This window comes from Lyngbya aestuarii BL J (genome assembly GCF_000478195.2).
In the GTDB taxonomy this organism is placed as follows: domain Bacteria; phylum Cyanobacteriota; class Cyanobacteriia; order Cyanobacteriales; family Microcoleaceae; genus Capilliphycus; species Capilliphycus aestuarii.
The window spans coordinates 57,672-115,342 of record NZ_AUZM01000007.1 but is presented as its reverse complement, the minus strand read 5'-3'; the positions used below and the strand labels follow the sequence as shown (position 1 = coordinate 115,342).

Annotated in this window: 42 protein-coding genes and 1 pseudogene (2 of these 43 cut by a window edge); 18 read left to right on the top strand and 25 right to left on the bottom strand. The window is 39.9% G+C overall.

Translation table 11 applies throughout. The features are described from left to right. The 4 genes from M595_RS05085 to M595_RS05070 all read right to left on the bottom strand — a co-directional run. Positions 1-88, bottom strand: the beginning of a protein-coding gene (locus M595_RS05085) for a response regulator transcription factor (RefSeq protein ID WP_023064922.1). 278 nt of this gene lie to the left of the window's left edge; the window shows 88 of its 366 coding nt (coding positions 1-88); it begins with the start codon at positions 86-88; its stop codon lies off the left edge, out of view. Positions 89-472: 384 nt separating this feature from the next. Next, positions 473-2,842: a CHASE2 domain-containing protein gene (locus M595_RS05080; RefSeq protein ID WP_023065015.1), complete on the bottom strand. Its 2,370-nt coding sequence runs from the start codon at positions 2,840-2,842 to the stop codon at positions 473-475. A 2-nt stretch (positions 2,843-2,844) separates the two neighbouring features. Continuing rightward, positions 2,845-3,780 carry a DUF1822 family protein gene (locus M595_RS05075; RefSeq protein WP_023064927.1) on the bottom strand — a complete coding sequence of 312 codons (936 nt, stop codon included), beginning with the start codon at positions 3,778-3,780 and terminating at the stop codon, positions 2,845-2,847. Positions 3,781-3,833: 53 nt separating this feature from the next. Continuing rightward, positions 3,834-4,457, bottom strand: a complete 624-nt coding sequence (locus M595_RS05070) for a hypothetical protein (RefSeq protein ID WP_040483619.1) — start codon at positions 4,455-4,457, stop codon at positions 3,834-3,836. A gap of 238 nt (positions 4,458-4,695) precedes the next feature. On the opposite strand from M595_RS05070, the gene M595_RS05065 reads away from it, so the two are divergent. From M595_RS05065 to M595_RS05055, 3 genes are all read left to right on the top strand, one after another. Beyond that, positions 4,696-5,181, top strand: a complete 486-nt coding sequence (locus M595_RS05065; RefSeq protein ID WP_023065013.1) for a hypothetical protein — start codon at positions 4,696-4,698, stop codon at positions 5,179-5,181. A gap of 49 nt (positions 5,182-5,230) precedes the next feature. After that, positions 5,231-9,382: an FG-GAP-like repeat-containing protein gene (locus tag M595_RS05060; RefSeq protein WP_023064945.1), complete on the top strand. Its 4,152-nt coding sequence runs from the start codon at positions 5,231-5,233 to the stop codon at positions 9,380-9,382. A gap of 278 nt (positions 9,383-9,660) precedes the next feature. Beyond that, on the top strand, positions 9,661-10,464 hold the full coding sequence (locus tag M595_RS05055) for a DUF928 domain-containing protein (RefSeq protein WP_083492774.1): 804 nt from the start codon (positions 9,661-9,663) through the stop codon (positions 10,462-10,464). A gap of 157 nt (positions 10,465-10,621) precedes the next feature. Here the strand turns inward: M595_RS05055 and M595_RS05050 are convergent, their stop codons facing one another. Together M595_RS05050 and M595_RS05045 are read right to left on the bottom strand one after the other, a co-directional pair. Next, positions 10,622-10,852 (bottom strand): helix-turn-helix domain-containing protein, encoded by a 231-nt coding sequence (locus M595_RS05050; RefSeq protein WP_023064946.1) that lies wholly within the window; start codon positions 10,850-10,852, stop codon positions 10,622-10,624. A 164-nt stretch (positions 10,853-11,016) separates the two neighbouring features. After that, the gene (locus M595_RS05045) at positions 11,017-11,577 is read right to left on the bottom strand and encodes a hypothetical protein (RefSeq protein WP_023064904.1); all 561 of its coding nucleotides are present in this window, start codon (positions 11,575-11,577) and stop codon (positions 11,017-11,019) included. A 306-nt stretch (positions 11,578-11,883) separates the two neighbouring features. Here M595_RS05045 and M595_RS05040 point away from each other — a divergent pair, with 306 nt between their 5' ends. Further along, on the top strand, positions 11,884-13,761 hold the full coding sequence (locus M595_RS05040; protein ID WP_023064956.1) for a tetratricopeptide repeat protein: 1,878 nt from the start codon (positions 11,884-11,886) through the stop codon (positions 13,759-13,761). 166 nt (positions 13,762-13,927) lie between these two features. On the opposite strand, the gene M595_RS05035 is transcribed toward M595_RS05040, so the two are convergent. Further along, positions 13,928-15,403, bottom strand: coding sequence for an alpha-amylase (locus tag M595_RS05035; RefSeq protein WP_023064905.1), 1,476 nt, complete (start codon positions 15,401-15,403; stop codon positions 13,928-13,930). Between the two features lie 268 nt (positions 15,404-15,671). Then, a complete protein-coding gene (gene crcB / locus M595_RS05030; RefSeq protein WP_023064912.1) occupies positions 15,672-16,124 on the bottom strand; it encodes a fluoride efflux transporter CrcB in 453 nt (150 codons plus the stop codon). 177 nt (positions 16,125-16,301) lie between these two features. On the opposite strand from crcB, the gene M595_RS05025 reads away from it, so the two are divergent. The 3 genes from M595_RS05025 to M595_RS05015 all read left to right on the top strand — a co-directional run bounded on the left by M595_RS05025 (position 16,302) and on the right by M595_RS05015 (position 18,617). After that, a complete protein-coding gene (locus tag M595_RS05025; RefSeq protein ID WP_040483602.1) occupies positions 16,302-17,003 on the top strand; it encodes a leucine-rich repeat domain-containing protein in 702 nt (233 codons plus the stop codon). Between the two features lie 174 nt (positions 17,004-17,177). Further along, positions 17,178-18,056: a zinc metalloprotease HtpX gene (locus M595_RS05020; protein ID WP_023064994.1), complete on the top strand. Its 879-nt coding sequence runs from the start codon at positions 17,178-17,180 to the stop codon at positions 18,054-18,056. A 159-nt stretch (positions 18,057-18,215) separates the two neighbouring features. Further along, positions 18,216-18,617 carry a hypothetical protein gene (locus M595_RS05015; RefSeq protein ID WP_023064995.1) on the top strand — a complete coding sequence of 134 codons (402 nt, stop codon included), beginning with the start codon at positions 18,216-18,218 and terminating at the stop codon, positions 18,615-18,617. Between the two features lie 95 nt (positions 18,618-18,712). On the opposite strand, the gene M595_RS05010 is transcribed toward M595_RS05015, so the two are convergent. The 3 genes from M595_RS05010 to M595_RS05000 form a co-directional block, all read right to left on the bottom strand. Beyond that, positions 18,713-19,129: a putative arginyl-tRNA synthetase gene (locus M595_RS05010; protein ID WP_023064965.1), complete on the bottom strand. Its 417-nt coding sequence runs from the start codon at positions 19,127-19,129 to the stop codon at positions 18,713-18,715. A gap of 103 nt (positions 19,130-19,232) precedes the next feature. After that, positions 19,233-20,990: an arginine--tRNA ligase gene (gene argS, locus M595_RS05005; protein WP_023064999.1), complete on the bottom strand. Its 1,758-nt coding sequence runs from the start codon at positions 20,988-20,990 to the stop codon at positions 19,233-19,235. 76 nt (positions 20,991-21,066) lie between these two features. Further along, a complete protein-coding gene (locus tag M595_RS05000) occupies positions 21,067-21,663 on the bottom strand; it encodes a bilin-binding protein (protein WP_023064959.1) in 597 nt (198 codons plus the stop codon). Between the two features lie 215 nt (positions 21,664-21,878). Between M595_RS05000 and M595_RS04995 the strand changes: the two genes are divergently transcribed. Then, the gene (locus tag M595_RS04995) at positions 21,879-22,349 is read left to right on the top strand and encodes a hypothetical protein (protein WP_023064921.1); all 471 of its coding nucleotides are present in this window, start codon (positions 21,879-21,881) and stop codon (positions 22,347-22,349) included. Between the two features lie 244 nt (positions 22,350-22,593). Here M595_RS04995 and M595_RS04990 read toward each other — a convergent pair whose 3' ends face one another. Both M595_RS04990 and M595_RS04985 read right to left on the bottom strand, forming a co-directional pair. Next, positions 22,594-23,220, bottom strand: coding sequence for a ribonuclease D (locus M595_RS04990; RefSeq protein ID WP_023064989.1), 627 nt, complete (start codon positions 23,218-23,220; stop codon positions 22,594-22,596). 30 nt (positions 23,221-23,250) lie between these two features. Then, entirely contained in the window at positions 23,251-23,796 is a 546-nt protein-coding gene (locus M595_RS04985; protein ID WP_023064925.1) for a CAP domain-containing protein, read from the bottom strand. Positions 23,797-24,115: 319 nt separating this feature from the next. Between M595_RS04985 and M595_RS04980 the strand changes: the two are divergent. The 3 genes and pseudogenes from M595_RS04980 (at position 24,116) to M595_RS04975 (ending at position 29,203) form a co-directional block, all read left to right on the top strand. Next, a pseudogene (locus M595_RS04980) lies at positions 24,116-25,816 on the top strand (AAA-like domain-containing protein). Positions 25,817-26,315: 499 nt separating this feature from the next. Beyond that, entirely contained in the window at positions 26,316-26,483 is a 168-nt protein-coding gene (locus M595_RS29050) for a LysM peptidoglycan-binding domain-containing protein (RefSeq protein ID WP_023064971.1), read from the top strand. Between the two features lie 215 nt (positions 26,484-26,698). Beyond that, positions 26,699-29,203: an AAA-like domain-containing protein gene (locus M595_RS04975; protein ID WP_023064950.1), complete on the top strand. Its 2,505-nt coding sequence runs from the start codon at positions 26,699-26,701 to the stop codon at positions 29,201-29,203. 366 nt (positions 29,204-29,569) lie between these two features. Here M595_RS04975 and M595_RS04970 read toward each other — a convergent pair whose 3' ends face one another. Beyond that, positions 29,570-31,750: an O-linked N-acetylglucosamine transferase, SPINDLY family protein gene (locus tag M595_RS04970; protein WP_023065016.1), complete on the bottom strand. Its 2,181-nt coding sequence runs from the start codon at positions 31,748-31,750 to the stop codon at positions 29,570-29,572. 253 nt (positions 31,751-32,003) lie between these two features. Here M595_RS04970 and M595_RS04965 point away from each other — a divergent pair, with 253 nt between their 5' ends. The 3 genes from M595_RS04965 to M595_RS04955 all read left to right on the top strand — a co-directional run bounded on the left by M595_RS04965 (position 32,004) and on the right by M595_RS04955 (position 37,411). Next, positions 32,004-32,657 (top strand): glycoside hydrolase family 108 protein, encoded by a 654-nt coding sequence (locus M595_RS04965; protein WP_023064901.1) that lies wholly within the window; start codon positions 32,004-32,006, stop codon positions 32,655-32,657. 306 nt (positions 32,658-32,963) lie between these two features. Next, positions 32,964-34,142, top strand: a complete 1,179-nt coding sequence (locus M595_RS04960; RefSeq protein ID WP_023065006.1) for an RNA-guided endonuclease InsQ/TnpB family protein — start codon at positions 32,964-32,966, stop codon at positions 34,140-34,142. Positions 34,143-34,276: 134 nt separating this feature from the next. Next, on the top strand, positions 34,277-37,411 hold the full coding sequence (locus M595_RS04955; protein WP_023064990.1) for a PAS domain S-box protein: 3,135 nt from the start codon (positions 34,277-34,279) through the stop codon (positions 37,409-37,411). A 74-nt stretch (positions 37,412-37,485) separates the two neighbouring features. Here M595_RS04955 and M595_RS04950 read toward each other — a convergent pair whose 3' ends face one another. The 7 genes from M595_RS04950 to M595_RS04920 all read right to left on the bottom strand — a co-directional run bounded on the left by M595_RS04950 (position 37,486) and on the right by M595_RS04920 (position 45,132). After that, positions 37,486-37,779 (bottom strand): hypothetical protein, encoded by a 294-nt coding sequence (locus M595_RS04950; protein ID WP_040483601.1) that lies wholly within the window; start codon positions 37,777-37,779, stop codon positions 37,486-37,488. A gap of 43 nt (positions 37,780-37,822) precedes the next feature. Next, positions 37,823-38,086, bottom strand: coding sequence for a hypothetical protein (locus M595_RS31525; protein ID WP_023064942.1), 264 nt, complete (start codon positions 38,084-38,086; stop codon positions 37,823-37,825). Positions 38,087-38,357: 271 nt separating this feature from the next. Continuing rightward, a complete protein-coding gene (locus M595_RS04940; protein WP_023064949.1) occupies positions 38,358-39,458 on the bottom strand; it encodes a hybrid sensor histidine kinase/response regulator in 1,101 nt (366 codons plus the stop codon). A gap of 97 nt (positions 39,459-39,555) precedes the next feature. Next, positions 39,556-40,674, bottom strand: coding sequence for a hybrid sensor histidine kinase/response regulator (locus M595_RS04935; RefSeq protein WP_023064940.1), 1,119 nt, complete (start codon positions 40,672-40,674; stop codon positions 39,556-39,558). A 108-nt stretch (positions 40,675-40,782) separates the two neighbouring features. Then, a complete protein-coding gene (locus M595_RS04930; RefSeq protein ID WP_023064903.1) occupies positions 40,783-42,453 on the bottom strand; it encodes a two-component system response regulator in 1,671 nt (556 codons plus the stop codon). A gap of 37 nt (positions 42,454-42,490) precedes the next feature. After that, on the bottom strand, positions 42,491-44,218 hold the full coding sequence (locus tag M595_RS04925; protein WP_023064957.1) for a two-component system response regulator: 1,728 nt from the start codon (positions 44,216-44,218) through the stop codon (positions 42,491-42,493). 77 nt (positions 44,219-44,295) lie between these two features. After that, the gene (locus tag M595_RS04920; RefSeq protein WP_023064981.1) at positions 44,296-45,132 is read right to left on the bottom strand and encodes a sensor histidine kinase; all 837 of its coding nucleotides are present in this window, start codon (positions 45,130-45,132) and stop codon (positions 44,296-44,298) included. Positions 45,133-45,511: 379 nt separating this feature from the next. Here M595_RS04920 and M595_RS04915 point away from each other — a divergent pair, with 379 nt between their 5' ends. Further along, positions 45,512-51,346, top strand: a complete 5,835-nt coding sequence (locus tag M595_RS04915) for a PAS domain S-box protein (RefSeq protein ID WP_040483600.1) — start codon at positions 45,512-45,514, stop codon at positions 51,344-51,346. A gap of 190 nt (positions 51,347-51,536) precedes the next feature. After that, positions 51,537-51,797: a hypothetical protein gene (locus M595_RS04910; RefSeq protein WP_023064913.1), complete on the top strand. Its 261-nt coding sequence runs from the start codon at positions 51,537-51,539 to the stop codon at positions 51,795-51,797. A gap of 48 nt (positions 51,798-51,845) precedes the next feature. Here M595_RS04910 and map read toward each other — a convergent pair whose 3' ends face one another. The 3 genes from map to M595_RS04895 all read right to left on the bottom strand — a co-directional run bounded on the left by map (position 51,846) and on the right by M595_RS04895 (position 55,147). After that, positions 51,846-52,610: a type I methionyl aminopeptidase gene (gene map, locus M595_RS04905; RefSeq protein ID WP_023064991.1), complete on the bottom strand. Its 765-nt coding sequence runs from the start codon at positions 52,608-52,610 to the stop codon at positions 51,846-51,848. A gap of 95 nt (positions 52,611-52,705) precedes the next feature. Further along, on the bottom strand, positions 52,706-53,089 hold the full coding sequence (locus M595_RS04900) for a DUF423 domain-containing protein (protein WP_023064937.1): 384 nt from the start codon (positions 53,087-53,089) through the stop codon (positions 52,706-52,708). Positions 53,090-53,161: 72 nt separating this feature from the next. Next, on the bottom strand, positions 53,162-55,147 hold the full coding sequence (locus tag M595_RS04895; RefSeq protein ID WP_023064941.1) for an alpha-amylase family glycosyl hydrolase: 1,986 nt from the start codon (positions 55,145-55,147) through the stop codon (positions 53,162-53,164). A gap of 534 nt (positions 55,148-55,681) precedes the next feature. On the opposite strand from M595_RS04895, the gene M595_RS04890 reads away from it, so the two are divergent. Next, entirely contained in the window at positions 55,682-56,947 is a 1,266-nt protein-coding gene (locus M595_RS04890; protein WP_023064895.1) for a family 10 glycosylhydrolase, read from the top strand. Between the two features lie 95 nt (positions 56,948-57,042). On the opposite strand, the gene M595_RS04885 is transcribed toward M595_RS04890, so the two are convergent. Further along, positions 57,043-57,327, bottom strand: a complete 285-nt coding sequence (locus tag M595_RS04885; protein WP_023064899.1) for a hypothetical protein — start codon at positions 57,325-57,327, stop codon at positions 57,043-57,045. Between the two features lie 293 nt (positions 57,328-57,620). Here M595_RS04885 and M595_RS04880 point away from each other — a divergent pair, with 293 nt between their 5' ends. Then, positions 57,621-57,671: the beginning of a hypothetical protein gene (locus M595_RS04880; protein ID WP_023064982.1), read on the top strand. The gene runs 363 nt beyond the window's last position; the window shows 51 of its 414 coding nt (coding positions 1-51); the start codon lies at positions 57,621-57,623; the stop codon falls past the right edge of the window.

Genomic DNA, 57,671 nt, shown 5'->3' with positions numbered 1-57,671 from the left:
TGGTGACGCCTGAAGTTTGCAAGACAGGAGATGACGTTGCAGAATTTAATTGAGAAATCAGAGATTTTAGAATTTCTTGAAAAGTCATAGTTTTCTGTGAGTGGATAGTGTTAATCTCGTTTTTTGTGATCTCGTTGTCAGTTTATACAGTCTTGATCTAGGATCTGATGCAGTTATCTGACGTTCCGAGAAGCAATTTCCTTGCTTATGTGCCATTGAACATCGCCGACAAGAGCCACGAAGCAATGACTGGGTATGTTTCAAAAGTGACACGTTCGAGCCAGGATATTCACGGATAAATCAATAAATCTTCATATCCAAAACCGTAGATTTACGGGCTTCAGGAACATTTCTACTCAAAACGGCGACAAGGACACTTGTTAAACCGTCACGTTGTTTAAGTACCCATCGCCAACCTTTAGGATGATGAGGAGGATGTTGACAGGGTTCTTACTTTCCTTTACAGCTTGAATTAAGGGCTTTCAGGGGTTTTGAAGGTTTTTTGAAGGTATACCCCGCTTGTCGCCCCAACGATCGCCAATGCTGAGGGAATCAAGGGTATCCAACCTCCTCTAAGAAACAATCCCCAACAACATCCATACAGAACAATTAAAGTTGTTCCCGTCGTCAACAAAAAAGCTTGAGGCGATCGCACTCTCCAAGCGATCAAACCTGCACCGATTGACCAACTCAAGATCCACAGACTTTCTCCCCAGTCTGGAAACCACCAAATTAAAGGTTGATCTTCTAAAATAATACTGAGAATTTGGCTGACCATTTGGGCTTGAAGTTCAATACCAGTTATGGTTTGAATCGGTTGTTTTTGATAACTATAGGGAGTAAACCAACGATGATCATTAAAACTCGATGCAGTTGTTCCAATAATCACAATTCGATCGCGTATCCACTCTGGATCGACTTCACCTTTTAATACTTCGGAGAGCGTTACTTGACGTGCAATTTCTCCCGATGTGCGATAATTGAGCATGATTTGATGTCCGCGCCAGTCTAAATCGGTTTGATAAGCACCGCTTCCTTGTTTTAATATCTTGAAGACAGTATTTTCTAACTTTAACTTTCCTTCCGATGTCGTTTTTGCGACTATTTTTTGATCTGCTAAATACCGTTCGGCTAATTTCCAACTCAAAGAAAAGCGAGTTTGACAATCAGAAGACAATCCGACTGACAATAAATTCCGACGAATCACCCCATCAGCATCGATCAAAATATTGCTAAATCCTTGACGGTTTAAGGGAACTTCTGGAGGCGGAGAAACTCCCACATTTTCAGTATTGCCATATCGACAAGTTGCAAAAAAACGATCACTTGTTTGGAGAGAATTACGGAGATTTTCAGATTCAGAGTTAACCCCTGTTTCTCGAAATAGATGCAAGCCAATCACTCTCGGTTGATATTGCTCTAGCTTTTCTAGTAATAAAGCTAATGAACGATCTGAAAGTGAACGTCCTTGTCGATCTTCTGGAGGTTGTCTCTGTACATCATTGTCTGTAATTGTTATCAGCAATAACCGTTCATCTAAACCCGGATCGGGTCGCATTTGAATAAAATGATCATAACCTTTCAACTCCCAAGTCTGTAACCCACCAAGACTTCGTACTCCCCAAATCATCCCTGAAATTGTAATTGCAGAAAACAACACTTTGGGTAACTCCCGCCATCGCCAAGCATGAGATTTAGCAGGATTATAAATTTGCTTTTGAGGTATATTTTCCTCTAGAATATTAGGTGAATATCCGATTAAATCTTCCCAAGTCGGAGGAACATAAACCGGATTTTGACAAATCACCGGAAGCCAACTCGCACAGGGGAATTCTCGTTCAAAATCATCATGTAATCGTTCTCTAGCTTCTCGAACCGCAACATAAAAAGGTTGTCCGGCGGCGAAATTTGTGAGAAAATGTTTTAAAAATTCTTGAGCAACCCGATCTGGAACCAACTCTCGCATGACAATCATTTGAGGAATATTCAAATCATCAAGTTTTTGGGCGAGTCCTAAGCCATCACAAGAGTTAAAAATCGCCAGTTTTAATCCTCGTTCAACAGACTTTCTCAAACCGTACCATAATTCTTGTATTGTTAAACTCTCTTGAGGATTAATATAAATTCGTCCGGTTTCACCTTCGGTTTCACTATGTCCTGCAAAAAAGATAATATCCCAAGGTTGTTCCCAAAGGCGATCATTAATTTGCTTCGCTTTCGGTTCAACTAATACTACCGGATCAGTATTCGGTAAACTTTGAATAATTTCTAAATCTTTTTCGATATCAATTCCTTCTTGATGACCGAGAATTACCAAAATTCTCACGCGGGAATGAACCGAAGATTTAGGAAAATCTTTAATCGTTTCAATCTCAATCGGACTCAACGCAATTTCAGCTTTTTGATAACGTTCAAAAAAATCCCAAAGATGCAAAGGTAACTTTTTCAAATCCGGATTTTTTGTGCGAATGAGAACCCGAACTTCTTCGTCTCGATTGAGTTCTTCTCGTAAACGTTTATCAATGAGTCTAAATGTATCAGCCTCCAACCAATCACTAATATGATCCTGTAATTTTTGAGCAGAAATCTGACAATCTTTAATCCGTTTGTGAATCGAACCTTGATGAATAATCGCTTGAGGTTTAATCCGGTAGGGTGCGGCTAGACTGCGATATTTTTCTTTCCAATGACATTTTAAATGAGCCGCTAAATCTGGATCTGCGGGTAAAAATCCTTGCTTTTCAAATAATGTTTTTCCCTCAGACGAACGAACTTCTAAGGTGACTTGAAAGCCTTTGGTTTCAAAATCTCCTTCTAATTTGAGAATAACCGATTTACTCATACTCAAACCGTTGATTCAATCACAAAAATTTCCGTAACACTGATTTCCCTCAATACTATTTTAATACTAAACTGCTCTCCTGACTCGCCACTAAACTTAAATAATAGTTTTTCACTCCCTCCCGCTTCCGCTTGCATCACTGATTTTCCGGTCTGATCAAGTATCATCAATTGTAATCCTTCGGGAAGATAACTGTAGGCTTGAGTCGGATAAAGTTCGACGGAGATATCCAATTCTGACAGGGTTGTAGGAGTTAGCCCCACCAGCAACGCCATTTCTGTTCCCGGTGGTTCGAGAGAGACTATTTTCACTCGTTCAATCTCAGAAGTGTTAGAGTTGGAAATTGTTTGAGAAGAAGTTCGAGATCTTTGACGAAAATTCCATCCTAATTCTAGATCAGACGGTTGAGTAATTGTTTCAATGGCTGTCCAAGTGTGATCAAAAATTCCCTGTAACCAATTCCCTAGATTAACTTCCAGATGATCAGAATCAACCGTTTCTAATTTTTCAATTAACTCTAAGAAATTATCAAGCGATCGCCATTGTTCAAAAGGTATTTTTTCGCTTTCAACTTTTTCAAGAAAACCGATAAATTTGGCTTGAGTAAACCCTTCATCAAACTGAATAGCTAGATAACCAATTCGATCAGACCAAACTTCCGCCGGAACTTCCACCGCCGCCGCATCAAAATTAACCGGGCGACATTCTATTTTCCCTAAATTGGTTAGAGATAAATCAGCCAGATCGCCTAAGCTTTGTTTGATCGGATTCCAGCTATCACTTTCTTTTAAGTCTGTTGAAATGTCCATCCACTGACAATAATGATTAACAGCTAAAACTGCTAAACTATTGTAGTAAACTTGATCTCGCTTTTCAGGTTGTGATTGCTGTACAGAAAAATTCTCCGCAATCTGGCGGTCTTTGTTTGTGATTGGCATAGTAAAAAATGAGTTCATGGCTTTCAAATTTTGTCACTCAAACCAGAATAGTGTTAATCTTGAATTTGTTTTTTAATTTCATTTGAAAATTGTTTTATACATCGTTGATAAAAATCAGATAACGTTGAAACTTTGATCTCAAAAACATTGGAAATGTCTTCCCAACTTTCTCGTTCGATAATACGACGCCTAAAGATCTCCTTAAAATTGGCTTGAGGATAACCGCGAATATGTTTACGAGCAAAAATACCATTATAGTCTTCCTCTATCGACTGTCGAACTAAATCGGATAAACTTGAAGAAGCTTCACCGGGTCTTAAACCCTTAATTTCCTGCTGTTTTTTTCCCAGAACTTCACTAACTGCTTCGGGAAAAAATCGCCTTTCCAATAGAAAATTAACCCATCGCATGACCGGGGCTTTATCAGGATTATACTTATCAATATTAGCGCAAATATAAAGCATCAGATTTTGAACCGCAATCTCATAAATTTCTTGATAATGTTCAGTAAATTGACTGGGATGAGGATGACGCAACCGACCCGAATTTAAAAGTTCCTGAGTGAGTCGAGTCAAAGCTTGGCGTCGTTCTCGACTGCGACGAGGGTGTTGTTGGGCTGTCAAAGCCAACTGTTTCAGGTATTCGTCCTGTTGTAGATGCTGATCTCGTGAGTCCACAATGGGTGTTACTCCTTTGAGGTTGACCGCCACCACTACGGTCTTTTACTTCTCTATCAAAAATGAAAGGCAGATTTTACGTCAAGTCTGTCACAGATTAACAAAATATTACATTAGTTACTCTTATTGATCGCCCAGACTGTCCCAGAGTCTTAAGTTTTGTAAATAATTCCGGATCATCCGTAAAAACACGCAAACCGAAGCGATAGAGAAAACGAACGCCTAGCAGTTCGGGACAATGACCCGTTCAGGATCTTTTCCATCAGGGGTTTTGGGTGCATTAACAGACTCTCGTTTATTTGAGCAAAAGGAGTTCAAACCGATGAGAACGACGCTTGACATCTACTCAATGACTGAACACCATAACTCGGTATTATTTTCTACGGAGAAAACTCAACCTTTATATTGGGATAATTTCTGTAGCTTAAACTCCCAAAAATTGAATTCAAATTCGACCTCAAACTCAAAGTTAATCCTAACTCAACTTCGCTTAGAGGCGATTGATGCCGAACTGGCAATAACTTGTTCTTTGTATAGCAAACGTTGTCAAGAACTCGATAGGATAACCTTGCAAACTGAACAATATTCCGATTGTTCTCTAGAACTAGAAAGCCAGGAAATCTGTCAGGAAATCTTCACACTAATTGACAAAATTAGTCAGCTACAAATAGAACGAATCAATACTTGTCATCAGCTAAATTATATTAGCTTAAACGAGGAATAGATTCAGAACTTAGATCATCAACTTTCATCAATATTTTTAGGGGAAACTCATGGTTTTTACACCAGACAACACAATTGTAGACGTTCTTGATGTCAATATTTTAGTTGGTACTTCTGGTTCAGATCAAATTCTGGGCTTAGAAGGAGACGATCTGATTTTTGGAGCGGAAGCAGACGATCAACTCTTTGGGAATGAAGGAGCAGATTCAGTTTACGGACACCAAGAAAATGATATTATCTATGGGGGTTCCGGTGCTGATTTTCTGTTTGGCGGTCAAGGGGATGATTCCATCTATGGAGATGAAGGAAATGACATCCTTTATGCGGATCGAGGAACCGATATTTTAATTGGGGGCGAAGGTGAAGATATTTTTGTCTTGGAAATCGGAACGGGTGACTTTAGCGTAACAACAACAAACCTGATTGTTGATTTTAACGTCGGTGAAGACCAAATTCAACTACAGGATGGTTTAACCTTTGAAGATGTCAATATCGAAGAAACACCGGAAGGAGATAGTGTCATTCGAGATCCGAATTCTGGGGAAATATTGGCATTATTACAAGGAGTAGATCCAGATTCTTTCACAGAACTTGTTTTACCCGAACCTCCCCTGATTACTGTTGTCTCTCTAGCCAATGATACCGGACTCGATGATCGTGATAATATTACAACCGATCCAACAATAACCGGAACCGTCACCAATAGTGATCAAGTTGCAGAATTAGAAGTCAGTATTGGTGGAGAATTTATTTCCATTGAAACAGAAATTGCTGAGGATGGTTCCTTTACCCTCACTCAAGAACAGCTAGAAGAAACACTCAATATTTCCTTCACTGACGGTATCTATACCGTACAATTACGAACTGTTGATACAGAAGGATTGCGATCGCTAGAAACAGCAGAGTTAACGTTTACCATTGCACCTGATGACGATCCTCCTGAACAAGACATTGATTTAGTTCCTCCTGGAACTGATATGTTTGCACCGACCATTACCGCAGAATTAGCAAATGATACAGGAACAAATGAGAGTGATGGAATTACTTCAGACCCAACAATTACAGGAACGGCTACCGATAATTTTGGCATAGAAGAAATCGAAGTCAGTATTGGTGAAGAATTCGTTCCCATACAAACCAGTATTGCCGCTGATGGTTCATTTACCCTCACTCCAGACCAATTAGAAGAAGCCTTAAATACTTCCTTCGTAGATGACACTTATACCGTGTTTTTACGAGCGGTTGATACTGCGGGATTGCGATCGCTAGAATTAGCAGAAGTTAACTTTACCCTCGACTCGACTCCGGTAGATGATGGTCAGTCAGGGGATGATTCTTCTGATTCTGGTGAGGATGCTTCAGGTGATGATTCTTCTGATTCCGGTGAGGATGCTTCAGGTGATGATTCTTCTGATTCCGGTGAAGATGCTTCAGGTGATGATTCTTCTGATTCCGGTGGTGAGACTCCTAACGATGAGGAAATTTCTATTCCTGAGAATGTTGAAGATACACCAACAAATACAATCGTCAATGAAGAACTTTCTGACCCATTTGAGACTGAAACAGTTGATCTCGAAGAAGATCCGGGTAATACTATCGAAGACGCCTACGAAATTTCAGTTAACTCTCAAACCTTCATTTATAGTGATGAAGTCAGTGAAGATGATCCCGTTGACTACTACACTTTTAATGTCGTCAATAATCAAAACATAAACCTTTCTCTAGAAAGTTTGACTCAGGATGTTGATGTTTATCTATTAGATATCAATCAAGAGATTATTGCGACTTCTGAAAATCTTGGAATTACCGCCGAATCAATTACTGTTCCTTTATCGGCTGGAACCTATTACGTTCAAGTACAATCTTTTGATAATCAAACCACCATCTACGACCTGAACATACTGTTTCCGCCTCGTTCCCCGGAAGATGACACAGCAGAGGTCATTGAAGTCCCAGAAGATCCCGGTAATACCGCAACAGAAGCCTACGACATCTCAATTGACTCTGAAACCACGATCTACAGCGAAGAAGTCAGTGCAGACGATCCGGTTGACTATTACACGTTTAATGTAGAAAACAATCAAAACTTCAACGTTTTCCTAGAAAATATTAGTCAGGATGTCAACATCTCGGTATTAGATATCGACCAAACAGTTGTTGCAACTTCCCAAAATACGGGAACAACAAACGAGTCAATTAACGTTCCCTTATCAGCCGGAACCTACTATATTCAGGTAGAATCTGTTAATAATCAAACCACAACCTATGACCTGAATGTATTGTTCCCTCCCGCTCCTTCAGAAGATGAAGCGCCAGAAGTCATTGCAGTCCCAGAAGATCCGGGTAATACAGTCATAGAAGCCTACGATATTTCAATAGATTCTTCTGTAACTACTATCTACACCGAACAAGTCGGGGCTGTTGATTCGGTTGACTACTACGAGATTAATATAGAAAACAATCAGAACTTGAACGTTTTCCTAGAAAATATCAGTCAGGATGTCAACATCTCGGTATTAGATATCGATCAAACAGTTGTTGCAACTTCCCAAAATATTGGAACAACAAACGAATCAATTAACGTTCCATTATCAGCCGGAACCTACTATATTCAGGTGGAAACGATTAGCACTCAAACCACAACCTATAACCTGAATGTATTTTTACCGCCTGCCCCCCCAGAACCAGAACCACTGGTACGATATGACTTTGTTTACTACTCCAACGGAATCAGCACCCAAAGCGATTATTACACGGGTTATGTGTACGCCGAGCAGGGTTCTTTTGAAGTTGAAGAAAGCTATAATTTCTCCTCATCCGCTGGAGCCTACTATATTGCCAGTGAAACTTCTGCACCCACGACTGCAAGCGTTGATCAAGTCTTTATCAACAACTATTACGATGTAGATATCAACATCAATAGTGCAGTTAGTTACAGCAGTTACTACTCCAACATTAATCAGGCTTCTGGTTCCTTCGGCTTAGGAAGTGAATATGATTTTGTGCAGTTTGAAGGCATTTTCTTCGGATTTGGTTTACAGGTGATCACCACAAATATTGTCTTACCTTTCTTTATCACTCCCAACTTCCCCCAACGGGATGACTACTTCGTTGGCGATCGCCCCAGTGGTATAACTTCGGCAGACCTTGATGACGATGGAGATAACGATCTGATTGTTGGCAATCCCGGCATAGTGATTCCTCGAGATGGGTCTTATGATGGAAACCGTGTTTCTATCCTCACCAACAATGGAGACGGAACATTTGCGGCGCCGAGAAGCATCACCACGGGTGTAGGGCCTACATTTATTGCCGAAGACTTTGATGGAGACGGAGATATCGATCTGGCAACGGCTCATGCTGAAGATGATGATTTATCCGTATTTTTCAACGATGGTGATGGCAACTTCGGTTTCCCGGAAACTTATGAAGCGGGCGACCGTCCTTTTATGGCAAATGTAGGAGATCTCGATAACGACGGGGATCTTGACCTGGTGACTACAAATTCAGAAGCACTGAATTTATTCACTGCAAATAGCTCGGGCAACAGCATCTCGATTCACTATAATGACGGCAATGGTGGCTTTACTGAACGAGAAACTCTAACGGTTGGCGAAGGTGTTAGTGGAGTTGAAATTGCCGATTTAGATGAGGATGGCAATCTCGACATCATCACATCTAACCAAGCCGAAAATACCATTTCTGTCCTCTTTAATACGGGTGATGCTTTCTTTACAACACCTGAGAAATATATAGTTGGAGATCGTCCACTCAGTCCAGTTGCAGCCGATCTCGATAATGATGGCGACCTTGATTTAGCTGCTGCCAACTTCGGTAATTTTGATATCCAGGGTACTGTTTCTGTATTGCGAAATGATGGCAACGGTAACTTTTCGCCCAGCGAGTTCTTCTTCAGTGAAAATAATCCCAGTAACTTGACTCCTACTGATATTGATGGAGACGGAGATTTAGACTTGATGATGCTGAACTCGTTCTTCATCGTAGGTACGGCAGAACGGGCAGGAAATACCGTCTCCGTTCTCAGAAATAACGGTAATGGTTTCTTCAGTTTCCCAGAAAGCTTTCTTGTCGGTAATGTACCGGTTGGATTGGTGGTAGATGATTTGGATGGAGTCGGTGATCTTGATTTTGCGACCCCTAATTTTGACGATGATGATGTGACGGTTTACTTACAGTCTTAAGCGGTGTTTTAGTAAGTTCAGTTGTATTAAATTGTGAGTCCGTTTCGGGGGTAATCTTTTTGAGGGTTGCCCTCATTTTGTGATTTGATAATATTTTATTTTTGATCTCCTATCCTGTTGGAAATGCAGCATAACTCTGCTTATCCCTACTTCTGGGTGGGAAATTGGTTGTGAAATTTGGGTGAACTTGCATAAGTAGATCTCCTCTAGAGATATGTAGAGTTGGATAAGCGCAATTAGGCTTTTTCCCAACAGTCATCCATCTACTCTCTTTTAATATGAATATCACGAAATTATTCTCATCAGGAATGTTGGGCTTTGTTAGTCTTGTTCTAATCAAGTCAATACCCGTTTATGCTCAACCGATACAGTCTGTTGCTAGCACTTATAACTCGACTTATGATATTCAAATTCACTTTCAGCACCCTCGTGCTACATCCGATGTCGCAGATAATGGAAAACCCGAAGCCGAAGGAACAGGGACTCGCGGTGGAAATCAATATCTAACGACACAAATTCCATTAACTGTTATCACGGGTCAATCGAGTTCTTTATCTTTAACGGCGAGTAGTCATCCCACTTTTTTTGTGTATGTACCTTATACTTCGACTGAGGTTTCCTATGGTGTTTTTTCACTCTATGATCAACAAACTAAACAGGAAGTTTGGAATGTTGTCTTTCAGCTTCCTCAACACCCTGGAATTGTTAGTATTCCCACTCCTCAACATGAAAAACCGTTAGAAGTGGGTAAAAATTATCGCTGGTTTTTTGAGCTAAATTGTGTCAATAACAATATTACCTATCAAGAACCAATGATGGTGAGAGGAAAAGTTAAACGGGTTTCTAGTGAGGGGTTGGAGGCGGAGTTGAGTATCGCAACACCTCTAGAAAAAGTGGCAATCTATGCTAAACAGGGTTTATGGTATGATGCTATTGGTCAGTTAGCAACTCTACAACAGAGTTATCCGCAGAATTCTCAACTCAAAACCCTATGGGTAGAACTTTTGAAAGCCTCAAATCATGAGCAACTCAAACCGATTTATCAGGAGTCTCTGGTTGGAGATATTACCCTGAATTTATAACCACACATTGAGGAGAATTGATCAAGTTCAAGGTAAATTAATCATTCTCCTTTGTGCAACTTTACTTATTTATTTATAGAAGGAGTGAAAGAGGGATAATCATCAAAAGCAGCGAGATAAGGTTTGACCGTTATACTGTTGCTTTGATGAATAAAAGTTATTGTTTAAAATACTTTTCTAACAAATCTTTCCCCTCATCACCCATCTGTTCTAAGTGACGCTGAATTAGCATTAAAGCCATACGAGTCGGTTTCGTGCGTCCATTTTCCCAGTTGTTAACGGTTTGAAAGACAACACCCAATTTTTGTCCAAACTTTTCTTGTGATAAGCCTAAACGGTGTCTCAGAGTGCGAATAAGAGTTGGAATTTCAGAGGTGGTAACTGACATGGCAATAAGAAAAACTCTATCTTTAAGATAAACAATCCCAGATTATAAAGTCAACCGTAGTTCCACTGAACTTTTAAAGTTATTTTTTGTCAAAACAAGAATTATTTAAGTGAAATTACGGAGAAAATTTTTTCAGTCCAAATCTATCCTTCTCCCGGAAATCGCTAAAACGAACGAGAACCCCCTTCAATTGCACTATTCGCTATCGCTTGTAAGTCTTCTAATGAGCCGTTTTTCAGCGTCACCCGATAGAGAACCCCTTGATATGTCCATTCTACTAAAGCAGTACAGTACAGTCTACAACCCTGATAATATTGTCCTTCGATCCCATTGGCGAGTAATATAGTTTGATATTGACTTCTTGAATCTGACTTCGGAGGGGGTGGTGTCAGCATTCCAGAAGATTCTGCACTCATTCCCCCCTGACGACAAGCAGTAGCACGACAGTTCGGTGTTGCGGTAAAATTGATCAAATAGCCTTGAGGATTAACTTTCTCCTCAAAAAATACACTTCCCCGACCTGAAGGAAAATTAGAAGGAAGTAAAATCGGTACTGATGTTCTTCCTTTCATTTTAGTGATCATTTCTTGGACGGGAAATTTAATCTCGGCTTGGGCTGACGGTGACAAAAATAATGAGGGAGTCACACAAAGACTCAAGCTAGCAAAAAAAGTTAATGCTTTATACTGAAACAGGGTTTTCGTCAATTGAGCGATTTGCAGCATAATTTATCCTTTGTGATCGCGAAATTGCTTCTACTTCTAGCTTAGAATTATCAAAGGCAATTAGCCAATCGTAGGATTACTGAACTTTCTGCCTAAAATCTGTATACAAATATGACGAATTCCCGTAAAATTACAGAAGGCTTATAACTGAATGCTGAAATAGATCAAAGCAAACTTCAATTCTCAAAACGCCTTCTACTCATCCCTTTATTCCTGCCCAAATCCTAAAAATTGAACCCATTAAACTCAATTCATTACAACAAACTCCCCTAAGTATTAATCGCTAAAAACGAGGTAAACCTAATCATGAATTCCCCGACTGATCGCGATCGCTATATCACCTTCATCGAAGACATCCTCACCAGTATTCTTAAAGGAAAAATTGCTTCTAAAGAGTTAATCTATAAACGCCTCACCGATGAACTCAAACCCGGAACCGGAGAGATTTTTGAGCGATGTTTGATGGAAAAAATCACAGTTCTAGAGTCTCAGGTTGAAAGCGAATCTGATGAACTCAAACAAGCCAAAGCCACTCGACTACTCCGGGCGGTTAAAATGGTGCAGCAAGCCTGGGAACAATGGCAAAAAAAACATCAAGCCCAAAATAAATGTAGCGGCGCCGTTCGACAAATTTTGGAGGTAGAAGCGAGTCAACGGCTTTCGGTTCTCCTACAAATTCTTGATCCCAATCAATCCTATGTTTTCAAACATCCGCAAATTCGACAACTAGCGAGCGCCCTTCAGCAAGAAGCCGAGGGGTTAACTGATCAGTCTGAAGCCTTTGAACTACGTCAGTACGCCTCTGGGCTTCTCGAAGGCTTAACATCTGTCACCGAGTTAGAACCTCATTTAATGAGTTGGGTGTATGAACTTCCCAACAGCAATCTCGGTTTTGGAGACGTTTCTGAAAGTTCTGGCCCTTGGAAAACTTGGGCGAAACAAGTCAGCAGCCCCCTAGCCAAAGAGTTATTTACCAAACAAGCCCAAAATCAATCTGCGGCTTTCGTGGCTCAAGCCCAGAATACCATAGACTGGAAAGCTTGGGTGGGGTTAATGCTGCTGATGCGGGACTTACAAACGGGTTTAGTCGCCTGGTTCGATAAACAAGCCTACAGCGCCAAAGCGGGACAGAATTTGTCGGGTGTGACTTTTATGGTTTTTGCAATGGTTTGGTGTGAACTCAGCCAGGGGTTTAAAGCGGTGTCATTTCAACCCAACACTGAACGTCTTTCTCAGGCTTGTTTTCAAATTAGCTTGCAAATTTTACGCACTTTTGCTCAACGAGATAATTTTCCGCTTTATGGCGGTGTATTTGCTTCTTTTTCTGGTGATGGTTTCCGAGAAACAATTAATTACCTCGATCAACCGTTGAGTTTTGTCGAAAATGTTCAGGAGAAAGCTCGTATTCTCACTGTTTTAGGTTATTCTCAACACTGGATGGGCAATTACCAACAAGCATTAACCTTTCATCAAGAGGGTTTAGAACTGGCTCGTCAGACTGAAGATCGTCCCTGTGAAGTGGCAAATTTGAATCATTTGAGTCGGTTAAATTGGCGACAAAAAGACTATTCTCAAGCGATTACTTTGGCTCAACGGGCGTTAATTTTAGCTCGACAAATTGGCGATCGCAAAGGGGAAGCACATTGTTTAGTGAGTTTGGGTTTTTGTGAAGTTCTCATGGCTCGACAAGAACGAGCGGTTACATTTGAGCAGCTCGAATCATCAATTCGTTATCTCGAACAAGGTTTAAAACTCTCTGAGAAGTTTAATGATTTGCTCAATCAAGCTTTGAGTTCTATCGGTTTAGGAATTGCCTATGTTATCCTCGAACAACCGACTCAAGCCGTACCTCCTTTAGAACAAGGATTATCGGTTGTCCAGCAAGCCGGAGAGCGAGACTTACAAGCGCTCGGTTATACTTATTTGGGTGAAGCCTATTATCAACTCCATCGAGAAGATTTAGCGGTTTATCATGCTTGTTTGGGAATGTATTTGCTCGAACAGCGAGGGGATATTCAATGGCGACAAGGGGCGGCGTTGGTGATGATTTTACAAGGAAAACTTGGGACTGAAAACTTTCAGAAAATTCTCTCAAAATATCGTTCTCAATTGATTGCTCAAATTGGGGTTGATGGATTCGATCATATCCCGAATTTAATTGAAAATTACCGACAACAAACTTAATTAAACCCGTTCATTGAATTCATAAACATTAAAAATAGGAGAGGCTAATTTATACCTCTCCTGACGCCTTTTATTCAAACCTATTAGTAGAAAATAAACCAGGAAATGCGATCAATCCTTTGAGAATTCTACAAAGAAATGACCACATTTTTACTTTAATCTCTAACTATTCTTCTATCCAAACTGAAACAGAACCGCCCTGACAACGAAACTCAGCCCAACCCCATTCATTACTATAAATAGGGTCTTTAATATGTTCGGTAAGATCAATAAACTTAGTATTGGGTTTACCCACTTCCATCCATTTCCAACCCGGAACACTATCACTGAGAATCACAGCCATTGCTTTCGGATGTTCACGATCTCCTAAACGAGTCCAACCAATGGTATTATAGTGATCAATATAATCATATTGTTCTCCATAAGCGTAGTGTTTACGAGCATACAGAAGCTTGTCAATAATCCAACGATGCTCGGGTAAATAAATCGGATAACGATTCCCATCACGACCATAATCTTCGTATTCTGCGCCGTAATAATCCGCATAAAAAATACAAGGATATCCTTCTCGCCGCAGCAGAATTATAGCATAAGCTAGAGGTTTAAACCAGGGATCAACGGGGGCTTCTAAAGCTTGTAAGGGCTGGGAATCATGGTTTTCAACAAAAGTCACCGCATGAGTCGGGCGTTCCTTCATCATCGTTCCATTAAGGATATTTCGCATATCATAATGTCCGCCTGATTTACTGGCATAATAAAAGTTGTAATGCAAGGGAACATCAAACACCGACATTTTGCCTTCTACTGCATTCACATACCAATGCAATGTACCGATACTGTTTTGCCAATATTCCCCAACCACAAACAAATCTTTGCCAACATGACGTTCTAATTCATCAATCCAAATCGGAAAAAACCAAGCAGAAATATGTTTAATCGCATCGAGGCGAAACCCATCGGAGCCCGTTTTATCCAGATACCATTTTCCCCAGTCGATGGCTTCTTTTTGGACTTCGGGATTTTGAAAGTCGAGGTCGCACCCCATTAAATAAGCAAAATTGCCATTTTCTAGGGCAACATAATCATCAAATTGTTTCCCTTCAAACAGATAAATGGTATCGTAGTTTTTGGGGTCATTTTTATTGTAATCTACCGCATCAAAATGCCACCAACGCCACTCAAATTTGGAATATTTGCCCTGACGAGCGGGAAAGGTAAAATGAGTGTAAACTTGAATTTCTCGTTGTTCTCCAATGGGATGAAGACGGTCACTTTTACGGAAGGGAGTTGCTTTAACGGTTTCCGAAAAATCAGCCGCCATTCTGTGGTTAAGAACAACATCAGCATAGATTTCTATTCCGGCATTTTTGAGGGCTTGAATAGCATCTATATATTGCTGATAAGTGCCGTATTTTGTACGAACTGAACCTTTTTGATCGAATTCACCCAAATCATACATATCATAAACGCCATATCCCACATCATTACCTCCGCCAATTCCTTTGTAAGCGGGGGGAAGCCATAGGGCAGTAATTCCAGCATCGGCTAATTCTTGGGCTTTATTTTTGACTTGTTCCCACAACGTACCATCACCAGGGATGTACCAGTGAAAATATTGCATGATTACGCCGTTAACAGACATGAGAGTTGCTCCTTTTGACTTGAATATCAGAAGTCTAGGAAAAATTCCAACTAATTAACCCTGACTTCATCTACTATTTCACAAAAACTGCAATCTCATACAGGTGGTTTCGGGTATAAACCGAATAATTTCACTAGAACTCGCTTAACTCTCACTACATCTGATCACTTTTTTGAGATATAAATTGAGAAAAGCTATTATTCTAGATTGTGATTTTTTCTTGATAAAATCATGATCAATATAATCAAAAAACTAATTTTTATCGTATTTATCGCAGCAAAAAACGAGCAACACTCATCCCGAGTTGAATCCCAACAACACCCAGAATTGCACTTCCCATCCAATAAAAGGTAGCAGTTCCTAAACCACTATCTCGCAGCAAACGATGGGTGTCTAACTCATAGGTTGAAAAAGTTGTATAAGATCCTAAAAATCCCACAGCAAGTAATAAAACCAACTCCGGTGAAATCGCGGCAATCCGTTCAGAAAAGGAAACAAAAAAACCCATTCCAAAACATCCGGTGAGATTAATAAAAAACGTGCCATAGGGAAAACTTGTACCGAACCGACTGGCTAACCAAAGGGTTAAATAATAACGAGTTAAAGCCCCAGCGATCGCACCCAATCCAATCGCGAGCGGATTACGGATCATCGGTTGACTAAAAGCAGTAAAGAGAGAATTCGATAAGGAGGCAAAAAGGGCAATTAAAGTTCTGATCATTACAATTGATCCGCGCAGCAATTAACAAGAATAGGCTGAACTTGATTATGATACCATCGAGGTACTCGTCTCTACAAAACTTAGGAAATATCACCCTCATAAATTAACCGAACTTGGAAATAGAAATGCTATACTATAAATGATACAAACGACTAATAACTAGAAAGAGAATTATTCGTGAAACGTCAGTTATCATTCCTAATCAATCTCTTATTGGCGATCACAGTATTTGTTTACCCATATACAGAAATCGCTGAGTCTAAATCCCCAAAAACACAATCCTCAACAGAATCCGAATTAACCCCAGACGAAACCACTCCTTCCGAATCCGTTGCAGAAGAAGACAGCTTTATGGACTGGTGTCTGAATCGAGAGCAACTTCCAACCGCAGCCAGACGAACAATGAGTGTTATTTTACAACGAGCCGGAACCTTTAACTGCGCTCGCGCTTCAGAAAATCTCATGAGCCTTTCTCAACTAGATTTGAGTACCAGTCAAATCTCTGATCTGAGTCCAATACAATCTTTAAAAACAATTACCCGACTGAAGTTAATCAATAATAACATCACCGATTTAACGCCTCTGAAATCTTTAACCAATTTAACCGAACTCAACTTAAGTTATAACCAAGTTAAAGATGTTACCCCTTTACAGTCTCTAGACAATTTAAAATTATTAAACCTGAGTTACAATCAAGTTAAAGATATCACCCCTTTACAATCCTTGAATAAGCTGAATGAACTCAACCTCAACCATAATCAAGTTGCCGATATTAGTTCACTTCAGCCCTTAGAACGATTAACTTATTTGTTTGTTCGCAACAATCCGATTCAGGATGAAACTTGTCCAATTAGGCCTAAGTATATTTGTCAGTTTTAAATCTAGCCCAACATTTTAACTACAAGGTTGATCAGGCTAATTCCCTAAGTCTGAGTGTGAGTTAAACCGTAATTAAAAATCGGTATTCCCGTCTTAACTTGAGCGAATCATCTCCCGTTACAATAGAGGCAATCTTAACAAACTCCAGGTTTGAGAGCCAAAGGAGAGAAACGGATGAACCTCTTAAAAACAGTTCTATTATTAGGAATACTGAGTGGTTTACTGATTGCGATTTGCTCTTGGGTCATCGGTGGAACAACAGGTTTAATAGTCGGATTAGGTTTAGCGGCGGCCACTAACCTGGGGTCTTGGTTTTACTCCGATAAAATTGCCTTAGCTGCTTATCGCGCCCAACCCGTCAGCTACGAACAAGCGCCCGAACTGCACAACATGGTCAAACAACTGTGCGATCGCGCCAATTTACCCATGCCAGGGGTCTACATTGTCCCCACTCAGGCGCCGAATGCTTTTGCCACAGGCCGCGATCCCCAAAATGCCGCAGTTGCCGTCACAGAAGGTCTTCTCAAGATCTTACCGGAAGAAGAACTCGCCGGGGTAATCGCCCACGAACTGACCCACATCAAAAACCGCGATACGCTCACTCAGGCGGTAGCGGCGACCATTGGGGGGGCAATTTCGGCGATCGCTCAATTTGCGACTTATGCGATGTGGTTTGGAGGAGGTTCACGCAATAATAATCAGGGTAATCCCATTGGTATTTTGTTAACGGTGATGCTTGCTCCGATCTCGGCGACGGTGATTCAAATGGCGATTTCCCGAACCCGAGAATATTCTGCCGATGCGGGGGCGGCAAAATTAACCCAAAATCCGAGAGGACTCGCCCGGGCGCTGCAACGATTAGATAGTATGGCGCGACAGGTTCCCCTCAGAGCCAACCCGTCTTTTGAACCGCTTTTGATTATGAATGGATTTTCGGGTCAAAAAATGGCGAATTTGTTCTCGACTCATCCTTCGACTGAAGCTCGGGTACAAGCGTTATTGAAGATTGAGCAAGAAATGTCTAGTTTGCCATCTGATTCGCTCTCAGGTTAAAGTTAAAACGGATTTGATTATTGATGGCGGCTCGTATATTCTGAAACGATAGAAAGTATCGCAAAACGATACGATACAATAGGTAAAAAGGTTTACTTTTTCCCGAATTAACTAAGATAAAACAGAAAGAGAGATTGATCAACCGACTGAGGATAAATAATGACTGAAGAACAAAATGTACCGAAAGAGTCTGCTTTGGTCGAAACCCCTTCTACTCAAGTGACTTCTACTTCGGAATCTTCCGGGACTCAACCCCAGAAAGAAACAGAAGCTTTACTCGAAGCGATTCAGAATTTGGTCAAAGTTGAACTGCAAACCGCAGCCGAAATCAATCGTGATGCTTATGCTGAAGCGGTGAAAAATGTTAGACAGAGTATTGAGCAGATTCGATTGATTGATAAAGATCAAATTGAGTCCTCTTTCAAACAATTTGAGACGGATGCAGAAAGCAACTTTCAAGGAATTGTGAAAGATTTATCCGATTTAGGTGAACGCTTAACCAAAGCCACTCAAGCCTTTTGGGATATATTAACGGCTTCGGATGACTCTAAATCCAAATAAATCTAAATCTACATCCGCTTAACGGTGAGATAAAAAAGCCCGGTTTCTCAATGAAATCGGGTTTTTAGTGAAGTATTCAATTGGAAAAAATTAGTTTATTGTCGAACCATTTCCTCTCTAGAGACTCGACATCCAGTATTGAAAATACTTGCACCACATTCAAGCGGAAAAACTTTCTGTTCCATCTTGGCACTACAACTAACGTAACCATTATCATCGGTATCGCGCATCATACAATCAATCGCTTCCGCGCCAGACTCAGAAGACCATGTTCTTAAACCCATCATGGCGATGGTGTGAGGATAATAGAATATAAAAAGACCCACACCCACTGCAATGATCCCTGCTAAAACTAAACCCAGTTTAAACTTCCAACTGTTGAGAAATCCTCCAACTCCACCAGTATTATCAGGGGGTGTAGAAGGACGAGCCGGGGGGACTGTGGGGGCTGTCGTTTTAGTTTCGGCGACTGTTTCAATCTTTTTTGTGCTTTCGGGTTGAACTTCTGACATAAAATAGCTCCTCTGTATTTTTTAATCTAACGAATCTCTACAATTTTTTAGTTAAAATTCCACATGGTTTCCCAACTGTAATCTTAGTGGAACTTTTCTCAACTTACATCCGCTCTAGGACAGAGATGCCCAACAGGGATAATCCTAATTTTAACGTGCGTGCGGTCAAATCGCATAGCCCTAAACGAGAGATTCGTTGAGCGTCTTCTGCTTTCAACACGGGACATTGATCATAAAATTGATTAAACTTTTGACTGAGTTCAAATAAATATTGACACAAACGGTTCGGAAGCAACTCTGTCGCCACCGTTGCAATCACTTCATTTAACTGTAATAAATGCTTGGCTAAAGTCAATTCTGCATCTTCTTGAAGCTGCATTTTTGCCTCGGTTCCTACTTGTTTAAAGTCTATTTCTCCTTTGCGACGAATCCCTTGAATTCTCACATAAGCATAGAGTAAATAAGGAGCCGTATTTCCTTGCAGAGAAAGCATTTTATCAAAACTAAAGACATAGTTACTGGTGCGATTTTGGCTGAGATCCGCATATTTTACCGCACTCATTCCCACTATTTGCGCTACGTTTTCAATAAACTCTTTTGACTCCGTTCTTTCTTCTTCTTTGAGTCGCATTTCCAAATCTTTTCTAGCACGATTAATCGCCTCATCTAACAAATCTCGCAGCCTAACCGTTTCCCCAGAACGAGTTTTTAACTTCTTGCCATCTTCCCCTAAAACTAACCCAAAGGGAACATGAACAACATCCACATCATCGGGTATCCAACCTGCTTTTCTCGCCACCTGCCAAACTTGAGTAAAATGATTAGCTTGACCGGAATCAGTCACATAAATCATTCGATCTGCTTTGTCAATATTAATCCGATATCGTAGCGCCGCTAAATCAGTTGTCGCATAATTGTATCCGCCATCAGACTTCTGTACAATTAACGGTAACGCCTCTCCTTCTTTATTTTGAAATCCGTCTAAAAAGACACATTTCGCGCCTTGATTTTCTTCGAGTAACCCCGTTTTCTCTAAATCTTTCACAACTTCGGATAAGAACGAATTGTAAAACGATTCTCCTCGTTCTTCGAGTTGAATATCTAATAAATCATAAATGACTTGAAATTCTCGTCGAGATTGTTCACATAAAATAGCCCAAGCCCGACGACTATCTTCAGCCCCCGCTTGTAACTTCACCACTTCTTGGCGAGAGGCTTCTTTAAACTCGTTGTCTTCATCAAAGCGAACTTTGGCTTTGCGGTAAAAAGCGACTAAATCTCCGATATCTAACGCATCGGCTGTCGTTAATGCTTCGGGATAAACTTCTCGTAAATAAGTAATTAACATTCCAAACTGCGTCCCCCAATCTCCCACATGATTGAGGCGCAAAACATCATTATCAAGAAACTCCAAAACCCTCGCTATCGAATCACCAATAATCGTCGATCGCAAATGGCCGACGTGCATTTCTTTGGCAATATTAGGGCTAGAAAAATCAACAATTACCTTTTGCGGATTGTCAACCGTTGGAATTCCTAAGCGTTCATCGGTTAAAATAGTATTTAGTTGAGCTTCTAAATATTCCGGTTTTAGACGGAGATTAATAAATCCTGGCCCGGCAATTTCTGGCGGTTCACACAGATCACCGATCTCTAATTGTTCTATAATTTGAGTGGCGATCGCCCGGGGATTACTTTTCAAAGCCTTTGTCAGAGACATCGCTACATTACATTGATAATCCCCAAATTTAGGATTACTCGTCGGAACCAACATCGGATCAGTTCCCGCCATTTCCTGACCAAACGCAGCGACAATCGCGTGATCAAATTTAGCTCTTAAGTGTTCGACGGTAGAAGGCATGGGAAAGGATCAAGTTTTGATAGGGGATTACCAGTTCTTATCATAAAGGAATCTTACTCCAAATCGCTGATCAATCTCAGGGGAGGAAGCGACGCATTTGATGAATGAGATGATCAAAATAAGGGGCGATTGTTTGGGGATCAGTGACAGGTAAACGTTTTAAACTGGCAGTTTTCAAGCCTTCTAGCCCAGAAACCATCGCCTGTAGCGGCACATTTAATTCTTGATACAGCAATTCCATATAATGGAGTCCTTCTGCACTGGTGTATTCAGTTTGGCCTCCAGCTATCCCGTAGGTGATACTGCGGAGAAAATGCCAAAAATCCCGCCAGCAAGCCTTAGCACGTTCTGGAGGATAAAGATCGCCCCCTGGATCGGTAATCCCCGGATATTGGGCTAAAAGGGTTTCACGGCTTTCGGTGACGATAGTATTCGCCTGATCGCGCAGCAAACGAACCACACCAACTCGGGCTAGGGCGGCGGATTTTTCGGCTTCGGGGAAGGTTCCGAAGGTAGCGACTAACTGATCGAGATCGGTATCGCTGGGGTAACGTCCTTCATCGTCTGCGGCTTGAAACATCGCAACAGTCGCCGGAGGATAGGTTGATTCCCAATTCGCAAAGCTAACAATTCGGGCTTTGGGAATGAGTTGTTTGGCTCGTTCGGTGAGCATAATTTTTCTGGTGTTGAAATCCTATTCCAGATTATCAGATCTTTATTCTTTCTAGAAAAGCTAATTGATTGTGCTGGAGGTGAAGTCTAGTCACAGTTAGATTCCGGAAAGTTTAAGAAAATTAACACTTTATTCCGTGAATCTACCAATACTATAATCAGAACGCTATGATAACTTTGAATCAAGCAGGACTATTAACAAAAGGTAGAAAGATAATGAATTCCCTAAATACAAAAGAAAATTTAAAAACATTAGAAACAGTAGCCCCTGATACATCAAAAGCAATGGAAAACTCTAACTTAACAATGATGAGTAGCTTAGGAGTTGTCGGTGGATTTGGAAGTGCTGCAATCAATACACCGATGACGGTTGCCGGGGCAGTCGTGTGTGTGGCAGCTTATGGTGCGAAAAAAGCGATTCAAGAAAAAGACAGTTGCGCTCTGATTTCAGTGGCGGGCGGTGCATTTACAGGCGTAGGTATTTCGGCAATTTTAAGCGGGATGAGCTTGGTTGTTGCCGAAACGGCAGTCGGTATCAGTATGGCGCCGGTGGTTGCCGCAGGTGCGACAATTGGACTCGCCAGTTATGGTTTAACAAGATTGGTTCAACGAGTGATGACCCTTCAATTTTCTTATCCTTTCCCTTCTAAAAGTACGATTGTTATTCCCGTGCGTTCTAAACTTTAAGCCGATCTTTGAGTTAAATTCGTTAAGTTTAACCTTTTCAACAGGGTGTCTTTTCTTGGAGATAAAATCTTTAAAATCAGGCGATTGCTTCCCGTTTCCACTTCCTTCTCAACCTAAACCCCGAAAAAAATATTACAAATTGTTAAGCAGTGGGTTGAGTTCTCCGTATATTTACTGAGGGACTCAGAGAAGGACAGATACGCCCATTTGACTCAGCATAACAGTCAAATATTAGTTAAATGGGTTAGTGATGCTCAAAGATATCTTTATAATGCAATAAATCTAAGGTGACAATAGTCGGTAGACAATCAAAGCAATTTTGAGCTAAATCTAAGCGTTCTTCTCGTTCTAACATCATTACCAGTTTTTGCTGAACATTCAACAAATATCGCACATCATTGGCTGCATAATTGAGTTGGTCTTCGGAAAGATTCCCTACATTTCCCCAGTCTGAGCTTTGAGAAGATTTATCGAGTTCGACTTGTTCGAGTTCTTGAACCAGTTCCTTTAAGCCATGTTTTCCGGTGTAGGTTCGAGCTAACTTACTGGCAATTTTTGTACAAAAAACCGGATTGACATCAATATCTAAATAATACAGCAGTGTTGCCATATCAAACCGAGCAAAGTGAAAAACTTTCAGCGTGTTACTCGCTTCTAACAGCTTTTTTAAATGAGGGGCTTCTGTTTGATCTTTGGCAATTTTAACCGCCGTTACTTGACCTTTGGGATCACAAAGCTGCACCAAACACAAGCGATCACGCCAGGGAAGTAAACCCATTGTCTCCGTATCAACAGCTAACCGATCCGCCGTCAAATAACTTGATAGAATGTCTTCTGAAATATCGCGATCGCAAACTTGAAAATTACTCATAAGGAAAAGAAAATTAAACTCTAAATTGGATCACCGACTCTGAACAAAAATCTGAGTAAAATAATACTCTCCCTTTGTATTTATGGCAATCCCAATCCCAGTTAAATTAAAATTTCCTTCTATATTGCGACGATGACCCTCGCTATTGATCCAGCCTTCGACTACTCTTTCACCTGGATTAGCATATCCCGAATTATACCCTACATTTTCGGCAATCCTCCGATAAGGAATCATCTCGCCAATCGCCTGAAATCGTTGTTGTGATCCCGCATGGCTAAATTCGACTTGTCCACTCGCCATCGCCTCACTATGCTGCTTTGCTTCGGAGCTAATACGCGGATCAAGTTTGAGGGGGGGTAAGTTTTTTGAGGCGCGATATTCATTCACTAGCTGATGAACAGACTGTTTTATCTCATCGAGATTCGAGGCATTCTGGGCGACAGGAAAAGAGGACATTTGAGGAATAGAGAATGAAGGAGTAATGGGGGTTTGAAAACCACGTTTATTCAAAAATAACACAATTATTGCAATTGCGGGAAGGGCAAAAGGAAGAATATGCGATCGCTGCTTGGACATTTGTTGGGTTTAGAAAAATCAATTCTATTCTCTATTTTAATTATTTTTGAGCAGATAGGGTTGTGATGCTATTATTCGAGGTGTACTCAGAGAGGATTAGAAAACACCATCCAGACTGATTTATCTTATTAAATTTTCACTTTTAAATTGCTCAGACTGTTTGGAAATAAACTAATTATTTTGCTGATAAACAAGAAGAATTAGCTGAATTTAAACCTGGTTTTATATTGAATAAAGCCCGCAATTCATCAAACATGGTAAGATCACGAACAAATCCTAAACCGCGTAGTGATTAACAAGAGTTGCATTTAGCTATTTTATGAGTAATTCTAGCCGGAAGAAAAAAACAATATTGTTTCTAGCTGCCAATCCCAAACAGACACAGAGTTTGCGGCTAGATCAAGAAATGAAAGAGATTCAACAAGGATTAGAAAGAGCCAAAAAACGCAGCCAATTTAACTTAGAGTATCGCTTGGCTGTTACCGCCAGAGAAATGCAACGGGCGGTGTTAGATTTAAAACCCCAATTTGTACATTTTTCCGGGCATGGTGCGGGAGAACAGGGATTAGTTTTAGAAGATGAAGTTGGGCAAATACAGTTTGTAAGTGCTAAGGGATTAGCAAGTTTATTTGAGTTATTTCAAAACCAAGTTGAATGTGTTGTTCTAAATGCTTGTTATTCAGAACTACAAGCTAAGGCAATTGTCCGTCATATTGACTATGTGATTGGCATGAAGCAGCAAGTTGGAGATCCAGCCGCCCAAGCATTTGCAATCGGATTTTATGATGCGTTAGGCAATGGAGAAAATATTGAATTTGCCTACAAATATGGGTGTACAAGTATCAGCATGGCGGGAATTCCTGAAGAACTGACTCCAGTGATTAGAAGAAAATCAGATGAATCAAACGCCGAAGATATTGAGGAAATAGAAGAAGATTCAACGCCCGAAAATACAGTGATAGAAAATCCCCGTTCCTCTGAAACCTCTACTCTTTCACTGAATGAATTAGAGAACCCAGAAGGTTCGGTGAGTCTAGATTCTCCATTTTATATCGAACGTCCCCCCATAGAATCAGACTGCTATGAAACTATCCTAAAACCGGGAGCATTAATTAGAATAAAAGCACCCCGACAGATGGGAAAAACCTCTCTAATGCAGCGCATTCTTAATCACAGCAAACAAAACGAATACCAAACCGCCTATCTAAATTTTCAGTCAGCCGATAGCGAATTTTTAAGCAATATTGATGATTTTTTGCGGTGGTTTTGTGGAATGATCACAGAAGAATTAGAACTCGAAGATCGCCTAGAAGACTTGTGGAAAGGTAATCTCGGAAGTAAAAATAAATGTAATAACTATTTTCGCCGTTATCTTCTTAAAGCCATCAATCAACCTTTAACGTTAGGGTTAGATGAAGTCGATCAGGTGTTTCAACACTTAGAAATTGCTCAATAATTCTTTAGTTTGCTACGAGTTTGGCACGAAAACGGCAAAAACCAACCCGACTGGAAAAAACTCCGTTTAGTGATTGCTCATTCCAAAGAAGTTTATATTCCGCTTAATATCAATCAATCGCCTTTTAACGTTGGTTTACCGATAGAGTTACCCGAATTAACCTTTGAACAAATTAGCGAGTTAGTCAAAAGACACGGGTTAAACTGGTCGGTGCGGGAGGTAAACTCGTTAATGGAAATGGTAGACGGACACCCGTATTTGGTCAGAAAAGCACTCTATGAAATGACACGCCATCAGTTAAGTTTTGCCGAATTTATCGAAACCGCACCCACCCAAAGCGGAATCTACAACGATCATTTACGGCGCCATTTGTTGAACTTGCAAGCGAATGAAAAGTTAGCCGAAGCAATGCAGGAAGTTGTCTCCAAAAATGAACCCATTCGACTCGAAGAAAGTCAAGCCTTTCAACTGCGAAGTATGGGTTTAATTAAACGGGTGGGAAATGATGTGGTTCCCCTTTGTAATCTCTATCGTCTGTATTTTAGCGATCGCTTTGGGGAATAATATGACTTGCCAAAAACCCGGTAAATTCTGCAAAATCGGGTTTTTATTCCAACTGTTCCTTGATGAAATATAAACAGCAATAGATGCGGGTATATAGGTTACTTATGGGAAACATACATTTAGATCGAAGCAGCCCCTACAGTAATATTATCAATTATTTATAGCAACAAGTATTTAAAGATTTTATCAAATATATTTAAAACAAATTATTGGCTAATAGCCACCGGAATGTTAAGATAAGTGGAGTCGAATCGAAGCGCGATAATTGTTAAGCAAAGCAACTTTATAAAGTTCGGGGAATCCCCGAAGTTAAATCATTTCCCCCACGGCTTAAACCCAATACTGAAGAAGCATTCAGCCTTTAAATTCTTGATTTGCTTAGGTGCAGTAAGTCGGAATATCCTCGAGAAAACATCTCTAAAAAATGGTGATGTTAATATTAGTGTCGCTCATTTAAGCGACAAAACCTCTAACTCAATGACCACAGGAAGGAAAACTCATGTCTCAAACTTTTGCCATCAAAACAATCAAAGCAGGTGACACTTTATTCAAAATCGCTGAACAATTTTATGGTGATCGAAATTTATGGACTAAAATTGCTGCGGCTAATGGTAATATTTTACCGGAAAATTTGGAACCGGGTCAATATATTACGATTCCAAGTTAAGAATAATCCCCCTAAATCCCCCTTAGAAAAGGGGACTTGAACTTCAATTCGCCCCGAAGATCGGGGGACTTTAATCGCTCTTTTCCCCCCTTTCAAAGCAGGGCTAGAGGGAATCAGAAGTCAGAAGTCGGAAGTCATAAGTTTTATTAAAACTTTTTTTAACAGAATTAATCCATTGAATATGGTAAAATTGTTAACCAACCGGACTTCATCGAATGAGTGATTCATCTGAGTCGAATTTTAGCTATCAGGTGGGTGGGAGTCTACCCCCAGACGCCCCAACCTATGTAAAAAGACAAGCCGATGAACGCTTTTATCAGAGACTCAAAACGGGTGATTTTTGCTATGTTTTTAACTGTCGCCAGATGGGAAAATCTAGCTTAAGAGTGCGGACAATGCAGCGACTCCAAAGCGAAGATGTTGCTTGTGTGGCGATCGATATTACCGGAATTGGAACATTTGATATTACGCCGGAACAGTGGTATTTGAGCGTGATTGATGCGATAATCGATAGTTTAGACCTCTACGAAATCTTTGATTTAGAGGAATGGTGGGAAAGTCTCAATTCTCTGTCTATTATCCGCAGATTTAGTAAATTTTTTAGCGATAAACTCTTACAACTTATTTCTCAAAATATAGTTATTTTTATTGACGAAATTGATAGTATTCTCAGTTTACCTTTTAATATAGATGACTTTTTTGCCGTTATTCGAGACTGCTACAACAAACGCGCCGACGAACCCATTTATAAACGTCTAACCTTTGCGTTATTGGGCGTCACAACACCCTCTGATTTAATCCAAGACCAACGACGAACCCCGTTTAATATTGGTCACGCGATCGAACTCAACGGCTTTCAACTTCACGAAGCCGAACCGCTAAAAAATGGGTTTATTTCTTTCACTAAAAATCCCCAAGCGGCGTTAGAAGCGGTGTTGTCTTGGACGAACGGACAACCCTTTTTAACCCAGAAAGTTTGTAAATTGATTCGGGAAAGTTCAACCGAAATAACACCCGGAAATGAGGCTAACTGGGTGGCGAAATTAGTCCAAAATAAAGTCATTAATCAGTGGGAATCTCAAGACAATCCCGAACATTTAAGAACCCTACGCGATCGCCTGTTGAAAGCCTCTGAAGATCGCACCGGACGTTTATTAGGACTCTATCAACAAATCCTACAAAACAAAGAAATTCCCGCCGATAATAGCCCCGAACAAATGATATTGAGACTGACGGGGTTAGTCGTGCAAACACAGGGTAAACTACAAGTTTATAACTCGGTTTATCGGGCGGTTTTTAACTCCAATTGGGTAGAAGAACAACTGGCAAAATTACGACCCTACGCAGAAGCCATTAACGCTTGGGAAAAATCCGGTCGAACCGATGAGTCCCGGTTGTTGAAAGGGGAAGCGTTAACCGAGGCGAAAACCTGGGCTACCGGAAAAAGTTTGAGCGACCAAGATTATCAGTATTTGGCAGCCAGCGAACAACTGGATAAACGAGAAATTCAGGCAACATTAGCCGCAGAAAAACAGGCCAATCAGATTTTAAAACAAGCCAAAAAACGCGCTTCTCTTATTTCTTTGATTACGATAGGAATATTGGGTTTAACTTCAGCGATAGCGGGTCTATATCTCAAACAAGCCTATGACAATCTCAACTTAGCAGAAGCTCGTCTCACCAGTGCGAATGCAAAGGAATTACTCTCCTCTAAGCAAGGACTTAAATCAATTTTAGAAGCACTGAAAGCAAGCCAAGACCTAAAAAAAGTACCGACTTCTCTGTGGTCAGAAGTGAATACAGAGGGGAAAGTGATGTCAGTCCTTCACGAAGTTCTCGATCAACCCCAAGAGCAGAATAGCATTAACGGGCATGAGAGTTATGTCAACGCTGTGGCATTTAGCCCCAACGGGGAATTGATTGCCTCTGCGAGTAGGGACAACACGGTGAAGTTGTGGAACGTTCATCTCGATGACCTGATCGCAGAAGCTTGTACAGTCGTGAGTGACTACCTGAAAAATAACCCCAATGTCACCGAAGAAGACCGGCGTCTTTGTGGGGTAGAAGCTTCGGCAACGGCTTGGTTTTTGCAGGGCGAACAGTCAGCAGGAAAAGGTAATATTGATGAAGCGGTTGATCGGTTTAAACAGGCCGAAAAACTTGACTCGAACTTTAGTTTAAATTTAGCCGCAGCGAGTTTAGTGAGAAGTGGAAAGTCCTTAGCAGGAAGGGATGTTGATACGGCGATTTTAGCGTTTCAAACGGCGTTAGAATTTGACCCCAGTTTAACGTTTAACCCGGAGAATAAAGCCAATGCGATTGCTTCGTTTTCGGAAGGAAGGGATTTAGCAGGAAATGGTAAAATAGACGAGGCATTAGCTCAGTTTGAAAAGGCTCAAAAATTAGATGCAGATTTAAAAATAGATGCTTCGTCTTGGTATACACTTTGTTGGAATGGTAGCCTGAATAAACAAGCGGAAAAGGTGATGTTTGCTTGTGAAAATGCCGTTAAACTCGCGCCTAAAGATGAAGATTATATCAATAGTCGGGGTATAGCCAGGGCGTTAACGGGGGATTTTGACGGGGCGATTAAGGATTTTGAAATGTTCGTTGAATGGACGAATGATGAGGAGAATAAAGCACAGCGAAAAGGTTGGATAGAGTCGCTGAAAAAGGGTGAAAATCCGTTTACCGATGAGGTGTTGAAGGGGTTGCGTTGACCTCTCCCCCAACCCCTCTCCTAGAAGCAGGGCCGTGCGCGTTAAGGCCCTAAAACTTGATTTGTGGGGGGGTGGGGAGGTAGGGAGGTAGGGAGGCGCGGGACGATTTTTATTAATAAAAAGCTATTTTTCCGAGGAAAAAACTCCTCTCCCGGTCCACCCCCGGAACCCTTTCACCCCCTTCGGGTTCGCCACTCCCCTCAACGCGCTTGTTCCCGCGCACGGGGGTGGACTCACCATCAACCCCGGCAATTTTTAACTGAGAATGAAACAGCCCTGGGCTCTTTCAAAAGGGGGCTAGAGGAGATATTGAAAGAACTGTGCTGATTAGACAGGGGTTTTAACTTTTGGTTTGAATAACGATGATTAGCGATCGCTTAATAGTTTACCACATATTTTATACAGATTTTCAGCAAATAAACTGGGGTTCCATAACGGGGCTAAATGGGTTGATGCTTTCGCCTGAATTAGCTGAGTTTGAACAGATTTTCTCAAGGCTATATCTTCCCCAAACCGCACTCCCCAGTTAATATATTCTTCCCACGACTCTGCTATTCCTGCTTCTATACCAACGCCTTGTAGAAAAGAATAGCCCATTCGGGATAAAAATTGTTCGCCTTTGCGAGTGACAACTGGTACTTCAAACCACAGCGCTTCTAGAGTGTGAGTTCCCCCATTATAAGGATAAGAATCTAACAATACATCGGCTAAAGCATAAATCTGACGATGTTCTTCTTCGGTGGGAAATCGAGGAATAAACTTCACCCGATGTAGACTCACTCCAGCAGCTTGACAAGCTTGTTGATAAGCACCTTGAAAAACAGCGACATCTCCGGCGGCTTTATGAATTAAAATACTATTAGGAACTTGTTTGAGAATAGCAACTTGCGCCTCTACTAATTCGCGGTTAAATTTGCGCCCAGGTGCGACACTGAGATAAATAACTTGATCTAAACCAATGCGATAAGCTTTGCGAAACTGTTCACGATTTACCGCCATTCTTTCAAATCCAGAAACAGCGACAAAACTATCCGGCATTCTGACTAACTGTTCAGTATAATACTGTTCATGTCCTTTGGGGTGAGTGTGCCAATCACACAAAAAGTAATTTTTTTCGGAAAGATAAGGCGCATCAAACCCTAGCCAAGACAAACAAACAGGAGCAGGTTGAGTATATAATATTTCAGTATGAATCGGCATACTAATCGCATCTAAATCGAGTAAGATATCAATCTCATCTTGTCGAATTTCTTGGGTAATTTCATTGGCTTCGGGTAAGCCGTTGGGATAGCGTTTGGGTTCGTAGAGTTTACGAGCAATCTGTTGAAAAAGGGCGGTGCGATCGTCAACTTTAGGTCGATCTGTAAAATAGAGATAAATCTCGGGTGTAATCTTAGATAATGCCCGAATAATATCCAAACTACACCAACCGACAGCATGGCGATTAAAATGACTGGAAATAATCCCAATTTTCAAGTGTTGTTGAGGGGAAGATTGAGAATATTCGAGAAAGTAAAGACTGCGGTTGGCTTGGAGAATTTGTTCAATATACCGTTGAGAAATGGTTTGAATTAAACGAGAATTTTGGGTAATATTATCGCGCAAATAGGGTAAACTAAATAATAGATTAGAATACAGTGAACGAATTTCGATTTCTGTGGTGCGGTTGAAAGATTGATCGAGTTGAGATTCTAACTGCAAAAATTGATCTTTAGCGATTTGATTTAAGCCCGAGACTTGATGGGTACTGATCGAATAAATTGCAGTCATAATCGGATCGGTATCACTACACATTTGGCGATAGTGATTGACAGCCTGACGAGCGGCTGCTAAGTTAGAAGAATCCCGAAAAATCCCACATAAATGCTGATGAGCTGGTACTAATTTCGGTTCGAGTTCCAAAGCTTTTTCAAAGTAGGAAATGGCTTGCTTGGGTTCACCTCGATAGCGTAAAATCATCCCAATCTGACAGTAAGCTTCAGCGAGATTCGGATCAATAGCGATCGCATTTTGCCAAGATTTCATCGCCTGATCTAATTTTCCGCTCTGGGCGAACTTATTACCTTGATTAAACAAAAAATTGGCGCTGGCGAGTTGAGGTTGGTATTCAACTGCTTTTTGTTCACAAATTTGGGCTTCTGCTTCGTTTCCCTGCTTTCGTAACGCTTGGGCTAAATTCCAATACACCTCTGCAAAATCGGGCTTCAGCGATAAGGCTTGACGATAACAAGTAATTGCTTCCTCTAGCAACCCTTGCTTGTAGAACATACTCCCTAAATTGGCATGAGCTTGTGGTAAATTGGGATCGAGTTCTAACGCCTGGGTGTAGGAACGAATCGCCGCATCGAGCAAACCTTGAGCTTGTCGAACATTCCCTAACGTCACATAAGCCGGCGCCCAAGTGGGTTCTAACAAAATCGCTTGCTCACAACTCGCGATCGCAGTCGCAAACTGCCCATGAGCATAACTAATTTCAGCCTGTAAAGTCAAGGCTTCAGGGGTATTAGAATCAGAGTCAGCCGACGAGGAACTGAAATCAGGAGACATCAATACAGTCTTGATCAGGGGTCAATAAAGAAGTTTAACTGGAATTGGGTTCACCTGACCAGATCTGATTTGAAAGTCGTTGTTCAAGTTTCCTGTATTTTCCCCGTAGAACCCCCAAATATATAGTCAAATGTCTCGTCTTCTGTTATGTTAGGCGAGAGTTTCACAGGTATTGTCGCCTGTACCAGCCCATTATTCGGTTGGATGAACGCCAACGTCCAACACTTTACCCATTGAAGCCCAAAGAGTTGCTATGAACTGGATCAAAACCAACGCCCAAAAACCACTTAAATCGAAACTAATTCGTGCTATCGTGTTGTTAAGCTTAACCTTAGCTGTCCCTTTAGGTCGCTTGGGTGTAGCACAAGCTCAAAACAACTATGAAAAACGCTTATTTGATGCAGCTTTAGGGTTTACGCTGTATTTTGAAGGTGGGTTTAGTGATCATCCCGCCGATATCGGGGGTCGAACCTATCGAGGAATTATCCAAACCGAATATAATGCTTATCGATCTAGACGGGGTTTACCACCGCTTGATGTTACACAAATGTCGGAAGTTGAACTGTTAGAAATTTATCAGGGATATTGGGATGCTTCCCAATCGGGTAAAATGCACCCGGCTTTGGCAATTGTTATGTTTGATACGGCGGTGAATTTTGGACCTCAAAACTCGATTACTTTTCTTCAACAAGCTTTAGGTTTACCGCAAACGGGTGTATTTGATGGTTTGACAATAGAAGCCCTCAGACGCGGTAATAATAAATATACGGCTCTACAAATCGTGAATGAACGCATTCTCTATCGTTACAAACGGGTGCAAGAAAATCCCAGTCAAATGGCATTTTTTCACGGCTGGTTGAGTCGAGATTATAGTCTGTGGGGTTATGTGGAAAAGATTCAAAATTAATTGACTTGAAGACAAAATCAGAAGATTAGGTGAGACTGAACCTATATCTCTACATTAGCGGGTTTGGTACAGAGGGTAAAGCTGTAGTCAAACCTGCTTTTGCTTTGGGCAATATTTTGGTATGATCTAGAGAGTAGAGGAATAGAATTTATCCTAAAATGTCGGCTTGAAGACCCTCGGTTTCACCGTGCGCTCCGGAAAAGCCGACCAGTAAACAAACCGCACAGCAACAAGATTTTAGCATCTTTTCAGTCAAACTAGAAAACTCTGTGCTAAACTATATTTAGGCTAGTGAGGTTGGCATAAATGTTAGTTTTGGAGTTCAAGGTTAGGGCTAAAAAACATCAGTACACAGCCATAGACGAGGCAATACGCACGGCTCAGTTTGTCCAGAATAAATGCTTGCGTTTTTGGATGGATAACGAAAAAGTTAATAAGTATGACCTTAATAAATATTGTCGTGTATTAGCCCATGACTTTGACTTTGCTAACAAATTGAATTCACAAGCTAGACAGTCTAGTGCTGAAAGAACGTGGTCAGCTATATCTCGTTTTTACGAGAATTGTAAACGTAAGATTACTGGTAAAAAAGGGTTCCCAAAGTTCAAGAAAAATTGCCGTTCTGTAGAATATAAAACGACCGGGTGGAAATTAGATTTAACTACCAGAAAAGCTATTACGTTTACCGATAAAAATAATATCGGTAGATTAAAACTGGTTGGGACTTACGACTTAAACTTTTACCCAATTTCGTCCATTAAAAGAATTAGATTAGTTCGTCGAGCGGATGGTTACTATTGTCAGTTCATTCTCTCAGTTGATGTCAAAATAGATACCTCACCAGCCAATAGCGTCATTGGCTTAGATGTAGGATTAGAATCATTTTACACTGACCAGAATGGCAACAAAATTAATAACCCTAGATTTTTAAGAAAAGGGGAAAAGCAACTTCAAAGACTTCAAAGAAGACTGTCTAGAAAAAAGAAAGGGTCTTCTAATAGAAAAAAAGCACGGGCAAGATTAGCTAAAGCTCATCTGAAAATAAGTAGGCAACGTAAAGATTTTGCGGTGAAGTTAGCAAGATGCGTAATTCACTCTAACGATGTGATAGCCTATGAAGATTTAAAGATTAAGAACTTGGTTAAAAATCATTGTTTAGCTAAATCGATTAATGATGCTGCGTGGTATCAATTTCGTCATTGGCTTGAGTATTTGGGAGAAAAACACGGCAAGATAACTATTGCCGTACCACCTCAATTTACCAGTCAAAACTGTTCTAACTGTGGGGAGAAAGTCAAAAAATCTCTCTCAACAAGGACTCATTTTTGTGCTTGTGGTTGTCAGTTAGATCGTGACGAAAATGCAGCCCGTAACATCTTGAAACTTGGATTAAGTACCGTAGGGCATTCGGGAACTAGGCTACAAGATAGCCTAAACGCTTTGGGAGAGGATACCTCTACTTTTTCAGAAGAAATTCTGTCTTAGTAAGTAACCTCTGTGAACAAAGAATCCCTCGCTTGAGCGCGACGGGAGTGTCAAAGATAGTGATCATGTGAAGAATTCACAGAATAAAGTTCCCACAATTTTCACAATTCTACTGAGGTCGTTTCCCAAAACCGATGTCATTTAATCCCCTTTCTTTTCATGTACCCAGTCTTGATCAGATCATTGTTCCGGTATCATTAAGCCTTACCCCCAGTCAAACGGTTCTCGAAGCCGTGAAATTGATCGCCTCGATGACAAACTCGACAACCGGATCATCAGATGAATCTGGGGAAAATCAGCAGGGTAATACCGGGTTGCGGCATCGGTGTATACTGGTGATTGAAGCGGAGCAGTGGGTGGGGATTTTGGAAGAACATCACATTATCCAAGCGATCGCCTCGGGAAAAAATTTAGCAAGTTTGAGTGTGGCGGAGGTGATGACACCCCCCAAAATAAGTTTAAATTTAGATGATGATCTCAGTAATAATCTTCAGACAATATTATCCCTTCTACAACACCATCAACTCGATCAACTCCCGGTTTTAAACGCTCAAGGCAAAATTCGAGGTATTGTTACAGCCAATTGTATTTTACACCATCTCAAACCGATTAATTGCCCCAACCCCACAGAAACCGGAATGTTATCGGTTGCAGAACAAAAACCCAGTGTAGAAAACCGTCCTGAAAACGAGCTAAAACGTGAACTCGCTGAATACAAAACCCAACTCAACACCGCAAATCAACGCATCCAACAAGCGATTAATCAACGTCAACTCATCCAACGCATCGATCAGAAACTGCGATCTTCCCAACAAGAAATCCGAGCTTTTATCGCGGCTTTGACCGATTTTATTTTAATCGTTCATCTGCTAGAAAACACAGTAGAAATTCAAGATATACCACAAAACAAATTTTGTCCGACGAATCCTGAGATTATTACAGAAACAATCCGACAATTTTCTCAAAACTCTCTGAGCGAACGTTTCATTCATCCAATACGACAAGCGCTAAAGTCTCAAGAAGTGGTGAGTTTTGAGTATAACTTAAACACCCCAGACGGGATATTTTGGTTTAGTGCAAAGATTTCCCCCTTATCTGATAATAGTGTGGTTTGGGTAGCTCAAGATATTACCGAACGCAAACGAGCAGAACAAGCCCTACAACAACTAACAAACGTTCTTGAATCTCGTGTTGTTGAACGCACTAACGAACTTCAGAAAGTTAATACGAATCTCAGACAAGTATTACAGGAACGAGAACTCGCAGCCCAACAACTCCGCGACAGTGAACAAAAGTTTCGTCAGTTAGCTGAAAGTATTCGGGAAGTCTTTTTTATTTGGTCACTGGATGCGTTTGAACTGCTTTATGTGAGTCCCGCCTTTGAACAGATTTGGGGAATGTCTCCGGTGAGTTTGTATGAAAATCCCCGGTTGTGGATCGAGATGATTCATCCCGAGGATCAAAAACACATTGAAGACACGCTGTTAGCAGAATTTTCTCAAGGAAACTTTGATCAAGAATTTCGGATTATTCGCTCAGATGGAGAAATTCGCTGGATTTTAACCCGCAGTTTTCCCGTCGAAAATGAGTCAGGAATAGTCTATCGAATTGTCGGTTTAGCCGAAGATGTTACCGAACGCAGACGAGTTGAGAAGGCGTTACAAGAACGTGAGGGACAGTTGGCGACGTTGGCGGATATCTCTCCGGTGGGGATTTTTCGCACTGATATTGCAGGTCATTATCTCTATGTGAACGAACGCACCAGCGAAATTGTCGGACAACCTTTTCGGGAGTTTATGGGACAGCATTGGATGTTGATGGTACATCCGAGTGATCGCCAATACGTTGAGGATGCTTGGATAATGACTCGCAACCACTATCAACCGCTTGAGTTGGAATATAAAATTAATCGTTCCGATGGGATGATCACTTGGGTATTTGCACAGATTATTCCTGATTTTGATGATTGGGGTATCGTCAAGGGTTTTGTGGGAACGTTGACGGATATTAGCGAACGTAAGCAAATCGAGACAGAACTGCAACAGCTTAATCAACACTTAGAGGTGATGGTTGAACAGCGTACCGCCCAACTCCAACAAACCAATGAAAAACTACGCCATGAAATTCAGCAACGTCAGCAAGTTCAAGATCAAATTGCAGCAAAAGCTGATCAACAGGCGATTATTGCCGATCTCGGACAAAAAGCACTTTCAGGAATGGATTACAATCAGCTAATTCAACAGGTGATCGTTCGAGTTTCTCGTTGTCTTCGTGTTGAGTCGGCTCAGGTGCTAAATGTTCCCATTCAAGATCCAAGTTTACTGAAATTATTTACAGAAATACAGCCCAATAATGATCAACTCAACCCCTCAGACGTTTCAAACCAGACAACATCAGAAAATCTCAATATCGATTTAGTTGAACAGGCGATTTCTTTTCCTCAGAGGGATAGTAATTCTAATCTGTATGGGTTGAGTATTGCGATTGAGAGTCGGACAACTTGTTTTGGTGTTTTGAGTGCTTATACCCGTCAACAACGGGTTTTTACCCAAGATGATGTTTATTTTATCCAAAGTGTTGCCCATATTTTAGCCACAGCGATTGAACGGAACGAAACCGAGAGTCAGCTTAAGACTTCTCTCCAACAAAAAGAAGTTTTACTCAAAGAAATTCACCATCGCGTTAAAAATAATTTGTTAGTTGTTTCTAATATTCTGGAGTTTCAAACCGACTACACAGAAAATCCCGAAGTGATTAAAATTCTTCAAGAAAGTCAAAGACGCATACAGTCAATGGCGTTAATTCACGAAAAGCTTTATGAATCAACAGGATTAGATAAAATTGATTTTGGAGATTATATTCACGATCTCGTGACTCAACTTAGGGAATCCTATGATTTTAATTCACAATTAATTGAGTTAGAACTTGATGTGGAGAGGATAGCTTTAAACTTGGAAACGGCTCATCCCTGTGGTTTAATTATAAATGAGTTGGTTTCTAATGCTTTTAAACACGCTTTTCCTGATCATCGTTCCGGTAAGATTTGGGTGAAATTTGATCAAACCTCAAATCATCTTGTGACTTTAACCGTTCGTGATAATGGCATTGGTTTTCCTCAAAACATTGATTTTCGTCAGGTTGATTCTTTAGGGATGGAATTGGTTTGTACATTAATTAATCAACTTGAAGGTGAGATAGAATTAAGTCGAGATCAGGGGACAACATTTTCTCTGACTTTTAAAGAATTGCAGTATAGTCAGCGATATTAATTCCTTCAAAAAACTTCGGATTTAACTGGTGATGGGTGACGCTATGCCAACCCATCCGACAGAATAACTTCAGATTAATCGTTCGCTAAAACTGTTTTTCGCCGTCGCATTTTCCACCACATCGATATTCCAGTAATGGCTAAAAACAACAAACCTGCTGCATTAAGAAAGGGATAGCTTTTTTGAAAATCAATGTAGCCAAAATCACCTTTATGCCAACGAATCATCCAGCGAAATTGATCTTCAAAACCTCCTAATTCAGCAATTTGAAAACCAACACCTGTGATCACGGTTAACAAAATCGGTAAGATCATAATAGGGGCTAAAGAACGATGGAATTTTCTCAATAGAGTTGCATTGATAGCCATAATTTTGATCTCTTAAACAGACTTTTTTGACAGGAGAAAGTTGTTAATCTTCATCTTCTTCATCTTCTTCATCTTCTTCATCGTCTTCATCGTCTTCATCGTCTTCATCGTCTTCTTCACCTTCTTCTCCGCCTTCACCACCTTCACCGCCTTCTTCATCAGGAATTGGGGTGACTTCTTCGGTGGTTTCTCCGTCTTCGCCACCTTCGCCACCTTCGCCACCCACTTCACAGCCCGCTAATGGACTCATCAAACCGAGTAACAATGCTAAACTGACAGCTTTTTTAGTGATTTTTTTGTCTGTCATCGTAACCTCCTGATTAAATATGGTCAAGCAAAGGATCACCAATATTTAGAGTTTCTTTCTCAAAGGCGATCGCAGATTTACAAAATCTAGCACAAAATTTAGCACATTATCCTCAAAAATCTAGTTTTTGAAGATAAGTTCACAGAAAGTTCACAATCAACTTTAATTGAAATCAATTTTAAAAACAATATAAATAAATTGTTTTCTTTCTAAGACTCAAAGATAAAATCAGGTGAATGAATTCATCTCGAACCATTCCCACTTAACAGCTTCAAAGGTTTGCAGCGATCGCCAGTTCAACTCGTACAGTTGTTTCTTTATTGGGTATGCTTTCAATGATGAGTTTCCCGTCGTGTAACTCGACTAAACGCTTAACAATACTCAAACCCATTCCAGAGCCTTGTTGTTCATAAAGCTTGCGTTCAAACTGTAAATAAGCACCTACTTTTTGTATTTCTTCGGGTGTCATTTCTCGTCCTTTGTCGCTGACTAAAAGAACAAATTTGTTATCTTTGACTTCAGTTTTAACCGAAACAGGTGTACCGGGTTCAGAGAATTTAAAAGCATTATTCACCAATTCTTCAACTAATTTAGCGAGTCGGGTAGCTGCTATTTTTACAGGGGAGTCTTGCAGTTTTAGTTGTAAATCTGTTTCTCGATTAAACAGTCTGGCTTGTTCTTTAGCTGCATCAGAAATGAGCGTATCAACAGAACTCACTGAACTCTTTTGTAAAGCTTGAATTCTTTGGTTATTCGCGGAAATTAGTTCTAAGTCAGCATAGAGTAAAAAGTTGATAATCAGACGATTGAGGCGTTGGCTAGAAGTGCGAATATCTTCCAACATTTTTCGCATCTCATCAACATCGAGATCTTCTAACTCTAACAATAATAATTCGGTATTTCCCAAAATTCCATTCAAAGGTGTTCGCAGTTCGTGGGGTAAAGAATGGGTAATACTGCGCCGCAATTCATCGAGTTTGAGTTGAGATTGCTTCTCAAAGATTTCCTGCTTTTTTAGGCGAGTTTTGACTGCCTCTAATAATTCTTCTGCGGTGCAAGGTTTGGTTAAATAGTCATCTGCTCCTAACCCCATTCCTTGGCGTATATCAGTATGTTCTGCTTTAGCCGTGAGGAAAATAAAAGGAATTGTTGCAGTGGTTGGGTTGGAACGTAAGGCACTCAAAACCCCATATCCATCGAGATCAGGCATCATCACATCACATAAGATTAAATCCGGTAAATGTTCGCTGGCTTGTTGAAATCCAATGCGGCCATTTTCTGCACTGAAGACTTCAAAATCTTCAATTTCTAACAGTTCAATAATGTTATCTCGAATGGCAAACTCATCTTCAATGACTAAAATTTTACTCATAACGTTTAAGATTTTTTGAGAAGAAAGATACAGGGTAAAATCAAAACTTGTAGACAACGAATGAATAAGTTTCTACGAGTTCTAGTCTATCAACACTTTAACTCAGATTTTCCGAAGATTCAAGCACCGGAATCGTTACAGTAAAGGTTGTCCCCTTTCCGACTTCACTCTCAACGCTAATTTCACCTCTATGTAAGTCTACCGCTTGTTTAACAATGGACAAACCCAGTCCCGTTCCTTTGATATCACCCACATTAGCCGCCCGTTCAAAGCTTTGAAAGAGTTTTGCTTTGTATTCGGGGGGAAGTCCAATCCCTTCATCTCCAACTCGAAAGATAACTTTTTGGGACTCTTGAATTAGATCAAAGTGAATGGTGCCACCCTCGGGAGAATATTTAATCGCATTAGAAAGTAAGTTTCCTAATATATGATTGAGAAGCTTTTCATCTAACATTATATCTTGATCAGAATTACAGTTACAGTTAAATTCTAGCTGATGTTTTTCTGTGAGTAACACTTGAAAATTGTCGATTAAATCCGAGCCATACTGTTTCAAATTTAAAGGTGCAGGTTGTAAAACCATTTTACCTGACTCTGTGAGACTCAACATCAGCACATCTTCGAGTAACTGATTCATATTTTTGATCGCAGATTTAATGCGTTGAAAGTGTTTTATTTTTTTCTCGCTTGTCAGTTTTTGATCATAATTTTCTAAGAGGTCAGACGACATCTGAATTGCTGACAAAGGGGTTCGTAAGTCGTGAGAAGCTATTGATAGGAGTCGAGATTTTTCTTCTTTGCTTAACTGCACATTGGCTAGATTTTTTTGCATCTCGAGTTGGGTTTGATGTTTTCGCAATGCTAGCTTGATAGTCGCATGAAGTTCTCGATCTTTGTAGGGTTTTAATATATAGCCATAAGACCCTGTTTGTTCGGCTCTTTCTAGGGTACTATCATCCGCATAAGCAGTGACATAGATCACCGGAATATTGAAGCATTCATTAATTTTTTCTGCGGTCTCAATTCCATCCATTTCGCCTTTGATGACAATATCCATTAAGACTAAATCGGGTTGAGTTTCTCTAACTTGCTCTAAGGCTTTGTCACCGAAAGACACAATACCAACCACTGTATATCCTAGCTTTTGTAATTTTCGAGCTAATCCTTTAGCAATTAATAGTTCATCTTCAACAATTAAAACTTTAATTTCGCTCATAGTTAATCATTGCGCTCGGCTTAATAAAATGTTGATAGATGTATATATTGTATAAGATCTTCGATTAAAAATAGATTATATGTACATAATAATTAATTATAAAATAGATCATTTTCTCAATAAACTCTGAAGCTCTGAAGCTGATACTAATGAGACTTGTTGTGCCTGATCACATTTTTGCTTTTTCAACAAGATTAGTTGTTCGTCGGTTTCGACTCCATCTGCTATGACTTTCAGCTTTAAACGTTTAGCAATAGAAGCAATCAGATCAATTACAGTTGATTTGGGTGAGAGGGTTTGTAGCAACCTAGAATCAAGTTTGATGCTATCAATAGAGAGTTCTCCTAGATAACTAATCGTCGTATGTTCTAAATTAAACTGACTGATGATTATTTTAATTTTCATTTGTTTGATATTGATCAATTGAGCGGCGATCGCATTCAAATTTTTAGCACGGGCAATCAGATCAGCATCAATCTCTAACTCTAAACTAGATGGATTGTTCCCAAATTCTTGACAAAGATTAATGAGTTTTTGAATCATATTTTGATCCGTGAATAATGATTCTGGAAACGGCACTGCCACGTCTAAAGAGAGTCGGGAATTTTGCCAGATTTGAGCTTGTTTAACTGCGGTTTTAAGCATCCATTCACTCAGGGTTAGTGTTAAACCGGATTCAGCCATTAAATCTGAAATTTGAGCTTGAGAAATCACTCCCAATTGGGGATGATACCAATAAATAGCAGTTCCCACCCCGACTATTTTTCGTCTACGAAGATCAATTCTCGGTTGATAATAAACTTTTAATTGCTGATGTTCCCAAGCTTGACGGAAATCTGATATTAATTGAAATTGTTGAGATCGATCAAAACCAAACAGGGGACGACTATAAATTTGAGAGCGGTTTCTACCCAGTTTTTTGGCTTCTCCCATCGCAATACCCGCCTGTCGCCGTAATTCTTCTAAGGTGGAAGCATAAGGATAAAAAGCAACTCCAATTGTTGTGGTAACAGGAATCCGTTTTCCATTAATATTAAAAGGTTCACTAACTAAATTGAGTAAAGATTGAGTCAGATCTTCAACTTCAGAAGTCTGAGCGACTGGGGGTAAAATTATCCCAAATTCATCCCCATTTAAACGAGCAATTATAGTGCCTTCGATGGATTGAATAAACTGATTTAATCGTTGGGCTAACTGTTGAAGAATTAAATCTCCATTGGGATAACCAATCGCTTCATTAACCCGTTTAAATCGATCTAATCCGAGTAATAAAAACGGAACTAGATTTTTCTGTTTGTCTCGTTTGGCGATCGCTTGTTGTAAATAACCTTCGGTTTCTAAAGCCTGGAGGTTAAGTAAACCTGTGAGTTGATCATAACGTTCTAATTGTTTAATTTGTTCTTGTTGTTGAGCGGTTCGTTGCAGTCTGGCGACAATTGCTTCTAACAATTCTTTACTGCTACAAGGTTTCGTGAGATAATCATCTGCACCCAAATTCATCCCCTGTCGTAAATCGCTTCGTTCGCCTTTAGCCGTGAGGAAAATAAAGGGAATATTAGCCGTTTCTGGCTGTTTTCTTAATTCTGTTAAGACTTCATAGCCATCAAGTTTTGGCATCATTACATCACATAAAATCAAGTCAGGAATGCTCTTTTTTGCCTGTTGTAATCCTTGAATTCCGTTAATCGCTGTCTCAACTTCAAATTCTTCAATCTCTAAAAGTTCGGCAATATTTTCTCGAATTGAATCTTCATCTTCTATAATTAAAACTTTAGTCATTTTGTTAGCTTCCTTGAAAGTTTAAGCATGATTTTGATTATAGAGTTAAGCTTTTATTGCTTTCTACTAAAGCTTGAAACTCCTGAGCAGGTATAGGACGACTAAATAAATAACCTTGAATAATATCACACTGATATTGTTGCAATACATTAAGTTCGGCAGTTGTTTCTACTCCTTCTGCAACCACTTTTAAATTAAGCTGATGAGCCATTTTGATCACCGCTTCAACGATAATTTTATTTTTGGGATTTTGATCAATATTTTGGATAAAACACCGATCCAATTTCAACACATCAAAGGGAAATTGTTGTAAGTAGCTGAGAGAAGAATATCCGGTTCCAAAGTCATCAATTGCAATTTGCAATCCTAGCCCTTTAAGTTGATTGAGTTTTTGAATGGAACTGTCTTCATGCTCGACTAAAAAACTTTCAGTTAATTCTAACTCCAAACAACAAGAGGGTAAACCTTCAGCTAATAAAATTTCTAAAACTCTTTGGCGAATATCGGGAAGATAGAACTGACGCCCAGATAAATTTACAGCAATTTGGAGCATTTCTAAGCCAAGTTTATGCCAGGTTTTGGTTTGTCTACAAGCCGTTCTCAGCACCCATTCTCCTATCGGTTCAATTAAGCCTATTTCCTCAGCTAAGGGAATAAAAACCGCCGGAGAAACAAATCCTCGTTTGCTATGTATCCACCGAATCAAAGCTTCTGCACCGATGATTTTACCTGTTTTCAGATTTACTTTAGGCTGATAATAGAGCTGAAATTCATTTTGTTCTAATGCTCGTCTCAGGTCATTTTCTAAAGCAATTTGATCATCATCTTTGGTTGTCCATATTTCCTGATAACACTCATAGCGATTTCCGCCCTGTTTATAGGCATAATCGACTGCAATTTGACTACAATGGAGGAGATCATCAATTTCATCTCCATCCCGAGAATAAAAAGCAATACCAAGACTAAAGGTGATCAAAATTTCTTGGTCGTAGATAAAATAGGGTAAAGACAAGTTTTTTAAGATATTTTTAGCAATTTTAAAAACAGTATTTTCCTCCTCCTGGACTTCTAAGATAAGAATAAATTTTTCTTCATCTAAGTGAGAAATTTTTGCCTTTGAACAGAACTGATTTTTCATTCGTTCTCCGACCGCCTTGAGAAGACAATTTGTAGAATCAGATCCCCAGGCTTGATTGATTCGTCTGAATCGATCTATATTGACTGAAATAACTGGAATTAATTGGGTTTTTTCTGAAGTAATTTTGGCTTTAACTTCCTCAAATTGTTCTCTGAGTGCTAAACGATTAGGTAAATTTGTGATCGGATCAATGTAGATGAGTTTCTTAAATTCTTCTTGAACTTTCTGGACTTGATTTTGATAATATTGTTTAACTCTAGAATTTTTTTCAAGCCGCACCGTAATGGCTTTTAAAAGTTCAGTAGAGGTACAGGGCTTGCTAATATAATCATCAGCACCAAGTTCCATCCCTTTGCGGATATTAGTTCGATCTGATAAAGCCGTCATAAATATAAAGGGAATTGTGGCTGTTGACGGATGACAACGCAATTGTTCTAAAACCTCATATCCATCTAGGATAGGCATCATTACATCACATAAAATCAAATCCGGTTCGTGAGTTTGAGCCAGATGAATACCGATTTCTCCATGTTCAGCTTCCCAAACCTCAAAGTCTTCTACTTCGAGTAACTCTTTAATATTAGCTCTAATCATTTCTTCGTCTTCTATGATTAAAATTTTAGTCATTGTTCTTGAGATTGACAACATTAGAGAATTTTAAGCTAAATAATATAGAACTGTTTGATCAATTTGATTTCTGATTCCTAACTCTGTTGATCAGCATTTAAGGGGAGAATCACTATAATTTTAGTTCCTTGATTTTCTTCACTCTCAATGGTGATTTTACCGTCATGTAAGTCTACTATTTGTTTAACTAAAGATAATCCCAAACCCGTTCCTGAGATGTTACCAATATTTGTCCCTCGATAATAATTAGTAAATAAGCGATCAAGATTGCTTTTCGGAATTCCAATACCTTGATCTTGAATTTTGAAGAGTGCTTGCTGATTTTCACAGATTAGCTCAAATTTGATCTCACCCCCCTCTGGAGCATATTTAATCGCATTAGACAGTAAGTGATTGATTAATTGTTTGAGTAACATTTCATCGAATTTTCCGTCATAACTTGTACCCTGAACACTAAAAATGATTTCATGCTGATTGGTTTTTTGCTGCATTTTTTCGACTAGAACACGACAAATTTTTTCGAGATTGACAGAAGTGAAATTGATCTCTAGACTACCTGAATCTAGTTTTCCAATAATTAAAGTATCTTCTAACAAACTGGTCATTTGCTCAATTCCTTGTTTGATCCGCTGAAAATGGGTTTGCTTTTTCTCCTCAGAAATTTTGTTGCTGTAGTTTTCGAGAAGTCCGGCGGAAAATGAAATCGTTGTTAGTGGAGTTCTAAACTCGTGAGAAACTGTTGTAATAAAGCGTGATTTTAGATTGTTTAACTCCTTTTCGAGTTGTTTCATTTGTTGATCATGTTGTTGGATCATCTGTTTTTTGTCAGTTTCAAGTTGATTGATTTTTTCTTGTAACTCCTCAATAGAGGTGGGATGATTATGATCTTGATTGTCATCTTGTGGATCTAGCATGGTCAAGTTATCATCATTGATTCGATTTTGAGTTTTTTCAAAAATGATTATTTTAGAGATTGAATAAAATTAACTACAATCTCACTTGATAGATTGCTCTCTATGAAAGTCTAAATTTTGCTTCAATCTAACGCTCAGGATAAAGATTAAAAATGGGTTCTCTAGAGAGAGAGAACAGCTAATCGACTTTTTCCTCAATAGCTCTCGACTGAGCCGCCTCAAACTTTTTTTCTATTCTAGTTCAAGTTTCACTCATTAAATTTATAATTTGTTACCTCCCCGAGTTGATCGGTAGCTTGAATGTTGGCTCAAGTTAAGATTAAACTAGATCAGATAATATACCTTTAAGTTTAACTTATCAACACGATACAGAATAACAATGCTCATACAGCCCGACCCTGTACCGATCTGTTCCCAAAATTGGGATAATTTGGCAGAAATTCTAGACTGTCATCCCCTCGTGGTTGCGCCAGAAACTCCGGTTTTAGAGGCTTTGGCGAGTATGAATCATCGTGAAGATCCTTACTCACCTCAACCCTCGAGTTCTCAGAATACTTCTGTCCAGCCAGCAGAAAACCATAGCTATGCTTTGGTTATGGAAAATAATCGCTTAGTTGGTATTTTAACAGAGCGAGACATCGTGCGGCTAACTGCTTTTGGAAAAAACCTTTCTCAAGCTTCTGTGGGTGAAGTGATGAGTCCACAGGTTCAGGTTTTACATGAGGCTGAATACCCGGGATTTTTCACAGCTTTGTCACAATTGAGATCGCATATAATTCGTCATCTTCCCGTTGTCAATGATCAAGCTCAACTATTAGGAGTGATCACCCAAGCAAGCCTCAACAAAGCCCTTAAACCAGCCAATTTCTTGAAATTGCGTTTTGTGGGTGAGGTGATGAATTCTCAAGTCATTGATGCCCCTCCAACGGCTTCAGTATTAGAGATTGTCCAGTTGATGGTTCAACACCAAGTGAGTTGTATTGTGATCACTGAGACTCAAACTTGTGCTGAGGATCACAAAGTCATAAAAATTCCAGTTGGGATGATCACCGAGCGAGATATTGTTCAGTTTCAGATTTTAGGTTTAAATTGCGATCGCCTCCGAGCAAAAGAGGTGATGAGTACGCCGCTTTTTAGTGTGAAAACAAGTGATAGTCTGTTGAGCGCTCATCAACAAATGCAACAACAGAACATTCGTCAGTTAGTCGTAACAGGAGTTCAGGGCGAACTTCTGGGTTTATTGACGACTAGCTGCTTACTTTCAGTCTTCAATCCGATTGAATTGTATAGTGTTGTTGAAGTATTACAGGAAAAAGTCAGTCAACTCGAACTCGAAAAGCAAGAATTTCTCAAACAGCAACAAATCGAAACCCAACTGAGAATTCGCACCCAACAACAAGAAGCGATCGCCCAACTGAGTCAACAAGCCATTTGTCAAACTCAACTCGATCCTTTACTCACCGAAGCCGTTACTCTAGTCGCTCAAACCCTAAACATTCAATACAGCGAAATTTTTGAACTCCTCCCTCACGAAGCGACATTGTTACTCAGAAACGGAGTGGGTTGGTTTCCTGATGTAATCAAACAAGCAACGATCTCCGCCAGTTCCCAAACGATCGCGGGCTACACCCTCAGCCAAGGTAAACCCGTGATCGTTGAAGATTTACGAGTAGAAACCCGCTTTCGAGGCGCTCTTCTGCTTCACAATGCAGGGATTATCAGTGGGGCGACAGTAATTATTGCAGGAAAAGAACGCCCCTTTGGAGTTTTAGGCGTTCACTCCCCCCAAGCGCGAAGTTTCTCCCCCGACGACATCAACTTTTTACAAGCGATCGCCAATATTATCGCCTCTACTATCGAACGATTAGACACAGAAAAAGAATTCAATCAATTTTTTAATCTGTCTGTTGATTTATTTTGTATAGCCGGAGCAGATGGCTATTTTAAGCGCATCAATCCTCAATTTACAAATTTATTGGGCTACAGTGAAGCGGAACTATTATCTCAACCCTTATCTAACTTCGTTCACCCCGAAGATCGAGATCAAACCCAATCCGAGTTAGAAATTTTAACCCAAGGAATTCCCTCTCGGAATTTTAAAAATCGTTACCGATGTAAAGACGGTTCCTATCGTTGGTTATCGTGGACTTCAACACCGCTTGAAGAAGGCATCGTCTATGCTGTCGCCCGTGATATTACCGATCGCAAAGAGTTTGAACAACAGCTACAAACCAGCCAAAAACGCTACGCCACCCTCGCCGAAGTCTCTCCTGTGGGGATATTTCATACCAACAATCAAGGGGAATGTCTCTATGTGAACCAACGGTGGTGCGAGATCGCCGGGTTGAGTTCCTCTGAAGCGCTGGGGAGCGGTTGGAGTCGGGCCATTCATCCCAAAGATCGAGAACGGGTTTTTCACCAATGCTATGAAGCGGCTCAACACAAGAAACAATTTCAGTGTGAATATCGGTTTCAGCGTCCTGATCATACAACAGCCTGGGTTTATGCTCAAGCCACAGCAGAACGCAATCCCACCGGAATGATTGTCGGTTATGTGGGGACAATTACCGATATTAGTGAACGCAAACAAGCCGAACTCGCCCTCCAACGTCTCAATCAACAGTTAGAAGAAAGGATACAACGACGCACCGCTCAATTACAAAAAACTAATCAGCAACTCTTAAAAGAAGTTCGAGAACACCGACAAACTGAAGCAGAACTTCAACAAAGTCAGCACTTTATCCAAAGTGTTGCTGATGCGACACCAAATATTATTTATATTTACGATATTATCGAGCAACGGAATATTTATGTTAACCGAGAAATCGAGATTATCTTGGGTTATACTCGCCAACAAATTCAAGCCATGGGCGATCAACTATTTTTGAATATTATTCATCCCGAAGATTTAGCCAAATTTCCCGATCATCACCTCAAATTTGACACCGCTAAGGATAATGAGATTATTGAAATTGAGTATCGAGTGCGGGATGTTCAGGGAAATTGGCATTGGTTACTCAGTCGAGATACCATCTTTGCTCGTACCCCAGAGGGAAAACCCAAACAAACCCTCGGTGCTGCATCGGATATTACCAATCGCAAACAAACAGAAGAACGATTACGGTTGAGTGAAAAAGCGATCGCCGCCAGTAGCAATGGAATTGTTTTAGCCGATGCTCGTTTAGAAGATTACCCGATTATTTTTGTTAATCCCGCTTTTGAAAAAATCACCGGATATTCAGCCTCAGAAATTGTCGGGAGAAATGCCCGTTTTCTGCAAGGATCGGATAACAATCAACCGGAACTTGAGCGATTACGGGAGGCTCTCAAAAATCAAGAAAGCTGTACGGTTATACTTCGTAATTATCGCCAAGATGGGAGTTTATTTTGGAATGAATTAAACCTCTCGCCAATTTACGATGAACGGGGAAATATTACCCATTATTTGAGCATTCAAAACGATGTTACCAAGTCAAAAATCGCTGAAGAAGAACTGCGAAAACAGCTAGAGCGAGAACAACTCATCAAAACCGTAACTCAACGGATTCGAGAATCTTTAGAACTCAATGAAATTCTTAATACAACCGTTACCGAAGTTAAGCAGGTTTTAGAAGCCGATCGAGCCTTGATTTATCGGATCTATTCAGATGGAACTGGAGAGGCGATTGCAGAAGCGGTTAATCCTGATTTGACTGCTATCCTCGATCAAACCTTCCCCGAAGAAACATTCCCCGCAGAAATATATGACGATTATATTCAGGGTAAAGTTGGCATTATTTCTGATATGGAACAGGATGAAGTTTTACCTTGTTTGGTAGAATTTGTACAGCAATTTCAAGTCAAAGCTAAAGTTGCAGTGGGGATTATTCAAGAAAATAAACTCTGGGGATTGTTGATTGTTCATCACTGTTCGAGTCAGAGACAATGGCTCTCCAAAGATATTGATTTACTCAAACAACTCGCTAGTCAGTTGGCAATTGCTATCAAACAATCTCAACTCTACAAACAGCTACAAACCGAATTACAAGAACGTCAACAAGCAGAACAAGCTTTATTATTAAGTCAGGAACGATTACAATATTTGCTGTCTTCGAGTCCGGGTATTCTCTACAGTCTTGAAGCCAAAGGAGATTACCGCACAACCTTTGTCAGTGAGAATGCTTTAACTGTTTTGGGTTATGAATTTTCAGAAATTCTCCAACCGGGATTCTGGTTTGAGCATCTTCATCCTGATGATGTCTCCCGCATTTCAACTATCGGATTAGCTCCTTTATTTGAGCAAGGATATTACAGTCACGAATACCGTTTTCTAAAGGGTGACGGGACGTATCGTTGGATTTATGATCAAATGAAATTAGTCCGAGATGCTGCGGGTCAGCCCTTAGAAATTATTGGGTATTGGATTGATATTAGCGATCGCAAACAAGCAGAAAAACAACTAATTAAGCTTTCTGAACGCTTGCAACTGGCGATTAAAGCTGGAAATATTGGAATTTGGGAATTAGATCTTGTCAATAATGTTTTAACTTGGGATGAGCGGATGTATGAACTTTATGGAATTAAACCCTCAGAGTTCGGGAATGTTTATGAAGGTTGGCAACAGAGAGTGCATTCTGAGGATCGAGATCGAGCAGATTTTGCAATTCAACAAGCATTACGAGGGCAAAAGGACTATGATATTGAATTTCGAGTTAGGCATCCTGATGGTTCGACTTACTACCTCAAAGCCGATGCTATTATTCAACGCAATCAAGCAGGTGAAGCTGTACGGATGACGGGGATTAACTATGACATCAGCGATCGTAAACAAGCCGAACAACAGCTAAAAGCGACAAACGAACAATTACAAGCGGTTCTCAATGCCGTTCCGGGGTTTGTTTCTTGGGTTAGTTCCGATCTTCATTATTTGGGAGTAAACCGCCAACTCGCAAGAGCGATGAAGTTATCTCCGGAAGATTTTATCGGTCAAAAAATTGGATTTTTAGATTCTTATTCGTCTACGTTTAGCCAATTCTTTATTCAGTTTTTCAAAGATCGGAATAGTCATAATCGTCAACGAGTTTTAGAAGTCCAAGTTAAGAATGAAAGCCGATTTTATTTACTTGTTGCTCAGAAATACAATCAAGATCGAGCAGCAATTTTAGTCGGAATTGACATTACTGAACAAAAACAAATAGAAGAACAACTGCAAGCAACCACTTCTCACCTCAGCACCCTGATTGAAAATTTACAGTTGGGAGTTTTGGTAGAAGATGAAAATCAGCAAATTGTTTTAGCGAATCAAACCTTCTGTGATTTGTTAAAAATAAAAGAGAATCCTAAAACTCTGATCAGACATAATTTTTCTAACTTGACTGAGGACTCTCAACATTTGTTTTCCGATCAATCCCAATTTATCCAACGATATCAAGAGATTATTCATCAAGGAGAAATTGTCATCAATGAAGAACTAAAAGCCTCAGATCAAGGAACATTTGAACGAGATTATGTTCCGATAAAAATTGATCAACAATCTCAAGGACATCTATGGATTTATCGCGATATTAGCGATCGTAAGCAAGCAGAATTACAATTAAAGAACTCTCTAAGAGAAAAAGAAGTTTTACTCAAAGAAATTCATCATCGGGTGAAAAACAATTTATTTGTTGTCGCCAATTTGTTAGAGTTTCAATCCGATTATTTTGAGGAGCCTAAATTTATTCAAGCTTTAGAAGATAGCAAAAACCGAGTCTTTTCAATGGCGTTAATCCATGAAAAACTCTATCAATCAACAAATTTATCCCGAATTAACTTTGGAGAGTATCTAGAACAATTAATCGATCATTTGCTAGAATCTTATAGTGATATTGATGAACGAGTAGAGTTTAAAGCAGAAGTTGATCCCATTTTCTTAAATATTGAAACCGCTCATCCCTGCGGGTTAATTGTTAATGAGTTAGTCTCTAATGTTTTTAAACACGCTTTTCCCAATGGAATGACGGGTGAGGTTTGGCTAAAACTCCATCAAAGTTCTGAAGGTTTAGTCACACTGACTATTAAAGATAATGGTATTGGTTTTCCCGCCGATCTCGATTTTCAGAATGTTGAGTCTTTGGGAATGGAATTGATTTGTACTTTAACCACTCAGCTTGAAGGACATATTGAACTCATTCGAGGAGAAGGAACCACTTTTAAGGTGACATTTTCAGAACTACAATATCAACAACGCTATTAATAGAGATGGGTGTCAGGTGTCCGGTATCCGGTGTCAGTCAGGTACATTCCAAAAACCAACTTTCTGTTAGAAACCGGGTTTTTAATCCCCACAATTGCAATATCGACAACGGTATTAATTTATCTATTCTCTTCGGAAAATATCAGTCAGAAATTGTAGATTAATCTTGAAGTCCATTAAAAACAGTTCGATGACACCTAAAAATAATTCTCAACAACGCCCATTCAAGACCATTATCATTCATTTTCTCATCGGAGCATTCATTGGTTTGTTTCCCCTGTTGCTTCCGTTTTCCTACGGGGGACTCTCGGGAAACTTAGCCGCGTGGAGTCCGACTCAAATTAGTCTTTCTATCATTTTACCCTTAACGGTTGGGCTATTCTCCGCAATTTTTGGAGAACGTTGTTTAAACTTACTGGCGAAAATGTTAGACGAATTACCGATAATATAAATAATAATTGTAGTGTGGGCATTGCCCACCCTACTCTGAAAAAACAGTCTAATCTGGTAGGGTCAAGATATCTACACCAGAATCAGTGACAGCAATAGTATGTTCAAACTGAGCAGAGAGTTGACCATCTATTGTAATCGCAGTCCAGCCATCTTCGAGAACTTTTGCTTCCCAAGTCCCTTCATTAATCATCGGTTCAATGGTAAAAACCATTCCCTGACGCAGTTTTTTTCCTTTCCCGGCTTTTCCATAATGGGGAACTTGGGGCGCTGTATGAAAGGTGGTATTCACCCCATGACCCACAAAATCTCGAACTACAGAAAATCCATGAGATTCTGCATATTCCTGAATAGCAGCACCAATATCGCCAATTCTAGCCCCGGGTTTAACCGCTTGAATTCCCCGCATCATCGATTCATAGGTGACTTCTACTAATTTTTTTGCCACAGGAGAAGGCGTACCCACAAAAAATGTTTTAGAAGTATCGCCGTGATAGCCATCTACAATCGGAGTCACGTCAATATTGATAATATCTCCGTCTTGGAGAATTTGTTTAGCATTAGGAATACCGTGACAAATGACATGATTGATACTCGTACAAATAGATTTAGGGAAGCCATGATATCCTAAAGGAGCGCTGTGAGCGCCGTGAGCTTTTGTCCAACGTTCGGCTTCATCATTAATTTCGAGGGTACTAACTCCCGGTTTAACCATCGGTTCTAGATGATCTAACAGTTGAGCCGCTAAACGTCCCGCTTGACGCATTTTTTCAATTTCACGACTCGATAACAGAACCATTGTTTCGCTTTCCATTTGCGCTTAATTAATGTATTATTAGTCTGGTTATATTTCCAGCGTACTCCTTTACGGTATCATAACGCACTCAATCGATAAATTTCGAGTTCTCCTCATAGCTTAAAAGCCGCGATCGCTAAACATCCCCATCCCCCGATCAATGCAACACCCCCAAGCGGCGTAATTGCACCTAACCATTTAATCCCCGTTAGGCTTAAAGCATACAAACTTCCTGAAAAAATCGCGACTCCGATAATAAATGCAGTTCCAGCAATATTCAATAACGGTTGAGGAGATTGAGGGGATTGAGAAGTTCTCAGTAGGACTGCGATTAAGAATAAGGCGAGCGCATGATACATTTGATAGCGAGCGCCTGTCTCGAAGATTTCTATAGCCCGTTCGCTGATTTTCCCACTCAAAGCATGAGCGCCAAAAGCACCCGCCATAACAGATAAACCACCTAGAATTGCTGCAATTGTTAAAAAGATTCGTTCCATTAATTTAGCCTTTTTTAGACAGGTATTGACTTAAGCTTTGACCATGGGGATGTTCACAGAAATATTATAACGTTAACTCAAAGTCCAAATCCGTCCGTAGTTACTGGGGATAAGTAAATCATGTTCCTCCTCTTTAGAAATGTTTTTTAAGTTCAAATCCGGCACATCTTCTCCGTGAAGTTCTTCTGTGAAATTGCCGCTATAAGTTGAGGGAAGCTGAAAGTCAGATTCATCAGGAAAACGAAACTTAATCGTTTGATCCTCATCAGAAAAGTTAAGCGCAATTAAACTGACTTTTTCCTGAAGTTTTCGATAGACAATTAACACCCCGTTAGACTGATAACGACCATAATGATTTTGAAAGTAATAACTGTCATCATTGAAAGACCGAAATTGAGGCTGTTGACGGCGTAATTGAATCAATTTACGAACTAAATAAATCATTTTCTGACCAATTTTATCATAGAAATAATCCCAACGCACAGGCCGAAAAAGCATGACTCGAATCGCCCCTTCTGGTGGAATATAATAGTTTTCTGCAAATTCTTGACCTTGCCAAATTAAAGGAATTCCTTTAGCCGTTAATACACCAATCAGATAAGGCTGTACCTTATACCAGTTTTCTTCGCGATCGCCTTCTTGTAAAAATTCTTCATTTCGACAAGGTTTACAGCCCCAATTACAAACAAATCGAGGATGATCGTGGGTTTCAATATATTGTAATGCGGTTTTAATTTGAGTATCCCCGTTCTGATTAACTTGATTGGGATAGCCATACAAACTATAGCTTAAGGCGAGATTGTCTAAGAAATAATATTTTTTGTAACTCACTTGTTTGGACGTGTACAAGGTTCGATTTTGCCAAGTACAATTACTATAGGTTTCGTGTAAAACACCTTTGGGATCTTGTAGTTGTTCAGCACATTGAATCAAATTTAGAGTCTCATAATCATTATTGTTAAAAAATCGCTGCCAGTCTTTCCAATTTTCCTGTTTGTGTTGAACAATATTAGCTTTGCTTTTTACCTCTTGATAGGTATTGTAGGTTAAATTTGCATAGCCTTTTCCGACTGGCCCATCCCAATACCCCGGAACAAAGTCATAGCGAAAACCATCAATATGATATTCTTCTAGTAAATAACAGTTGACTGTATAAAAGAAGTCTTGAATAAACGGATGGTCAAAGTTTGTACATTCATCATCTTTGCCAAAGCCATCCATATCGCCAAATTTACCCATCAAAGGATTGGGCTGTTCCAGATTTCGATAGAGATAACTATAGGCAAAATGTTCTTCTGTATGGGCATAAACCACATCTAAAATGACTGCAATTCCTTTCTGATGAGCATAATCAATTAACTTTTTAAGATGTTTGGTTTTTCCAAACCGTTCATCAATTCCAAAATAACCAATGGGTTTATATCCCCAGTCAATTGTATTGACAACATTAGAAATCGGCATGATATTAATACAATTCACTCCGAGATCCGCCAGATAATCCAATCGATTAATCGTTTCTTTGAGATCTCGACCAAACTCACTAATCATCATCTCATAGATGATTAAATCATTTAAAGCAGGTGTTTTCCATTCCTTTTGTTCGTGTTTACTCCATTGATAATCTTCATTTTCAACCGTAAATGCAGAGAGTTTACCAATCCCAAATTCTCGTGCAAATGGGTCAATAATCCAATCAATTTCCAATTGTTGTTGATCGGCATTGATTGTTGAATATTTCAGAAAATAACGATATAAATATTTTCCTTTTTTTCCCCAACTTGACTTCGGGTGTTGGGGTTCATATTTTTTGATCTCTACTTTTTGTGACCAATAACTACAATTTTCTGTATTGTTTTGATAATCAAACTGACTTAGTTGCAATTCAATTTTATGAGGGGGAATACATTGTAAAAACTGGTCATGCTCATGGATGATTTTAACAAAAACTTGATTGTTTTCTGTGGCTAAGATTTCAGGCAAAAACAATCCAAACTCAATGATATAAGGATCTTTAGGGCTGACTCTTGCTCCCAGTTTATCTAAAGGCAAACGTTCCATTGTATTAATAAAGAATAGGATGATTTTGAGCGAAAATTCAGAAAGTTATCGATCTCGATCACAATCAGAACAATAAAGGAATGGAATTTTAATCGATGCAATCAAAGATCAAAACCCCTTCTAGATCTTGACTGTCCTGATTGAGTTTAGATAAACTCTGGCATCTCCGAAACAAGCCGAAGTCCAGTTGTCCAAGATTTGACGATGAACTTCAATAGAAATTATACAGGAATTGATAGGGTAAAAGTCAAAAAATTTAGAGCAAAGCTGCGTTAAATCTAAATTTGGGCGAATTCTGTAATCAATGCGATCGTCAAAGGTCTATCCCTCAATTCTCCTATCGCAAAAGAGGGGTTTAAGTGAATCTAATCTTAAAATTCAAACAAATTTATAGTTAGTTTTTGAGTTAAAATACACCTTCTCAGGTAAACTATCTTAATATTCTCTTGAGCAAGTTCAAAGACTTGCTGGCACTTGTCAATCATCAAGCTCCCTCCTTGATGCACTTAGGAACCTCACTCACCATTGAACTCCATGAAATTGTGTTTAACCTCTAAAAGTTGGTCATCCATTCGCGTTAAACAGGCGATACGTTCGCTCAAATCTCTGTTGTTGGCTGTGTTCGCCTGCTGGATCACCATTTCCTGGGCGAGTCATCCGAGTCAAGCCGTCGTCGATCCCCAACCCTTCCAAGAAATTCGCGGCGTTTGGATGACCAGCAACGACAGTGATATTTTGCGAGATCGTCCAAAAGCACAAGAAGCGATCAGTCAACTGGGGCGGTTGAACTTCAATACAATTTATCCTGTCGTCTGGAATTCCGGTTATGCGCTGTATCCGAGTGCTGTCGCCCAAGAAGCGGGGATTCAACCCTTTATTCATCGGGGTTTACAAGGACAAGATATTTTAGGGGAACTCACCACCATTGCTCATCAACAAAACTTATTAGTAATTCCCTGGTTTGAGTTTGGGTTCATGGCGCCTCCGACATCAGAATTGGCGTTAAACCATCCCAACTGGTTAACTCAAAAGCGGGATGGAAGTCAAACTTGGATTAGTGCTGCGGGTGAAGTCGTTTGGCTGAATCCCTTTCATCCCCAAGTTCAAAAATTAATCACCGACTTAGTTTTAGAAGTTATTACTCAATACAATGTTGATGGAATTCAGTTTGATGATCACCTCAGTTTACCGAATGAATTTGGCTACGATCCTTATACAATTTCCCTCTATCGACAAGAAATGAATGCCAATCCGCCTGCAAACCCGGAGAATCCCACTTGGATGCGTTGGCGGGCGAATAAAATTACAGCATTTGTAAAACGACTCAATAAAGCGATCAAAGCAAAACAGGCGAATGCGATTTTTTCCGTTTCTCCGAATCCGTATCATTTAGCCTACAATACTTATCTACAAGATTGGGTGAATTGGGTAAAAGAAGATTTAGTCGATGAGTTAATTGTGCAGGTTTATCGTCCTGATATTAATAGTTTTCTCTCGGAAATTGTTCGACCGGAAATTAAAGAAGTTCACAAAAAAATTCCGACTGGCGTTGGTATTTTAACGGGTTTACGAAATCGACCGATTGCGATGGAACATATTCAAGCCAAGGTGCAAGCGGCGCGTCAACAGGGTTTAGGAATGTCTTTCTTCTTCTTTGAAAGTCTTTGGGATTATGCACCGGAGTCTATTCAAGAGCGAAAATCTAACTTTCAAGCCTTGTTTAATCAACCTGCAACTCGTTTACTGGGTACTGCGGCTTCATCCGTACCCACAGAAACCTCACCCCCTTCTACAAACTAATCAGCAATTTCGGTCGAGATGTTCTCGACAAGATCTTTACATCACTCTAAAGTTCTTCCCTATCCTTAATAAAAATTAAGTTCAATTGACTTTGGTTAATTGAACATTTTTTTCTGTTCAAATTGATTTTTATATGGCAGGTCAAATAGTTTAATATTACTGTTTTGATTCACAATGTATTGGAGTAAATCAATCTCTAGGATCGTATCATAATTGTTAAGCTCAGAAGAAAACTGTTTCATCACAACCGAAACTAAAGCAATCACTCTACCTTTTTCTTGGTTGAATTCTAATAAAGAACCGACATCAAGCCACTTGTCTGAGTGGATTTTTTGACAGGGGAGTTCTTGATGGGTGAATTTGACGATATATTCGTACATTCTCATACCTCTTTTGAAAAATAATCCCTTGTTGATTATTTAACAGTTATGACATTGCTTTTTCCGGTAATTTTGCCAATTTATTGACATCTTCCCCGATCATTTACAATTTTGATGGTGTAGCAAAACAGACTTAGGAATTATCCGAGTTGAAGAACAAACTTCATACCCTCTCCCCGTGAACCCTCAATATTTTCACTTCATCGGATAGATCTTGAAACGTGATCATGTTCTCTCGGTATAATAAATACATCTAAGCTTGAGTTCAACCCTAATTTTTAGGAGTGACAGCAATGGAATCAGAATCAACAAAAGCTAACCAACTCAGTAGACCACAAATTGTG

Excerpts from the sequence above, each read along its gene's own strand:
- M595_RS05080 (WP_023065015.1), bottom strand. The coding sequence starts at position 2,842 with ATGAGTAAATCGGTTATTCTCAAATTAGAAGGAGATTTTGAAACCAAA.
- M595_RS05075 (WP_023064927.1), bottom strand. The coding sequence starts at position 3,780 with ATGCCAATCACAAACAAAGACCGCCAGATTGCGGAGAATTTTTCTGTA.
- M595_RS05065 (WP_023065013.1), top strand. The coding sequence starts at position 4,696 with ATGACCCGTTCAGGATCTTTTCCATCAGGGGTTTTGGGTGCATTAACA.
- M595_RS05060 (WP_023064945.1), top strand. The coding sequence starts at position 5,231 with ATGGTTTTTACACCAGACAACACAATTGTAGACGTTCTTGATGTCAAT.
- M595_RS05055 (WP_083492774.1), top strand. The coding sequence starts at position 9,661 with ATGAATATCACGAAATTATTCTCATCAGGAATGTTGGGCTTTGTTAGT.
- M595_RS05050 (WP_023064946.1), bottom strand. The coding sequence starts at position 10,852 with ATGTCAGTTACCACCTCTGAAATTCCAACTCTTATTCGCACTCTGAGA.
- M595_RS05045 (WP_023064904.1), bottom strand. The coding sequence starts at position 11,577 with ATGCTGCAAATCGCTCAATTGACGAAAACCCTGTTTCAGTATAAAGCA.
- M595_RS05040 (WP_023064956.1), top strand. The coding sequence starts at position 11,884 with ATGAATTCCCCGACTGATCGCGATCGCTATATCACCTTCATCGAAGAC.
- M595_RS05035 (WP_023064905.1), bottom strand. The coding sequence starts at position 15,403 with ATGTCTGTTAACGGCGTAATCATGCAATATTTTCACTGGTACATCCCT.
- crcB (WP_023064912.1), bottom strand. The coding sequence starts at position 16,124 with ATGATCAGAACTTTAATTGCCCTTTTTGCCTCCTTATCGAATTCTCTC.
- M595_RS05020 (WP_023064994.1), top strand. The coding sequence starts at position 17,178 with ATGAACCTCTTAAAAACAGTTCTATTATTAGGAATACTGAGTGGTTTA.
- M595_RS05015 (WP_023064995.1), top strand. The coding sequence starts at position 18,216 with ATGACTGAAGAACAAAATGTACCGAAAGAGTCTGCTTTGGTCGAAACC.
- M595_RS05010 (WP_023064965.1), bottom strand. The coding sequence starts at position 19,129 with ATGTCAGAAGTTCAACCCGAAAGCACAAAAAAGATTGAAACAGTCGCC.
- argS (WP_023064999.1), bottom strand. The coding sequence starts at position 20,990 with ATGCCTTCTACCGTCGAACACTTAAGAGCTAAATTTGATCACGCGATT.
- M595_RS05000 (WP_023064959.1), bottom strand. The coding sequence starts at position 21,663 with ATGCTCACCGAACGAGCCAAACAACTCATTCCCAAAGCCCGAATTGTT.
- M595_RS04995 (WP_023064921.1), top strand. The coding sequence starts at position 21,879 with ATGAATTCCCTAAATACAAAAGAAAATTTAAAAACATTAGAAACAGTA.
- M595_RS04990 (WP_023064989.1), bottom strand. The coding sequence starts at position 23,220 with ATGAGTAATTTTCAAGTTTGCGATCGCGATATTTCAGAAGACATTCTA.
- M595_RS04985 (WP_023064925.1), bottom strand. The coding sequence starts at position 23,796 with ATGTCCAAGCAGCGATCGCATATTCTTCCTTTTGCCCTTCCCGCAATT.
- M595_RS29050 (WP_023064971.1), top strand. The coding sequence starts at position 26,316 with ATGTCTCAAACTTTTGCCATCAAAACAATCAAAGCAGGTGACACTTTA.
- M595_RS04975 (WP_023064950.1), top strand. The coding sequence starts at position 26,699 with ATGAGTGATTCATCTGAGTCGAATTTTAGCTATCAGGTGGGTGGGAGT.
- M595_RS04970 (WP_023065016.1), bottom strand. The coding sequence starts at position 31,750 with ATGTCTCCTGATTTCAGTTCCTCGTCGGCTGACTCTGATTCTAATACC.
- M595_RS04965 (WP_023064901.1), top strand. The coding sequence starts at position 32,004 with ATGAACTGGATCAAAACCAACGCCCAAAAACCACTTAAATCGAAACTA.
- M595_RS04960 (WP_023065006.1), top strand. The coding sequence starts at position 32,964 with ATGTTAGTTTTGGAGTTCAAGGTTAGGGCTAAAAAACATCAGTACACA.
- M595_RS04955 (WP_023064990.1), top strand. The coding sequence starts at position 34,277 with ATGTCATTTAATCCCCTTTCTTTTCATGTACCCAGTCTTGATCAGATC.
- M595_RS04950 (WP_040483601.1), bottom strand. The coding sequence starts at position 37,779 with ATGGCTATCAATGCAACTCTATTGAGAAAATTCCATCGTTCTTTAGCC.
- M595_RS31525 (WP_023064942.1), bottom strand. The coding sequence starts at position 38,086 with ATGACAGACAAAAAAATCACTAAAAAAGCTGTCAGTTTAGCATTGTTA.
- M595_RS04940 (WP_023064949.1), bottom strand. The coding sequence starts at position 39,458 with ATGAGTAAAATTTTAGTCATTGAAGATGAGTTTGCCATTCGAGATAAC.
- M595_RS04935 (WP_023064940.1), bottom strand. The coding sequence starts at position 40,674 with ATGAGCGAAATTAAAGTTTTAATTGTTGAAGATGAACTATTAATTGCT.
- M595_RS04930 (WP_023064903.1), bottom strand. The coding sequence starts at position 42,453 with ATGACTAAAGTTTTAATTATAGAAGATGAAGATTCAATTCGAGAAAAT.
- M595_RS04925 (WP_023064957.1), bottom strand. The coding sequence starts at position 44,218 with ATGACTAAAATTTTAATCATAGAAGACGAAGAAATGATTAGAGCTAAT.
- M595_RS04920 (WP_023064981.1), bottom strand. The coding sequence starts at position 45,132 with ATGCTAGATCCACAAGATGACAATCAAGATCATAATCATCCCACCTCT.
- M595_RS04915 (WP_040483600.1), top strand. The coding sequence starts at position 45,512 with ATGCTCATACAGCCCGACCCTGTACCGATCTGTTCCCAAAATTGGGAT.
- M595_RS04910 (WP_023064913.1), top strand. The coding sequence starts at position 51,537 with ATGACACCTAAAAATAATTCTCAACAACGCCCATTCAAGACCATTATC.
- map (WP_023064991.1), bottom strand. The coding sequence starts at position 52,610 with ATGGAAAGCGAAACAATGGTTCTGTTATCGAGTCGTGAAATTGAAAAA.
- M595_RS04900 (WP_023064937.1), bottom strand. The coding sequence starts at position 53,089 with ATGGAACGAATCTTTTTAACAATTGCAGCAATTCTAGGTGGTTTATCT.
- M595_RS04895 (WP_023064941.1), bottom strand. The coding sequence starts at position 55,147 with ATGGAACGTTTGCCTTTAGATAAACTGGGAGCAAGAGTCAGCCCTAAA.
- M595_RS04890 (WP_023064895.1), top strand. The coding sequence starts at position 55,682 with ATGAAATTGTGTTTAACCTCTAAAAGTTGGTCATCCATTCGCGTTAAA.
- M595_RS04885 (WP_023064899.1), bottom strand. The coding sequence starts at position 57,327 with ATGTACGAATATATCGTCAAATTCACCCATCAAGAACTCCCCTGTCAA.